At 60.1% G+C, this 57,671-nt stretch carries 44 protein-coding genes and 3 pseudogenes (1 of these 47 running past the window's edge); 27 read left to right on the forward strand and 20 right to left on the reverse strand.

What is annotated here, in order from left to right; genetic code table 11:
• The 3 genes and pseudogenes from NKJ32_RS22555 to NKJ32_RS22565 form a co-directional block, all read right to left on the reverse strand.
• Window positions 1-1,193, reverse strand: a pseudogene (locus tag NKJ32_RS22555) (calcium-binding protein); the annotation flags it as partial.
• Between the two features lie 776 nt (window positions 1,194-1,969).
• Window positions 1,970-3,079: an acyltransferase family protein gene (locus NKJ32_RS22560; protein ID WP_352828975.1), complete on the reverse strand. Its 1,110-nt coding sequence runs from the start codon at window positions 3,077-3,079 to the stop codon at window positions 1,970-1,972.
• Window positions 3,080-3,173: 94 nt separating this feature from the next.
• The gene (locus NKJ32_RS22565) at window positions 3,174-3,995 is read right to left on the reverse strand and encodes a class I SAM-dependent methyltransferase (RefSeq protein ID WP_352449687.1); all 822 of its coding nucleotides are present in this window, start codon (window positions 3,993-3,995) and stop codon (window positions 3,174-3,176) included.
• Window positions 3,996-4,420: 425 nt separating this feature from the next.
• Between NKJ32_RS22565 and NKJ32_RS22570 the strand changes: the two genes are divergently transcribed.
• From NKJ32_RS22570 to NKJ32_RS22605, 8 genes are all read left to right on the forward strand, one after another.
• Window positions 4,421-5,131 carry an AAA family ATPase gene (locus NKJ32_RS22570; protein WP_352449686.1) on the forward strand — a complete coding sequence of 237 codons (711 nt, stop codon included), beginning with the start codon at window positions 4,421-4,423 and terminating at the stop codon, window positions 5,129-5,131.
• A gap of 88 nt (window positions 5,132-5,219) precedes the next feature.
• Window positions 5,220-6,503 (forward strand): hypothetical protein, encoded by a 1,284-nt coding sequence (locus NKJ32_RS22575; RefSeq protein WP_352756652.1) that lies wholly within the window; start codon window positions 5,220-5,222, stop codon window positions 6,501-6,503.
• 292 nt (window positions 6,504-6,795) lie between these two features.
• Window positions 6,796-7,029 carry a Trm112 family protein gene (locus tag NKJ32_RS22580; protein ID WP_023675609.1) on the forward strand — a complete coding sequence of 78 codons (234 nt, stop codon included), beginning with the start codon at window positions 6,796-6,798 and terminating at the stop codon, window positions 7,027-7,029.
• A gap of 337 nt (window positions 7,030-7,366) precedes the next feature.
• Window positions 7,367-8,590, forward strand: coding sequence for a glycosyltransferase family 4 protein (locus NKJ32_RS22585; RefSeq protein ID WP_352828977.1), 1,224 nt, complete (start codon window positions 7,367-7,369; stop codon window positions 8,588-8,590).
• Entirely contained in the window at window positions 8,587-9,843 is a 1,257-nt protein-coding gene (locus tag NKJ32_RS22590) for an O-antigen ligase family protein (RefSeq protein WP_352449683.1), read from the forward strand. The genes NKJ32_RS22585 and NKJ32_RS22590 overlap by 4 nt, the downstream gene beginning before the upstream one ends.
• Before the next feature lie 4 nt (window positions 9,844-9,847).
• Entirely contained in the window at window positions 9,848-11,845 is a 1,998-nt protein-coding gene (gene asnB, locus NKJ32_RS22595) for an asparagine synthase (glutamine-hydrolyzing) (protein WP_023675612.1), read from the forward strand.
• Window position 11,846: 1 nt separating this feature from the next.
• Window positions 11,847-14,063, forward strand: a complete 2,217-nt coding sequence (locus NKJ32_RS22600; protein WP_352576392.1) for a GumC family protein — start codon at window positions 11,847-11,849, stop codon at window positions 14,061-14,063.
• Complete coding sequence (locus NKJ32_RS22605; protein ID WP_352576394.1) at window positions 14,060-15,637, forward strand: lipopolysaccharide biosynthesis protein; 1,578 nt, start codon at window positions 14,060-14,062, stop codon at window positions 15,635-15,637. Before NKJ32_RS22600 ends, NKJ32_RS22605 begins: the two co-directional genes overlap by 4 nt.
• Window positions 15,638-15,786: 149 nt before the next feature.
• On the opposite strand, the gene NKJ32_RS22610 is transcribed toward NKJ32_RS22605, so the two are convergent.
• Entirely contained in the window at window positions 15,787-17,025 is a 1,239-nt protein-coding gene (locus NKJ32_RS22610; protein ID WP_352796917.1) for an NAD-dependent epimerase, read from the reverse strand.
• Window positions 17,026-17,143: 118 nt separating this feature from the next.
• Window positions 17,144-17,854 (reverse strand): helix-turn-helix transcriptional regulator, encoded by a 711-nt coding sequence (locus NKJ32_RS22615; RefSeq protein ID WP_023675616.1) that lies wholly within the window; start codon window positions 17,852-17,854, stop codon window positions 17,144-17,146.
• A gap of 286 nt (window positions 17,855-18,140) precedes the next feature.
• On the opposite strand from NKJ32_RS22615, the gene NKJ32_RS22620 reads away from it, so the two are divergent.
• Entirely contained in the window at window positions 18,141-19,880 is a 1,740-nt protein-coding gene (locus NKJ32_RS22620; RefSeq protein WP_352828978.1) for a PAS domain S-box protein, read from the forward strand.
• Between the two features lie 183 nt (window positions 19,881-20,063).
• Here NKJ32_RS22620 and NKJ32_RS22625 read toward each other — a convergent pair whose 3' ends face one another.
• Window positions 20,064-20,741 carry a LuxR C-terminal-related transcriptional regulator gene (locus NKJ32_RS22625; protein WP_023675618.1) on the reverse strand — a complete coding sequence of 226 codons (678 nt, stop codon included), beginning with the start codon at window positions 20,739-20,741 and terminating at the stop codon, window positions 20,064-20,066.
• Window positions 20,742-21,252: 511 nt separating this feature from the next.
• On the opposite strand from NKJ32_RS22625, the gene NKJ32_RS22630 reads away from it, so the two are divergent.
• The 5 genes from NKJ32_RS22630 (at window position 21,253) to NKJ32_RS22650 (ending at window position 26,253) form a co-directional block, all read left to right on the forward strand.
• Window positions 21,253-21,975 carry a nucleotidyltransferase family protein gene (locus NKJ32_RS22630; protein WP_023675619.1) on the forward strand — a complete coding sequence of 241 codons (723 nt, stop codon included), beginning with the start codon at window positions 21,253-21,255 and terminating at the stop codon, window positions 21,973-21,975.
• A gap of 47 nt (window positions 21,976-22,022) precedes the next feature.
• Complete coding sequence (locus tag NKJ32_RS22635; RefSeq protein ID WP_352828980.1) at window positions 22,023-23,159, forward strand: DegT/DnrJ/EryC1/StrS family aminotransferase; 1,137 nt, start codon at window positions 22,023-22,025, stop codon at window positions 23,157-23,159.
• Window positions 23,156-23,830, forward strand: a complete 675-nt coding sequence (locus NKJ32_RS22640) for a sugar transferase (RefSeq protein ID WP_023675621.1) — start codon at window positions 23,156-23,158, stop codon at window positions 23,828-23,830. Before NKJ32_RS22635 ends, NKJ32_RS22640 begins: the two co-directional genes overlap by 4 nt.
• Window positions 23,831-23,904: 74 nt before the next feature.
• Window positions 23,905-24,909 (forward strand): SDR family NAD(P)-dependent oxidoreductase, encoded by a 1,005-nt coding sequence (locus tag NKJ32_RS22645; protein ID WP_023675622.1) that lies wholly within the window; start codon window positions 23,905-23,907, stop codon window positions 24,907-24,909.
• An 81-nt stretch (window positions 24,910-24,990) separates the two neighbouring features.
• Complete coding sequence (locus tag NKJ32_RS22650) at window positions 24,991-26,253, forward strand: polysaccharide biosynthesis/export family protein (RefSeq protein ID WP_352828982.1); 1,263 nt, start codon at window positions 24,991-24,993, stop codon at window positions 26,251-26,253.
• A 24-nt stretch (window positions 26,254-26,277) separates the two neighbouring features.
• On the opposite strand, the gene NKJ32_RS22655 is transcribed toward NKJ32_RS22650, so the two are convergent.
• Window positions 26,278-27,576: an HlyD family type I secretion periplasmic adaptor subunit gene (locus NKJ32_RS22655; protein ID WP_245274645.1), complete on the reverse strand. Its 1,299-nt coding sequence runs from the start codon at window positions 27,574-27,576 to the stop codon at window positions 26,278-26,280.
• A gap of 242 nt (window positions 27,577-27,818) precedes the next feature.
• Window positions 27,819-29,570 (reverse strand): type I secretion system permease/ATPase, encoded by a 1,752-nt coding sequence (locus tag NKJ32_RS22660; protein ID WP_352828984.1) that lies wholly within the window; start codon window positions 29,568-29,570, stop codon window positions 27,819-27,821.
• A gap of 405 nt (window positions 29,571-29,975) precedes the next feature.
• Here NKJ32_RS22660 and NKJ32_RS22665 point away from each other — a divergent pair, with 405 nt between their 5' ends.
• Complete coding sequence (locus NKJ32_RS22665; RefSeq protein ID WP_352449674.1) at window positions 29,976-30,668, forward strand: N5-glutamine methyltransferase family protein; 693 nt, start codon at window positions 29,976-29,978, stop codon at window positions 30,666-30,668.
• Between the two features lie 120 nt (window positions 30,669-30,788).
• On the opposite strand, the gene NKJ32_RS22670 is transcribed toward NKJ32_RS22665, so the two are convergent.
• The 8 genes from NKJ32_RS22670 to NKJ32_RS22705 form a co-directional block, all read right to left on the reverse strand.
• Window positions 30,789-31,055: an acyl carrier protein gene (locus NKJ32_RS22670; RefSeq protein ID WP_023675628.1), complete on the reverse strand. Its 267-nt coding sequence runs from the start codon at window positions 31,053-31,055 to the stop codon at window positions 30,789-30,791.
• A gap of 56 nt (window positions 31,056-31,111) precedes the next feature.
• A complete protein-coding gene (locus NKJ32_RS22675; RefSeq protein WP_352569014.1) occupies window positions 31,112-32,668 on the reverse strand; it encodes a class I adenylate-forming enzyme family protein in 1,557 nt (518 codons plus the stop codon).
• The gene (asnB, locus tag NKJ32_RS22680; RefSeq protein WP_352756648.1) at window positions 32,665-34,686 is read right to left on the reverse strand and encodes an asparagine synthase (glutamine-hydrolyzing); all 2,022 of its coding nucleotides are present in this window, start codon (window positions 34,684-34,686) and stop codon (window positions 32,665-32,667) included. The genes NKJ32_RS22675 and asnB (NKJ32_RS22680) overlap by 4 nt, the downstream gene beginning before the upstream one ends.
• A gap of 3 nt (window positions 34,687-34,689) precedes the next feature.
• Complete coding sequence (gene nadE, locus NKJ32_RS22685; protein WP_352569191.1) at window positions 34,690-35,673, reverse strand: NAD(+) synthase; 984 nt, start codon at window positions 35,671-35,673, stop codon at window positions 34,690-34,692.
• Complete coding sequence (locus NKJ32_RS22690) at window positions 35,670-38,408, reverse strand: AMP-binding protein (RefSeq protein WP_502901033.1); 2,739 nt, start codon at window positions 38,406-38,408, stop codon at window positions 35,670-35,672. Before NKJ32_RS22690 ends, nadE begins: the two co-directional genes overlap by 4 nt.
• Before the next feature lie 253 nt (window positions 38,409-38,661).
• Complete coding sequence (locus tag NKJ32_RS22695; protein ID WP_156937305.1) at window positions 38,662-38,910, reverse strand: hypothetical protein; 249 nt, start codon at window positions 38,908-38,910, stop codon at window positions 38,662-38,664.
• 499 nt (window positions 38,911-39,409) lie between these two features.
• Entirely contained in the window at window positions 39,410-40,309 is a 900-nt protein-coding gene (locus tag NKJ32_RS22700; protein WP_352569016.1) for a proline iminopeptidase-family hydrolase, read from the reverse strand.
• Window positions 40,310-40,482: 173 nt separating this feature from the next.
• A complete protein-coding gene (locus NKJ32_RS22705; protein WP_352569017.1) occupies window positions 40,483-41,208 on the reverse strand; it encodes a LuxR family transcriptional regulator in 726 nt (241 codons plus the stop codon).
• 361 nt (window positions 41,209-41,569) lie between these two features.
• On the opposite strand from NKJ32_RS22705, the pseudogene NKJ32_RS22710 reads away from it, so the two are divergent.
• The 8 genes and pseudogenes from NKJ32_RS22710 to NKJ32_RS22745 all read left to right on the forward strand — a co-directional run.
• Window positions 41,570-41,878, forward strand: a pseudogene (locus NKJ32_RS22710) (ABC transporter substrate-binding protein); the annotation flags it as partial.
• Between the two features lie 85 nt (window positions 41,879-41,963).
• A complete protein-coding gene (locus tag NKJ32_RS22715; protein ID WP_352756644.1) occupies window positions 41,964-43,181 on the forward strand; it encodes an ABC transporter substrate-binding protein in 1,218 nt (405 codons plus the stop codon).
• A 107-nt stretch (window positions 43,182-43,288) separates the two neighbouring features.
• Window positions 43,289-44,317: an ABC transporter permease gene (locus NKJ32_RS22720; protein WP_352756654.1), complete on the forward strand. Its 1,029-nt coding sequence runs from the start codon at window positions 43,289-43,291 to the stop codon at window positions 44,315-44,317.
• Window positions 44,317-45,291, forward strand: a complete 975-nt coding sequence (locus NKJ32_RS22725; RefSeq protein ID WP_352756642.1) for an ABC transporter permease — start codon at window positions 44,317-44,319, stop codon at window positions 45,289-45,291. Before NKJ32_RS22720 ends, NKJ32_RS22725 begins: the two co-directional genes overlap by 1 nt.
• On the forward strand, window positions 45,281-46,306 hold the full coding sequence (locus tag NKJ32_RS22730) for an ABC transporter ATP-binding protein (RefSeq protein WP_352569021.1): 1,026 nt from the start codon (window positions 45,281-45,283) through the stop codon (window positions 46,304-46,306). Before NKJ32_RS22725 ends, NKJ32_RS22730 begins: the two co-directional genes overlap by 11 nt.
• Window positions 46,303-47,295 (forward strand): ABC transporter ATP-binding protein, encoded by a 993-nt coding sequence (locus tag NKJ32_RS22735; protein WP_352569023.1) that lies wholly within the window; start codon window positions 46,303-46,305, stop codon window positions 47,293-47,295. Before NKJ32_RS22730 ends, NKJ32_RS22735 begins: the two co-directional genes overlap by 4 nt.
• A gap of 111 nt (window positions 47,296-47,406) precedes the next feature.
• The gene (locus NKJ32_RS22740; protein ID WP_352828989.1) at window positions 47,407-48,288 is read left to right on the forward strand and encodes a branched-chain amino acid ABC transporter permease; all 882 of its coding nucleotides are present in this window, start codon (window positions 47,407-47,409) and stop codon (window positions 48,286-48,288) included.
• Window position 48,289: 1 nt separating this feature from the next.
• Window positions 48,290-49,265 (forward strand): annotated as a pseudogene (locus tag NKJ32_RS22745) (branched-chain amino acid ABC transporter permease).
• A 19-nt stretch (window positions 49,266-49,284) separates the two neighbouring features.
• Here NKJ32_RS22745 and NKJ32_RS22750 read toward each other — a convergent pair.
• From NKJ32_RS22750 to NKJ32_RS22765, 4 genes are read right to left on the reverse strand one after another with little or no spacing between them, the layout of a single operon-like run.
• Window positions 49,285-50,460 (reverse strand): ABC transporter ATP-binding protein, encoded by a 1,176-nt coding sequence (locus NKJ32_RS22750; protein ID WP_352569025.1) that lies wholly within the window; start codon window positions 50,458-50,460, stop codon window positions 49,285-49,287.
• Window positions 50,453-51,595: an extracellular solute-binding protein gene (locus tag NKJ32_RS22755; protein ID WP_023675643.1), complete on the reverse strand. Its 1,143-nt coding sequence runs from the start codon at window positions 51,593-51,595 to the stop codon at window positions 50,453-50,455. The genes NKJ32_RS22750 and NKJ32_RS22755 overlap by 8 nt, the downstream gene beginning before the upstream one ends.
• A gap of 22 nt (window positions 51,596-51,617) precedes the next feature.
• Complete coding sequence (locus tag NKJ32_RS22760; protein WP_023675644.1) at window positions 51,618-52,439, reverse strand: ABC transporter permease; 822 nt, start codon at window positions 52,437-52,439, stop codon at window positions 51,618-51,620.
• A complete protein-coding gene (locus tag NKJ32_RS22765; protein ID WP_023675645.1) occupies window positions 52,436-53,314 on the reverse strand; it encodes an ABC transporter permease in 879 nt (292 codons plus the stop codon). Before NKJ32_RS22765 ends, NKJ32_RS22760 begins: the two co-directional genes overlap by 4 nt.
• A gap of 249 nt (window positions 53,315-53,563) precedes the next feature.
• On the opposite strand from NKJ32_RS22765, the gene NKJ32_RS22770 reads away from it, so the two are divergent.
• The 4 genes from NKJ32_RS22770 to NKJ32_RS22785 form a co-directional block, all read left to right on the forward strand.
• Window positions 53,564-54,490 carry an ArsR/SmtB family transcription factor gene (locus NKJ32_RS22770; protein WP_352455343.1) on the forward strand — a complete coding sequence of 309 codons (927 nt, stop codon included), beginning with the start codon at window positions 53,564-53,566 and terminating at the stop codon, window positions 54,488-54,490.
• A gap of 184 nt (window positions 54,491-54,674) precedes the next feature.
• Complete coding sequence (gene arfA, locus NKJ32_RS22775; RefSeq protein WP_023677146.1) at window positions 54,675-56,186, forward strand: arabinosylfuranosidase ArfA; 1,512 nt, start codon at window positions 54,675-54,677, stop codon at window positions 56,184-56,186.
• Window positions 56,187-56,235: 49 nt separating this feature from the next.
• Window positions 56,236-57,327: an ABC transporter ATP-binding protein gene (locus NKJ32_RS22780; RefSeq protein ID WP_023677147.1), complete on the forward strand. Its 1,092-nt coding sequence runs from the start codon at window positions 56,236-56,238 to the stop codon at window positions 57,325-57,327.
• A 19-nt stretch (window positions 57,328-57,346) separates the two neighbouring features.
• Window positions 57,347-57,671: the 5' end (the start) of a carbohydrate ABC transporter permease gene (locus tag NKJ32_RS22785; protein ID WP_051406145.1), read on the forward strand. 593 nt of this gene lie beyond the right edge of the window; 325 of the gene's 918 nt are visible here — the first part of the coding sequence; it begins with the start codon at window positions 57,347-57,349; the stop codon falls past the right edge of the window.

Raw genomic sequence — 57,671 nt, forward strand, 5'->3', positions numbered from 1 at the left:
GCGCCGGAGGCGGCGGTAGTAGTCGAACTGCCGTCGCTGGCGAGGAGGGGCGACAGCGCGGTCTTGCCATGACTGCCATCGCTGGTGGTAGCGCCGGAGGCGGCGGTAGTAGTCGAACTGCCGTCGCTGGCGAGGAGGGGCGACAGCGCGGTCTTGCCATGACTGCCATCGCTGGCGGTAGCGCCGGAGGCGGCGGTAGTAATCGAACCGCCGTTGCCGGCGAGGAGATGCGAAAGCGTGGTCTTGCCATGATTGCTATCGCCGGTGGTGGCTTCGGAAGGGGCGGTGGCAGTCGAGGTGCTGCCGCCGGTGATGGTCTCGGCCGGGGCTGTGGCGGTCGAGGTGCCGCCGCTGGAGGTGGCTTCGGAAGGGGCGGTGGCGGTCGAGGTGCCGCCGCTGGAGGTGGCTTCGGAAGGGGCGGTGGCGGTCGAGGTGCTGCCGCCGGTGGTGGCTTCGGAAGGAGCGGTGACAGTCGCGGTGCTATCGCCGGTGGTGGCCTCGGAAGGGACCGTCGCCGTAGAAATGGGATCGGTGGCCGCAGCTTCGGAAGGAGCAGTCCCGGCGGTGCTGAGATTGTGTTGCCGGAAAACGGCCTGCAGTTCCGGGGAGCTCTCAAGCGCGGTGTCGCCTCGCTGTGAACCCCAGGCGTACGCATAGTCGAAGGCGGGTGACGGAACCAGCTTGGCCCAGTGGTCCATCATGGTTTCCATCTGGGCGGCGGTGGGCACGACATATTTGCCACCCATGTCGGTGTTATAGTCGCCACCGCCAAACGTCTGGTAGCCTGGAATGATCTTGCTCGTCGGGATGCCCGATGCCTGAGCGGCGGCAACGAATTTATCGATCATGTTATAGTCGACCGCGCCATCCGTGCGGACAGGATAGACATCCACGCCGTAGTAATCGATACCGGTATTGGCGGGATTGTACGTGTTCGAAAAATCCGGATTCGCGGACGTCCCCAAGCTCATCATCGTGATGTAGGTCTTGGCGTCCGGCACATTGGCGTGAATCCAGTCGGATTCTGCCTTCAGATTCGCGGCGGAGGCGTAGGTGCCCCATTGGCCGGTGGGATCCGGCTCGTCGACAAGGAAGAATCCGAACAGCTTCGGATTGCCGATGAAAGGCGTGATCTTGTCGATAAAGGACGACGTCGCTCCGTCGGTTTCGTTGAGGTAGACCAAGCCCTTCATACCGTCCGGCAGCGCATTGAGTTGGTCAACAGATGAAACGTCGGCCAGATTGAATCCGGCTTGCGAAATTTCCGTGCCCGATCCACCTGACGTGTAATGCAGAGTTGTCATCCAATATTCCTTTTTCTGTTTCGACCGTGCCTACTTACAGACGGCGTATATTAGCGCCAAATCACATACCGACACCCTCTGACAGAAATATTGAGGTTTGAAGTAGGATTGAGCGTTGGAGGGGCGCTCCCTTCGAACTCGTTTCCGCAACGGTATCGACGACCAGCCAAGGATGGTTCTATTCGGGATAAGACTCGGCTAACTTGATCCGACCGTGTGGAGCTTGGCTCGAATGGCGCGGTCGAGAAGCCGTCCGACGCAGGACGGCCGGGAAATCTGAAAACCAGACCAAAAACAAAACCCGCCTAGCGGCGGGTCGTCAGTGCGAATCTGCACCGTACCCAAATTACTAGCATAGCTGCCGGCACAAAGCAAGAACAAAATGTGACACAATCGACGAAGCTGCCGATCTGAGACGGCGCCTCTCCGAAATGCGAATGCGCCTCGCAGCCGGCATTGCCGCAACAGCGGTGCCGTGCAACATCGGCGGCTTGGAAGGAACCCCGGTGCTGTCTCGCCTGATCGCCGGCCTGCTGCTCGCCTGCGGATTGACCCACAGATCATGTATTCGCTTGCGCAGGCGTCGTGGGGCTACCCAGTTGCCTTTTCCGCGAGGCGGCGGTTGGACTCAAACATCTTCTGCGGCATCCGCCGAAAGCTCCTGATCATGACGTTCGCGCGGAAGAGGTTTGCCGGATTGGCCGCGAGGCTGGTGCAAGGCGATATATCCCAGACACCAGGGCGCGGACGAGCGGCTTGCGTACCGGCGTCTCGATGAAGCGCCAGACGATAAAAGAGGCAAGGAGGACCCCGGCCAACACGACGAAGAATGCGGCGTTCTTGCCGACATGAGGCGCCAGCGCGTTAAGCGAAATGTAGCCGATATACTGGTGCAAAAGATACAGCGGATAAGTCAACCCTCCGAGCATCATGATAGCCTTGGATGGAGCAATCACGGAGCGGAGCAATATCGCGCCAGCGAAGACTCCGTAGACCACCATGTTGGCGGTGAAGAGAGCAGGATACGAAATGGCTGCGCCAAAGTGCTCCTGCATCCAGTTATGAGAGAACATTGCGGTCTGGCAAGACACCAGGAACGCGACGGCAAGAAACAGGAACGCGGCCGGTGAACGGCCCCTTGCAACGATGTCTTCCGCGAGGATGCCCGCGGCAAACAAAGGCGCATAGTTTGTAATGAAGAGAATGCGTATCACCGGGTTCCCAAAGAAGAACTCGTTGGTTGCCGAAATTGCGAGCCAGATGGCCGCGATGGGTATTTTCCAGCGCTGAAAGGCGCCGGCAAAGATCAGCACTGCAACCCAGCCGTAAAACAGGATCTCGAGCATGATCGACCAGTAGACGCCATCCATGGACGGCCTGCCGAAGAGGCGGGCGAACATGGAAAGATTGGCTACATAGGTTGGAACATCGGTCGGAAAACGCTGATCTTTGGCGACGACGAGAACAACAAACGTCGCGGTCATGCAGACGAGGAATCCGGGATAAAGCCGGGCGAAGCGGGCGACCGCGAATTCCTGCCAGGTTCGACCTTCGGCCGACCACGCGATGACGAAACCGCTGATCAGGAAAAACAGATTGACGCCGAGATAGCCGTAGATGGCGTAAGGTGCTGCGGCAGGATATTCCACGTCGAGATTGCCCGCGATCGCGCCGCCAAAAAGATAGTGAAAGAGCACGACCGCGAGGGCTGCAGCCAGGCGCAGCAGGTCGAGTGATGCCATGCGCGCCGGAATGGCCTTGCCTGCCGGTTCCACAGCTACCTTCCACAGCCGTTTCAGCTTTTGACACCCATCAGCGGCCTGATCCGCAATACCAGTGCTAACGCGAAGACTGCAAACCGGCGGCAGGTCAAGCCTTTACCTTCTCAAGTACGAACAGCTGCTCGCAGGACAGGAACCGCAGGACGCTAAAAGAGCGTACCAGCTTGAGCCCCGCCGCCGCGAAATCCTGTCGTGCAACGGTGAGATTGACGGGATGAGGCGCCGACATCCTTCCGGTGATCATCTTCCGCAGCCTTAGCCGTATTCTCTGGAGGCGGGTGCCAAGGCCGTAGGATACGATCAGGCGACGGCTGGCAACGCGCGCGAGCTCAATGATAATGTCGCGCCTGAGATGTGGCGGGATAAGGTGAATGAGGCGAAGGCAGACCACCGTGTCAAAGCTTTCGTCGGCGAACGGCAGCTGCGTCACGTCACATCGGATGAATCCCCGAAATCCGGATTGACCTTCATATGCTGATTTAGCCAAGGCCATCATTTCCATTGAAATGTCTGCAGCCAGCACCCGACAATTATGCTGGCCCAGCACGCCGGCCAGCTTCCCGGTTCCGCATGGGATATCGAGCACCTGAGATGGAGGCGGGCTGCACCTCTCCAGCGCCTTGGCGACGCAGCGTTGCTCCCGTCGCGCAATGACGTATGACGCAACGGTGGACAGCTTCAACCGGCCTGCATAGCCGTTCAGGTACCAGCTCGCAAAACCCGGATCTTGATATCTCTGTTTTGTCGGGAGCTCATAGGCCGCGACTGCCGCGACCTTGGCGTTGTAATTGGCAGGTATAGCCGTATTTGCCGCTGCCGTCTGATGTGGCTCGAGGTTCTCGCTCATATGCCTGCTTTCATACGATTTCTCCTGCAGATGAGATCGAAGATTTTTGTCCGACACGTTCATTGGATAGCCGACCAAGCTGCCCTATTGGCGATAGAGGGGATAAACGGCCAGTTGGCTGCGTCCATCACAGAGAAGGTTTCCAGAAGGCTGGGTGTCTCGCATCCCTCGAACGGATGAGACATGCCGAACTCATGACTGCCGCGCCCTCGCGGAAGTGTGCTGGGGAATAGGGCTACTGCACACCCCTTTCGGAGACGGAACGGTAAACGGACGGTAGGCAATCCGGAAGGATAGTGACCGAAACGCACTCCTTCCGTTCACGATTTTGGCGTCCGTCGATATCCTAACGTGACCACACCGTCATTCATACGGATGGCGCGGATTCCTGGCTCGTCGGCTAGACATCCCAGGAAGAGATGGGCGTTCGCTTCAGCAAATGGACATGACGTCACTGCCAGTAGGCTTCCCTCAGTCTGGATTGAAAGATGATCTTGGAGCTATTTGGGCCGTCCGGTGCTGGTAAGACGACGTTAGCGTCCGAGCTGGTGCACGTTTTGCGAGCTCAGGGCTACTGTGTTGTTTTGCAGACCGGTGACCGCCGACATCCGGTTAGAAGGGCCGCCTTCAAACTGGTCTCCGGCTTGCATTCAAAGTGGATCGGACAGCGTTCTCTCGGTGCAGAAGTGCTTAAGATTCTTCCACCCAAGAATGAGCTGTGGGCGGCTCGCCTGAACTGGCATCTTGAAGCTCTTCTTCAAGCTTGGCGCGCGGCAATAGCGTCCAATGACACGATCTCAATTTTTGACCAGGGTATGGTGCAATTCGTATGTTCACTGGTTTTGTTCAGCGGCATAACGGATCGTGAAAGGGTGTCGCGCGCGCTCGAGCTTCTACCCAAACCGGATCTGCTTGTCCGATTGCAGGCGCCAAGGGAAATTCTAGAGGTCCGTCTGAAGGAACGCCGGCGTAACCTCGGTATCATTCAGAAGTTCCTCGAAGTCGATCTGCAGAGCAGTCTTGATCATATTGACCACGTTAATCTCATTGGGGAACAACTTGGATCGTTTCCCGTGCCAACAACTTGCGTCGAAAGTTTAGATTCGAACGGGCTCACAGCCGCCACAGAAATGATAGCGCGTGGAGTAGTCGACAAGTTCGGCGCGACGCGGGCGAAATTTAAAAGAGTTGAAGCTTAGAGAGATGCGGTTTTGAAGCGTTGACAAGAGATATCCAATAATATGGAAAATCGAATTATTGAAAAGGAACCGCGCGAGTTGACATGACATGCGCTTTTCTCGCTACCAGACTGCCTTGGCGTTGACGTTAGCTGCTGTCAGCGCGATATCCATAGTTATCCACGGGGCGGTGAGTGGAGAGGACGTCGCATCGACAAAGTTCGTCGCGCCGGTAGCCATGGACCTGCCGGATTACCTGCACGCCGCGAAGGATGCGGCATTTGGCACAACTTTCACCCGAATAACCAAACCCGGAATCCTCGGCGCCGGCATCGCATGCGGGAGCAAATATTGCAGCCACCGCTATTCGAGCGCCCAGGCCTGGAATTCGGATCAGAGCCTTCTTGTCATCAGCAACGGCTGCGGCGGCTTATGCTTCCTGGATGGGCGCACCTACGTCCCGCTTTTTCGCCGTGATCGATCGACCGAATGCGAATGGCATCCTCACGATCCCGACCTGATGATCTGCGTCGGTGGTCGGAAAATCTCGACCTGGGCGCCACGCACCAATCATGAGGAGGTCCTGTTTGTTTCGACTGACAGTAGCAATCTCCAGTTCGGGCCATACAAAGGTAATCCAAGCCGTGATGGCAGCCGTATTGCCGTACGCGCGGTTCGCCGGGACGGCAAAGCGGTCGTCTTTGCCTACGATCTCAAACAGCGGCGGAAATTTCCGGAAATCGATCTCGCACAGCTTGTCGGAGCCAACGGCGCCTGCTCAATCTCGCCGCTGGGCGTCAACATCTTATGCATTCAGAACCTGAAAGACGACACTGAACAGACGTTCATCTTTTCTGTTGACGGCGTTCTGCGCCAGAAATGGACTGAGCATCATCGGCCTGGCCATGGCGACATGACCGTCGATGCCGACGGCAGCGAAATCTATGTGGGGATCAGTAAGTCCGATCCAGACATATACCAGGTGATCAAGCGAAGGCTGTCAGATGGGAAAGTCACCTCGCTCATGAGATATGGTGAAGCACAGCATGCATCGCTCAGGTCGCTGGACAGGCCCGGTTGGGTGTTCCTTACCTATTCGGGCAATCCGGACGAAGTATCGAAATATCCGGCTTGGGCGCCGTATGCGCGGGAAGTCATCGCGTTGCGCATCGACGGCAGCGGAGAGGTCCGGCGCATTGTGCAGACGAAGAACGTTCCATTCGACTACTGGAGTGAGACCCACGCCTCGCCGTCCCCGGACGGTTCACAGGTGATCTGGTCAAGCAATTGGGGAGTACCCGGCGGCCCGGTTTACGATTTCGTCGCCCGTATTGACTGGCCGGAAGGATCAGACACTGGCTCGAGAGCATTAGCCGCGAGCGGTCTTCAATAACGAAACGTTCCGGTCGCCTATGGCGATATGGCCGATCGTGCTTGCTCCATTCACGCTTTTAACGCCTCACGTTCAACTTCGCCGCCATACGGCTCCGTTCGATGTCGATTCATTCAAACGGACGACGACAGTGGCCAAGCCTGCACCTAGCGTGATTGTGCAGTTTGCAAGGCTTATGACACTTGCCGGAATCCTACGAATTACAGCGATGACGTCGGGTGACGGCTTGTATCGCCAAGGGCGCTCGCGCCGGAGCTCACTGTTGATGTCACGGCCGAGAAAGGAATAGCAGATGGATACGGATAAGCGAGCCGAAGAGAATGCCTCTTTCAATCCTGAGTTGTTGGAATGGTTGGTATGCCCAATGACCAAGGGCTCACTTGCCTGGGATTCGGATCGCGATGAACTCGTTTCGAAGAGCGCAGGACTTGCCTATCCGGTTCGCGACGGCATTCCAATCCTGCTAGCCTCGGAGGCACGGACGATCACCTCCCGCGTGGTCAAACTTCGCGCATCCAGACGATGATGGGAGCCGCGCTAAATTAGGCGGCTTTCCGACGACAGCCAGCAATGACAGGAAAGTGTGCCGCGGAGCGCGAGCCGTTTGTCTGCGGACCACTCTGCGCTCGGCACCCGGGCAGTGCCGACCTCTTTGATGCAACGCGCGGCGACCTGAACCGGCTGGGTACGGCGGCCCGCTGCCGGGACAGGGTTTGCGTCATTTAAACAGACGAGGACAGTGGCAAGACCTGCCCCTACCGTGACCTGGGCGAGATGGGTAGCGAAACCAACACCATGAAAGCAAATTCAAGGGCCGGCCACTTCGCGCGATCGGGCTACAGCGAACGGTCAGGAGACGCAGGATGAATCCGCATCTGGTGTGTGTCGGAGGCGAGGATCATGCCCTGCGAATTCCGTTCTTGATGTCGCTGCGAGAGAAGGGATTCCGTGTTACTGCGGTGTCGAGCGGCGGTGAAGCCGCATTCCTGCGGCATGGCATTCCGCATCGCAGCTACAGTTTCGACCGATTTTCCAGCAGCAGCGGAGAATGGGCCGCCATCAGAACCATTCGAAAGCTGATGGCGGAACTCCGGCCGGACATTATCCAAAGCTTCGACACCAAGCCCAACCTGGTGACGCCACTTGCGGTGCGCGGAAGCGTTCCAGTCGTGCGCACTATCAACGGTCTGGGCTGGACATTCTCGTCCCTGGAACCGCGCGCCCTTGCCCTGCGCCCAATCTTTTGCGGACTGCAATGGCTTTCGTCGTTATGGACGGCGGCTACGGTGTTCCAGAATCGGGACGATCAGGCATTCTTTGAACGCTACCGACTGATCGGACGCGGCAGCGGACGAGTGATCCGCAGTTCTGGAATCGACGTCGATGCGTTCGCCATGGCAAGGCATCTTGCCCCGTCGGCGATGAAAATGCGCGAAGAGCTTGGGCTCCAATCCGCCGAGATCGTAATTTTTGTCGGCCGGCTAACGCGCCAGAAAGGCATCCCGACACTCCTCAAGGCAGTCCCTCGCATCCTGTCGGAAAGGCCCAATGCCCGTTTCGTGCTTGTCGGCCCATTGGAATCCGAGGGCCCATTTGCAGTGGACAAGGCTGAGATCGATCGACATGTGCCGCATGTCATCGCCTTGGGTCCACGACGCGACGTTCCTGCCCTTCTTGGCATGGCCGATCTGTTCGCCTTCCCAACACAATACCGAGAAGGGATTCCGCGCGTCCTGCTGGAGGCAGGGCTCGCGGGATTGCCTATCGTCGCCTCGATGATGCCTGGTTGCAATGAGGTGGTCGAGGACGGATGGAACGGCCATCTCGTCCCCCCGCACGATGCGAACGGCCTTGCCTCTCGAATTATAGAGGTCCTGTCCGACCGCCGGAAAGGACGGACCATGGGCGCTCGCTCTGTCGAGCTCGTCCGGACGCAGTTCTCGCTGCCCTGGGTGGTCGAGCAATATTGCGATCTCTACGACAATGTCCTTAGTGCCAAATCCCAGGGCGGCTTCGCTCGACCGGCATCGCCGGTGTTGCTTGAAGAGCCTGCTGCAAACCGCGGATCGGGTGGAGCGCGCCGATGATCCGGGACGCGATCCTGGCCTGCGGCGTGGCCATGTCGTATGCGGCGCAGCTCTCGGTTCCGGGCTTGCCCTACGGCTATGGCGAATTGTTTCTCGCGCTTTGGATCATGCTGTCGATCGGGCGGGTGCTCGCCGGCGGTCACTTGGTAGTCAGGCCCGCCCTGATCCGTGTTGCGGGCTTCTGGCTGATCATCACGCTCGCTCTGGGTATTGGCACCATCGTTGGCTACCTGACCACGGTACTGTACCTGTCGGTGGTGATGCACGATATGGTAGCCTACCTGCTGCTGATCTGCGTCACCTGCCTGGCCGCCGCGGAGCCCGACGCGGATCGCCGTCTGCGCAGTGCTGCCTGGTGGGTGGTCGCGATTGCGAATGCATGCTTTATTGTTCAGCTGGCACTTGGATGGGGTTGGATCCACCAATCCGGCGTCGATCCCTGGTACTGGGATCGCTTCCGAGGCTGGTCCGAGAATCCCAACCAGCTCGCGCTCTATTGCGCACTCCTTGGTCCGCTCGCCTTGCATCTTGCGACGACTACAAGCAAGCCGTGGGCGAGGCTGGCCGGGCTCAGCAGCCTTATCCTGACCATCTATGTCGGAAGGCTGACGAAGAGTGATACCTATCTTTACACGACGGTCCTGGTCGGCCTGATATTTCTTGGGCTGCGGGTTCGGACATGGCTCGCAGCCGGTGACGGCAAGGTCAGCCTGTCCCGGCAAGTTACCCTCCTGCTGATGATTGGCTTCCTTCCGTTGGCCATGTCGATGACGCCTTACATCGTCACGGAGGTGGGCAGCGTCGAACAGTTCGCCTTGAGTCTTACCAAGGACAAGGGCGGCGAAGCGACCGCCGAAACCGCTGCACTTCGAATCCATCTCTGGGGAGATGCATTGGGCAAGGGCCTAACGTCAGGATCCCTGGGCCTTGGTCCTGGCCCGCATCTGGAGCGCCCGCCCATTTCCTACAGCCAATTTCTGCCCCGGCCTTTCGAGGCTCACAACACGATTCTCGATCTGTACACTCAAGGTGGTTTGGTTGCGGTCCTGGCCCTGGCCTGGATTGTCGGCGCGGCGGCTTTATGCGCATGGCGTGCGAAGCTCGATGCCCTGTTCGTGCTGGTGGTGTCGATCGTCATCTTCGGAATGCCACATCTGATCATCCGCCATCCAATCGTGTGGTTTGCGCTTACCATTTGCCTTGTTGCCGGAACGCCGCGAACGATTTCGGCAACCTCTAGCGACCTGAGGTGATGGCATGTGTGGGATTACCGGAATTCTCCTTGCACCCGATGCCGCGAACATCAAGCCGCTCAGGGCAATTGGCCAGATGACGACGGCCCTTCGTCATCGTGGGCCTGATGGCGAAGGCTTCTGGATCAATCGCGAAGCCGGCATTGCCTTCGGCCACCGACGTTTGGCTATAGTCGACCTATCGGAAGCAGGACGCCAGCCGATGCATTCGGCAAGTGGCCGATATGCCATTACCTTCAACGGCGAGATCTACAATTTCCGCGATCTGCGCCGCGAGCTTGAAGACGCTGGCCATCGGTTCCGTGGCGCCAGCGATACCGAAGTGATGCTGTGCGCAATCGAGAGCTGGGGTCTCGACACCGCACTCACGCGCTTCGCTGGCATGTTCGCATTTGGATTGTGGGATCTAAAGACCAGGACCCTCCATCTCGCCCGCGACCGAATGGGCAAGAAGCCGCTCTATGTTGCTGCAACGCGCGATGCGCTCGTTTTTGCCTCCGAGTTGAAGGCAATCCATCGTTTTCCAGGTTTCTGTCAGGAGCTCGATCTCGACGCGGCCGCGACAATGCTTTCGAAAGGATGGGTACCGGGAAACTGTTGCATCTGGCGAGGCGTGTTCAAGCTACCTCCGGGCTCGGTCCTGTCTGTGACGGCGGCGGATTTTGCCGAGGCGCGCAGCGCCGCATCCCTTTCGCAACGCGCCCGACACTGGTGGTCGCTGTCTGAAATCGCCGCGAACGGTCGACAGAATCCAATCGCCGGTACCGACGAAGAACTGACCGATGGACTCGACGATCTGCTTCGACTTGCCGTCCGGGAACGCATGATAGCCGATGTGCCGCTGGGTGCCTTTCTGTCTGGTGGCCTCGACAGCTCCACGGTTGTGGCGCTGATGCAGGCCCAATCGCCAAAACCGGTGCGCACATTCACGATCGCTTTCGGAGAAGGCGGGTTTGATGAGGCTCCCCACGCGGCGGAGGTCGCGCGGCACCTGGGCACCGATCATACTGAACTCCACCTTTCAGCAGCCGCTGCGCGTGAAGTCATTCCGGAACTGCCGCGGATCTGGGATGAGCCGTTCGCCGATGAATCGCAGATACCGACTTTGCTCGTGGCGCGGCTCGCTCGCCAGCACGTTACGGTGGCGCTATCAGGCGACGGTGGCGATGAATGCTTCGCCGGTTACGCTCGTCATTTCATGGCTGCGCGGTTGAAACGACAGCATGCGCTGCCGTCGCCGCTGCGTCACGCGCTTGCTGCAGGGGTCGGATTGCTGGCCCGTGCAGCGCGTCACGATTTCGTCGGCAAGCTGCCGCTTTCGGCGAGTGGACGGCACGCGCTGCGGAGCGACCGGCTGCATCGCCTCGCTCGGCTGCTCGCTGCGCCAGATGAGGACGAATTGCATCGACGGCTGACCGGAGCATCGACCGGGAGCCTCGCACTCCACACGCCGCCCACATCAATTCAAGGGTCCCCCCGGCTTGATGGCCTGCTGTCCCGTCTCTTGTACGACGACATGGCCGGTTACCTGCCCGACGATATATTGGTGAAGTTGGACCGCGCCAGCATGGCCAATAGCCTCGAAGGCCGGTGCCCGCTTCTCGACCATCGGGTTGTCGAATTCGCCTGGCGGCTGCCGGCACATGCGAAGGTCCGCAATGGCAAAGGCAAGTGGCTTCTTCGTCAGCTGCTTAGCCGCTATGTTCCGCAACGGCTGATCGACCGGCCGAAGCAGGGTTTCGATGTTCCCATAGCAGTCTGGCTGAGCGGCCCGTTGCGCATCTGGGCCAGCGATCTAGTCGCCGATATACGCCTCTCCGGAGATGGGATCTTCGACTTTGCGAAGGTCGAAACCTGCTGGCGCGACCATCTTGACGGAAGACAGGATCATTCTCGCGATTTGTGGCCCGCGTTGATGTTCCAGGCCTGGCGCAACGAGGCCGGGCGGTCCGCCGGGCCGGCAACGGGCATGTCCACAGCGCTCGAACTGACAGGAGTATGAGATGGAAGGTTCCATAGTCAGCCGAATTCACCTTCCGCGCGCCACTGAAATGCACGTGCCGACGCGCGAGATCAATCCGCGCATGAGGCCATTCCTGCGCGAACAGGTCGACGCGCAGACCCCCTTCCATCAACTCCTCATTACCATCGCGAGGAGAAAATGGTTCCTGCTTGCAATGGTGATTTTGGGCGGAGTGTTGGCTGGGCTTGCGGGTTTTGTGCGTCCTGTCCTGTTCGAGGCGACCGCACAGGTGATTGTCGATGCTCCTGGCAGGAACGCGGCTCCCGGAGGTGCGGATTCTGCTCAGGAGATGCTGGATGCGAGCATTGATGACCACTTAACCATGCTCTCTTCGCAGGGGCATCTGCGTCGCCTGGTGGCAGCCCTACGCGAGACAAAGATCGGCAACATTGCTGAGCAAGGTGATGTCGGAAATTCCCGCGCCGCCCCGGTAGGCGGCAACCTGCAGAACATACGCACCTTCGCAGCTGGTCTGCTAGAAAGGATTTGGCCGCAGGGCAGGCCGGAGGCGGCCGATGCAGCCGAACTCAAGGCATTGCGGAAGGGCATGAGGGTTGGACAGGAACTGAGATCAAGGGTGATCACCGTCGGCTTCACCGACGACGATCCGGCGCGAGCCGCCCTGGTGGCCAATACGTTCGTCCAAGTATACATCGACGATCTCGCACAGAAGCGCAGGGCGTCAGACAGGCTGGAACTCGCCTCGATCGTCGCCAGCCTGCCGGTCGTACAAAGCGACCTGGCGAAAGCGACCGACCGCCTGGAAAAGTATCGACTGAGCCATGGCGCGGTCGATCAAGGTGCGGCGGATAACGCTGCCAAGGAGACAGCCGAACTTAGTCAGCAGATATCCTTGTCGAAAGCGGATCTCTCAGCGACGGAATCTCACCTTCAGCACATCGAGGCTTTGCGAGAGGAAGGAGCATCGGTCGCGGCGCTCGCCGAAGCGATCGGGTCTCCGGTATTGGCCGACATGGCGGCCCGCCAAGCCAACGACAATGCGGATGCGGGCCTTAGCACTGCGATCAACGGCGAGATCGAACAAGGCACTGCTCGCATTGCGGCGGAGGGGAACATCTACCGTGCCCAGATCGCTGCTCTGGAGGGCCGTAAGAATGTGCTCGATGCGGTGGTGGCCGACACAGCCGGCCGGCTTTCCGGCTTGCGTGCGCTCGAGCCGCAGGTCAGCATCCTGACGCAGCGATACAACCAGCTTCTCACCCAACAACAGGATCTGGTGCAGCGCATCGCAACTCCCTTGCCCGGGGTCTCGATCCTTTCAGCGGCATGGCCGCCAACGAATCCAAAAACCCTGCCGCCCATCTTTCTTATTCCGCCCGGCATGATCGTGTTTGGCCTCATTGGCGGGGTCTTCGTCTTGGTCCGCAGCCGTCTCAATCAGACCTTGCGCGGCGGGGCCGAAGCTGAAGCCGCGCTCAGGGTTCCGTGCCTGGGGCTGATACCGGAAGCGCCCACAATACACGCGAAACGACTACAGCAGCTGGTTCTCGGCCAGCAAAACTGCAGCTACAGCCGAGCCGTCACTTCTCTCCTTGTCACCGTGGCTCTCAACAAAGCGAGAGGCCGTGCGTCGCACGTCATCCTCGTCACGTCCAGCGTCCGGCATGATGGCAAGACCGAGCTCGCATGGAGCCTCGCCTTGGCAGCTACCCGACTTGGGGGACGAGTGCTTTTTCTCGATCTTGATGGCACGGGCGCCCGCCTCACGAACGAGTTTCTGAACGAATTCGGTGCGTTCAAGCCGCATAAATCCTTTGGAGACTATATGAGCGACCGTTGTCCGCTGCACGACGCGGTCACGGGAATGCCTGAAATTGGAATCGACTTCATGGCACTCGCACCATCAGAGGATCTGCTGCCGCAACTGTCCATGATCGACGGGTCCCTGGTCACAGATGAGCTGCGCTCGATGTACAGCATCGTCATCATAAATGGACCGCTGGGACTTGGAGGACCTGAGGCCAGGCTACTGACGGGCTGGGCTGACGCAGTTCTTTTCGCTGTTCGCTGGGCCAGGACGCGTCGCAGCATCGCGCGTGGTGTTCTGCAGTTGCTGACGGAGGACGAGACGGCTCAGGTCCCCGTAGGCAGCGTTCTCACGCAGGTCAATCTTAGGAAACACGCCGGCTACCGGTTTGGGGACAGCGCGGATCTCTTGCTCGAGAGAACATCATGAATGTCACATGCGGGATTCCGCGTAACGACCGCCACGGCATTCGACCTGTCGAGCGGAAGATAATATCGACGATCTCGCAGTCCGGAGCAGGGTCCGCGGCCAAAGGCGATCAAGGCGAAGAAATGCGCGACGCCGGCGCAAAAGACATCGACGATTTCAGCGATCCGAAGCTCGCCCGCTTCCCTGCGGCCTCCGTTGCTCCAACGAATATGGTTTTGCCGCACAAGGAGGACACGGGCCGGGGTCTCGGCTATGCCAGCATCTTCGCTCTTTTGGTCTATATCGGGGGTGCGGGCTTGACCAGCTTGGCGCAGTTATTGATTGCGCGCATCGTTGGCTCCACCAGCTATGGCATTTACTCCTATGTTCTGGCCTGGACCTCGGTGCTTGCCTATCTTGCAACGCTTGGTTTCCATGTATCCTTGTTGCGTTTCGTCTCCGCCTACAGTGCCAAAGGGCGGCTTGACCTGGTACACGGCGTAATCAGGTTTGCTCTGCAGAGGTCGCTGGCGGCGGCGACACTATTCGGCATCGTTGGCGCCGCCTTGATCTTTTTCTTTTCAGATCCTTCTCACAAGGAGCTTCAAATCAGCCAGCTGCTAGGCATGGCAGCAGTGCCTTTGGTCACCGCCTACGCTTTGGGCGCAACACTTGTTCGTGCTTTCGGCGGCGGTGTCTCGGCCCTCCTGCCGGAACGCATAGTGCGCGACGGCCTCTTGTTGACGTTGCTGGGAATGGCGGGCTTATCCGGATCATGGACCCCCAACGCACCCTTGGTGATGCAGGCGGTGCTGGCAAGTTCAGCCATCACGGTCGGCCTGGTGTTCGTCATGGCGACAAAATTTCAGCCGCCTGGCTTGCGGCAGGTTCAGCCAGGCGACGAGTCGCGGGAATGGTGGTCCGCGGTTCCGCCAATGATGCTCATGGCTGGGCTCGATGTTTTCATCAGCCGGGCCGGAGTCATGGTGCTGGGCTGGACGCATCACATTCGCGAAGCAGGCATTTTCGCATTGGGATTGAACGTCGCCTTGCTTGTGAGCCTTTCCCTGGTTGCCGTCTCTACGATGTTTGCGCCGACAGCGGCTGCCCTTCATGCCCGAGGCGATCGGATGGCTCTGCAGCAGCTGTTTTCACGGGCCGCCCTACTTTCCTCTGGTGGGGCTCTAACGATGGCCATCCCGATGCTTGCGATTATTGAACCTCTGTTGAGCTGGTTCGGCGGGGATTTCAGTACCGCGGCACCCGTCGCGCGGATACTCATTCTCGGATATGTCTTTGTCGCGCTGTGCGGACCCCAGATGCTCCTCTTGATGATGACCGGAAACGAATGGGCGGCAGCCGCAACCATGATCGTCGGCGCTGCGGCCAGTATCATAGGCTGTGCCACAGGAATTGCGCTCTACGGCGCGCCGGGCGCCGCAGTGGGCCTCGCGCTTGCGTTGGCGATTTGGAATGTGGCGATGTCGATCTACATCAGCAAACGGCTGAAAATTATCCCTGGGCTGATCTTTGCGCTAACATCGTTCAGAACGCACGCAGTCGAAGGCCAGCGGCGACATTGGTTCCTGCGCTGATTTGAGACCGTCGCGCCCCGATACGCGACGGCATCAGCGTTCAGGAATTTCGAGTCCAGGGTTGTGTCGGATAGAGGCTGGGGAGTGCGGCTTTGTGGCCGACGCGTTACACGCCGAGTGGCAGATCATCGCCCGACAGGGCCCGCGGCCTACACGGTGGCCTCATTCACCAACGTCTGTTGCCGTACGCTGGCCGCGGCATCCGTTCCATGAAAGTCCCGGTACCATTCGACAAAGCGTCGCACTCCGTCCTCTAGCGGTGTTGCCGGGGCGAAGCCGACGGCCTGGCGAAGATCGCTGACGTCGGCGCGCGTCTCCAGAACGTCGCCAGGCGGCAACGGCACATCCACGCGAACTGCCCGGCTGCCAAGAGCGGTCTCGATGATCGAAATCAGCCGGTTGATCTCCTCGGGCCGGTCGTTGCCGATATTGTAGACGCGATACGGCGCGGAACTTGTGGCAGGGTCGGCGGTGCAAGGGTCCCAATTCGGATCCGGCTGCGGCGGTGTAGCAAGTGCTCGAACCACGCCCTCAGCGATATCGTCGATATAGGTGAAATCTCGCCACACGCGGCCGGCATTGGCTACTTCAATTGGTTTGCTCTCGACGATCGCGCGCGTGAACAAGTAGACGGCCATGTCGGGCCTGCCCCAAGGGCCATAAACGGTGAAGAAGCGCAGTCCGGTCACGGGCAGGCCGAACAAATGGCTGTATGAATGCGCCATGAATTCATTCGAACGCTTGGTGGCGGCGTAGAAGCTGACGGGATGATCGGCGCCGTGATTTTCGGAAAACGGTATGGTTCGATTCAAGCCGTAGACGGAGCTCGAAGAGGCGTAGACGAGATGACCGACGCCATGATGCCGGCAGCCCTCAAGGACGTTGAGAAACGCCACTATATTCGATTGCACATAGGCGTGCGGGTCAACAAGTGAATGACGCACGCCGGCCTGAGCCGCGAGATGGACAAGGTGTGAGGGGCGAACGTTTGAAAACAGCAACTGAACGCGCGCGGCATCCGCCAGATCCATTCGTACCGGCGTGAACTTCGCCTCGCTACAGAGGCGTGCAAACCGCGCTTCCTTGAGCCGCAGATCGTAATAGGGCGTGAAATTGTCGACGCCCACGACTTTGACACCAAGACGCAAAAGCCGTGAGGCCACGTGAAAACCAATGAAGCCTGCGGCGCCGGTGACGACGATCGGTCCTGTCCGTGCAAGTTTCTTCACCGCGCGGTCCGAACGGGATCGAGCGATTCCATCTTCTCCGCTGCGGCAAGGACAGAATCGCTGCATAGATCGTTGTCCACTTGTCGCCTTTCGAAATCCGTTCGACAGTACCGAATAGCCGGTCCGGGATTGCGGCTTCCGATATTTACGCTGGCGCATCGAACCTAGTGGAGTGCGCAATGCGGTGCACGACCTGCCAAGTCATGACACGCCAACTTGCGTAGTTTGAATCCCGGGCGGATGCCGACGTCCGGCGATTGGATCTAAGTGGCCGGCCTTACGGCAGGACCGAAATACGCCCAAGAAGGGCCACCAGTTCCGCCTGGCGTTTTGTTTCGGTCTTGGCGAACAGCGAGGCAAGCTGGGAACGGATCGTGGTGCGGCTGAGACGCCAGCTGCGAGCGATCTCCAAAGGTGCGTCGCCCTGGGCCAAGCGCAAGGCGAGGTGCGTTTCTGCGCTCGTCAAGCCAAACATTCTTTGCAGCGTCCGAGGATTTGGCCCCGACCTGTTGTCGCGATCCAGCAGCGCCACAATGCTCGTTCCGTCGGGAGCGATAACGCCGTTCTCGTTCAGTATCACCGGTCGGTCGCCCCTGCTGCGGATCACCACCCAAGACAACGAGCCCGGCAGGAATTGGCCCGGAACATTCGCGATCAGCCGCCTTAGGGCGGCCGTAAGTCCGCTCGCCGTGTCGGCCGCTTCGCCCTGGCGCTCAAGCGTGGTTTGGGCGGCTGCGTTCCACTCGACTACTTTTCTTTCGCGATTCAGCACGAGATAGCCACAGCCAATGCGATCAAGCACGCCGGTTATGGATTCCAGACTGCGGCCTTTTGGTTCGGCGAACCTTGCGTCCAATGGATCCGATGCGCGATCGGGAAGGTGACCAGAAGAGGGCCGCGTATTCCGCGCTTCAAAATCATACTTGGTCCTCGTAACAATGTACCGATTGCTCGAAGAAGCATCGACCTGTCTATCGATCAGATTCATTTTCTACCCCTAACCCAAAGTTTCACACGCCCGAAATAAGTATTCGGGATTCATGTAGTCTTCTATGTGTAGCTGGATTCTAGTCTTCTATGCGCTGACGGATAATACGTTCATCACCACCTTGAAAACTTAATATGATCCGACAGTTCTAAGGCAGCTCTTAGGCCCCGCTGCGTCCGATAAAATGCGCGCTATGATAGCGGTATGGCAATCCGGCAGTGGTACTAAGCTGTACGTTTTTTGCTCTAGTCTCGACGGGCTAGTCAGAAGGTTGTAGTCTGTGTCCATGAGCTCGCAGTCGCGCAGGTCGAATTCGAACCCGTCGGGCAGATTGCTAACTCATATTGCCTCTGCATCGGTGTTAGCTGCCACACTGATATTTGAAATAAAATCGTCAGCCTATATTGGGCAAGGCGCCAGTTTTCTGGAATTTATTCCGGCTATTATTATTATCGCCTATCTCGAAGACCGCGTACCGGCGCTCGCTGCGACCATTCTGATGGTGGCTGTCGGGCTGTGGGCACGAGGACACGATCAGATTTCAAGTGGAGATTGGGCACGCGCAATCCTGCTTCTGGTTTCGGGTGGCGTGATTGCCATGACCTTCCATCGTCTGCGGCAGGACTTGCGTGAGTTGCTGGAAGTCGCGGAGGCCAGGCTCGCTGCCGTCGAGGCGACCGAAAGCCGCTATCGTTGGGCCTTCGAACGTGCTGCCATGGGATTCGCGAACACCAACAAGAAAGGTGAGTTGCTGCAGTCCAACAGACGCCTTTGTGAGATGACCGGGTACAAGGAGGAGGAGCTTGCCCAACTGCAGCTCGATACGCTCGCCCATCCGAACGACCGGGATACCTTGGCGCAATTGCTGGCGAGGCTGGGCAATGACATTTCTTCGTTCGTTTCGGAGGTGCGTCTGTCACGAAAGGACGGTACGGCATTCTGGGCCAGGCTAACGCTTTCTTCGTCCGTGCCCGAGGGTGGCCTCTCGGAGAGCATCTTCGTGGTGGTCGACGATATTTCGGAACGACGCGCTGTTCACGAAGCGCTTCGGGCCCAGAAGGAATGGCTGGACCTCGCTCTGTCTGCTGGACGCTTGGCCACGTGGCGCATAGACCTTAAAGGCGGGATAGTCACGGGCTCGGACACGTTCTGGGACATTCTCGGCCTGGCCCAGGCCAATAGCCGCAGTTTGGAGGAGCTGTCAGCTGTCGTTCATCCGGCGGACTGGCCAAAGCTGGCGGCATCGAGAAAGGCCGCACCATCGGTCACGAATTACGATGTTGAGATACGCGTCCGCCGACCGGACGGACATATCCGCTGGGTTGCGCTGCGCGGAAGGGAGGAAAGACATGATGATGGTGGACAGCGGCTTGGAGTGGCTGCCGACCTGAGCGAGAGACGACAAACCACGCTGCTGCGCGCCGCGGCAAAGAAGCGGGAGCGCATCATGCTCGAACAGCGTCACAGATTCGGCAACGTTTTCGCGGTGATCACGGCGCTCGTGAAAATGGTCGATGTTCCCGGAAACAACGTCGCCAAATACAAGGAAATGCTGATCGACCGGATACGCGCGCTCGAGGCAACCCATCTGCTTCTTTCACGCAACGGCAGCGTATCGGGGGCGATAAACGATCTCGTTGCGCAAGAATTGCACCCATATATTGGAACACGTGCGATATCGGTCAGCGGTCCTTCCGTGGCGATGTCGGGAGGCGCCGCCGAGAGTTTTGCAATGATCGTTCACGAGCTTGTCACCAATTCCATGAAATATGGAGCGCTTGCCGATCCAAAAGGCCGGATCGACGTAAGCTGGACGTTCGCACCTGAAGAAACAGGCAGCGATATCGTGTTCGAGTGGGTGGAATCGGGGCGGCGTAGGACCTCAAGCGTAGTCCGTCATGGCTTCGGTTCCATGATAATCGGAGTGGATGGAGCGCCGCTTGTCGGTCACTCTCCCAGGCTGGAAATATCGGACCAAGGGTTGCGGTATTCGCTGCGGCTGTCACGCAAGGAAATCGGATTGTAGTGCAGTGCTCCAATCGGAAAGCAGATATCTAAAGGCGGGTCGCGCTGAGCGGCCTTTGAGATGCGCAGGGTTCCTTCCAAGAATGTCGTCGGCCCAAAGCTGCGCCGCGGCTTTGGGATATGCAGTAAAATGCATGAGGAGTCTTGGGACGCCGTTTGCACGTCCAAAAGGACGCGCGGCGCTCTAGCTGGCATGTCTCGAAAGCCAAGTCTTCAGCATAACGGCAGCCTCGGTCCGATTGCGTACCCCCAATTCACGCAGAACCGCAGCAGCGTGGATTTTCGTGGTCGCCTCTGCGATTTCCAGATCGCGCGCAATTTCCTTGTTTGAATAGCCTTCCGCCATCAGCTTGAGGACTTCCTTTTGCCTCGAAGTCAGCCTGCCAAGGTTGACGCCAGCGGTACGCCTCTGTGGGCCTTTGTCGTCGGAATGGGTATGCGCGTGGGTTGTTTGCGTCGCTCCCGGGCGTGACAGAAGTGCAGGAACATAGATGCGGCCGGAGAGGATTTCATTGACGGCCAAAACAACCTCTTCGTCCGTCTGCGATTTTACGATGTAGCCGTGAAGCCCGATCGACAGAGCCGTGAGTATTTCCGAGCGTGAATCGTTTCCGGAAACGATCGCAAATCGCGTGTCCGGATAGGCAGACAGGATCCCGCCGAGCACTTCTTGATTGAACAGGCCCGGCATATTCAGATCCAGGATCGCAAGATCCACGAACGACTGCTCTGCCAGCAAACTGAGCACCGCGTCGAAACAGGACGCTTCAAAGATCTCCACACCTGGAATGCCTGCGGTCAGTGCCAATCGCAAGCCGCGACGATACAAGCCGTGATCGTCGGCGATGACGATTCGATACATTGAACTACCCCAACGCCTATCTGAATGGATTGAACGGTAATGGCCTGAAAGTCGTGGCCATCATCTCGTCGATTCATCCAGCCGACGCTGCGGCACCCCCAACACCGCAAACGCCAGATTTCTAATATAATCTTAAATGACGGGAAACGCTCCTCTTTTTTTGCCCCTTGTGAGCGAAACCCGCCGAACGTCGTCGAACATACGTTCTGACCTTTTGGACAGCTGACAGACCGGCCGGTCGTTCAGCAGTGCTATAGGTCTAAAGATATAGAACAGCAAAACGGCTGAATTGTTACCATTCGAATGCACGACGACATCCACCCTGACGGCCACATACCATCCAGATGCAATGTCCGGATCAGGGGACAGTGGAGAAATCTCACCGGTCTTCTACGGGAAATCTCACCGGTTCTTCTGAGGGGACAAGAACGCGTTTCCCGGGTGCTGACCAGGGCAGGATAGCCGGCCCGTGACGATAGCGTTCAGGCCGAATGAACAAGGGAGGACCAGGATGAAAGCGGTTATTCAATGTGGAGGAATGGGAACACGCCTCCGCCCCTTCACTTCGGTCTTGCCGAAGCCGCTCATGCCGATCGGGGCACGGCCGGTTCTCGAGATGCTTCTGAAATGGTTGCGACGCAACGGCATTCAGGAAGTTTATATTACAACCGGGTATCTCGGCCACTTGATCCGCACCGTGTGTGGAGATGGCTCGCAGTGGAACCTGAAAATTCGATATACGCAGGAGATGGAGCCGCTTGGCACCATCGGGCCACTGTCTTTGATCAGGGATGAACTGACGGAGCCATTCATCGTTCTCAATGGCGATGTCCTCACGGATCTAAGCCTCAGTCGATTTGTAGCAGCGCACCGTAAGCACACCGATCCAGTGACGATCGCAACAGCCTGTCGCCTGATCAAGATGGATTTCGGCGTCATCGACGAAGTCGACAATACCGTGCAGGTCTTTCGCGAGAAGCCGACGCTTTCGCATCTGGTCAGCATGGGAATTTACTGCATGAACCCGGATGTTCTGCAGTTTATCCCATCCGGCATACCCTTTGGGTTCGACGACCTGATGCTGCAGATGATGCAGAACGGCACAACCGTGCACGTGTACAAACATGAGGGTCTCTGGCTCGATATCGGGCGCGTCGACGATTTTCAGAACGCACAGACCATTTCCTGGGAAGACCAGTCGGCCTCGATCGAGGTCACTGCGACGGCTGCATGATGAAGTCACGAGCCCGGTTCCCACAGTTATCAGTCTAGGAGGTTGTGATGCTCTTGGTCAGTGCCCCGATCTTGGGTGTGCCGGAGAAGACTGCTTTGACCAAGGTCATCGACAGCGGCTGGCTGACCATGGGGGAGCAGGTACGAGCCTTCGAACAAGCTTTTGCCAACGTTCATGATGCGGAGGATTGCGTCGCGGTCAGTTCTTGCACCGCAGCGCTTCATCTCATTTTGCACGCACTTGGCATCGGACCGGGCGACGAGGTGCTGGTGCCATCCTTGACGTTCGTGGCGACCGCAAATGCGGTCCTCTATGTCGGTGCGACGCCGGTTTTCGTCGACATCGAGTCAGCCGACGTGCCGCTGATGTCGATCGTGGAAGCCGAAGCGAAATGCACGGCCCGCACCAAGGCAATCATTCTCGTTCATTTCGCCGGCTACCTCGCCGATCGGGAACAATGGCAGAGGCTCGCCCGTGCCCGGGGGCTGCACATCGTCGAGGACGCGGCGCATGCGCCGGGCTTGAAGGAGGTGGGGACATTTGGTGCCGCAGCCGCCTTCAGCTTCTACGGCAACAAGAACATGACCACGGCGGAAGGCGGGGCTGTGATCGCCAGGGATGCCGGTCTGCTCGAGACAATCCGCCAGGCGCGTGGACATGGGATGACCACCGGGACGCGTCAAAGGCTGAACAGCCGCACCCCTCAGTATGATGTCACCATGCTCGGATTCAACTATCGCATGGATGAATTGCGGGCTGCGATCGGACTGGTCCAGCTGCAAAATCTGCAGGAGTGGAATGAGATCAGGCGTATCCTGGTCATGCTGTATCGCCGTCTCATAGCGAAGCATTGCCCGGCCGTGACCATCCCGTTCCACGAGCCGCGGACGTCGGCCTACCACATCATGCCTATCCTTTTGCCACGTTACGCCGACAGGCAAGACGTCATCGACGCACTGCGCGGGCAAGGGATACAAACCACTATCCACTACCCGCCGGTGCACCAGATGACGCTCTATCGTGAGCTCATTCCCGGTACTCACTTACCGCGCACTGAAGATTTCGCGCAGCGCGAACTGACTGTACCGCTGCATCCGCAGATCACCGCGCCATTGGTCGAATCGGTAGTCGTCGCTCTTGCCGCGGCGGTCAATAATTGCGCTCAGACAGGAACAGCCGCATGAATGCCCTGGACCTAGCCATTCACCGGTCTAACGTCTCGAGCGCCGCCCATGGGTCTGCGAGACGAGCAATCGATCTCGTCATTGCGGCAGCCGCGGCGATCGTCTTCGCCCCGCTGATGCTGCTGATTGCCGTGGCGCTGCTGCTGGAAGGCGGTCGGCCCATCTTCTTCACACAGACCCGCGTCGGGGCCGGTGCTCGCCCATTCCGCATGTACAAGTTCCGCAAGTTCAGCGTGCAATGCGACCCCGGTGGCTTGGCTCTGACCATGGCCGATGACAGCCGCATGACGCCGATAGGACGGTTCCTCGCCGTCACCAAGTTCGACGAACTGCCACAGCTTTGGAACGTCTTCAGAGGCGAGATGGCAATCATCGGGCCACGCCCGGAGAGCCTTGCCTTCGCCGATTGTTTTCGCGGGGGCTTCGAAGACGTTTTACAATACAAGCCAGGCTTGCTGGGTCCAGCCCAGGTTCTCTTCCGGCATGAAGCCCGTTTCTATCCGCGATCGGTGGACCCGCTACTGTTCTATCGCCAGGTTCTGTTTCCTGCCAAAGCCAGGCTCGACCTTTCCTATTATCCGCAGCGCACGATCGGCTCCGATGTTGTGTGGATGGTGCGCGGCTTGCTGGCGGTGCTTGGCGTGGTTTCGCCGCCGCCGATTGGACCTTGAGAGCAGGTGGGACATCCGCGCTCTCGTGGATTTGCAACGTCAGTGCCTCACGTCATAGGGGGAACGCTTGGGTCATGGCATACAAGGGCAGGAAAGTTCTGGTTACGGGTGCCGACGGGTTCATCGGTTCTCATCTCACCGAAGCACTCGTCCGCAGCGGCGCCGACGTCACCGCGCTGGCACTCTACAATTCCTTCGACAGCCACGGCTGGCTGGACGATTTGCCCGACACCATACGACGCCAGTTGAATCTCGTCCGCGGCGATGTTCGCGACAGCGCGTTCCTTAACCGGATCGTGCGTGGCCAGGCGGTCGTGTTTCATCTCGCCGCACTGATAGCTATCCCGTATTCGTATGCCGCTGCCCAGTCCTATGTGGAGACCAACATCCTGGGCACGGTCAACGTTCTCGAAGCGGCGCGCCAATGGGAGACGGAGCGTGTAGTGCACACTTCGACAAGCGAGGTCTACGGCACCGCGCTGACAATGCCTATCAGCGAATCCCACCCGTTGCAGGGACAGTCACCATATTCGGCATCCAAGATCGGCGCGGACATGATGGCGGAGTCCTACGCCAGATCGTTCGACATCCCCGTGGTCATCATGCGGCCCTTCAATACGTACGGCCCGCGCCAGAGTGAGCGGGCCATCGTACCGACCATTATACGCCAGGCTCTCGACAAAAAATGCCCGGCGATCATGGTGGGAGACACAAGCCCGATCCGCGATCTTACTTTCGTGGAAGACACCGCGGCGGCGTTTTTGACCGCAGGTTCCGCCGAGCTCGAATTTGGCCATGCCTACAATGCCGGAAGCCAGCGCGCTGTGACGATCTCGGACATATTGGATCTGGTGATCGAGTTGAGTGGCTGCAAGAAACCAATCCACCGGGACGAGCGCCGCCTGCGGCCGCAGAATTCCGAGGTGCGTGCCTTGCTGGCCGATTCTTCGCTCCTCGAAAGCAAGACTGGATGGCGTGCCCAGACCAGCCTGCGCGAAGGCTTGGAGCGGACCATCGGATGGTGGCAAGGGCGCCTGAGCGAAGGCCGGGTGCGACACGAAATGGGTTACATGACATGAGCTTTCGCCCGGGAGGATTGGCTCCGCTGTTGATTGCGGCCGCGGTATCGCCGGATTCGAGCCAGAAGGAGATTGTCGCCCATGGTCCTCGTTGATCGAATCCTTATTGTCGTGCTCGGCATGCTGGCTGCCATGGATACGGCTGCTGCAGCGGAACCGCGGGTCGCCTATCGACTTTCTGCCGGCGACACCGTCGAGATTGGAATTGCCTCCATCCCGGAGCGAACGCAACGTGCGGTGGTCCAGATGGACGGCACGATCGCGCTTCCCGAAGTCGGTATGGTTTCGGTGGGCGGCTTAACTCCGGCTGAACTGCAAACGCGCATGCAGATGATCTTGCCGACCAAGATATTCCACCAGCGTCTGCCTGATGGGCGGGAGCAAATGATCGTCATCAAGCCGACAGACGTGACCGCCGTGGTTGCGGAGTACAGGCCGATCTATGTGACCGGCGACGTGCTCACTCCCGGACAGCAGGCCTACCGCCCGCTGATGACCGTGCGGCAGGCGATTGCCGTGTCAGGCGGTTTCAGCCTTTTGCGGTCCCGGGCAAACCAGGTTGGCCCAGATCCGGTGGATCTGCGGCGCGATTACGAGTCGCTTTGGGGGGAATATACGAGAGATTATTTTCATAGCGCCCGCATCCGCGCCGAACTTCAGGACAAACCGACTTTCGACATGCAGCCACCACAAGGATCTCCCTTGCCGGCAAGTTTTGCGTCGGCGATCGCGCAGGCTGAAGCGGAAGGGCTGAAGCTCTCGTTGGACAACTTCCAGCAAGAGCAGGGCTTTCTGGATAAAAGCGGCAAGGATGCCGCCGCACAAACCGAGACCTTGCTCAAACGCGAGCAGGCCGAAGCGGATGGGGTGAAGGCGGACGAAGACGATCTGGCGCGCGTAAGGAAAGCGTTTGAGTCCGGAAATCTCACCAACAACCGGCTCGCCGACGTTCGGCGCGCTTTGGTTCTCTCTTCCAGCCGGGCACTCGAAACGTCGGTTGAGCTTATGAGAGCACGACGTCAGCAGGACGATTTTGCCAGACAGCACGAACGCAATGACAACCAAAGAAGGATGGGTCTGCTGATCGAGTTGAAGGATACCAACGTGCGCCTTGCCGACGTCAGCGCAAGGCTTCGCGCCGCCAGCCAAAAGTTGCAGCCCACGGGAGCTGCCGCACTGCCGTTGCCGGTTGCCGGCGAGAAGGTCCAGGCCGAGGTCACGATCATTCGCAAGGTCGGCGAAGAATGGCGAAAACAGCTTGCCCAAGAAGACACCGAGGTCATGCCGGGAGACACGATCGAGGTCAGATTCAGCAGCGCTCTCGAAAATGCGGCGACCCGATAGATCGGGCCGCGTTTCGCAACCGCTTTACTGCCTGAAGGCCCTGGAAAACTGGTCGGTAAGGGGCTTCATCAAGTAGGACCAGACACTGCGCTCGTCGGTTCTTATGTGGACTTCGGCGGGCATGCCCGGTTTGAGTATTTTCTCTCCTGTCAGGCACGTCGCTTCATTCTCGACGTCGATGCGCGCCGAAAAAAAGGAAAGCTGGCGTTGCTGATCCTTGATCAGATCCGCTGAGACGCGCTTGACCGAGCCTTCGCAAGCAGGTGTGGTGCCGGCGTCGAACGCTGGAAAGCGGATCGACACCTGCTGTCCGGGATGAATCTCATCGATACGCGACGGAGGAATGGAAGCGTCGACGACAAGGTTGTCGGAATCGGGCACAATCATCATGAGCACCTCTCCTGCGCCAATCACGCCTCCTACGGTATGGACCGAGGATTCTTGTACTGTGCCCGATTGCGGGGCACGAATGTCTGTCCTGCTGAGTTCGTCTTCGGCCACCACCTGGCGCTCGCTGAGCTCGGTCTGCTTGGCTTCCGTTTCGCGAAGTTCGTTGGTCACGTCGCTCCGCATTTGTTCGTCGAGCTGAAGCACCTGCAGGTCCGTTTCACTGATGTGAGCTTGTACCTCTGCTATCGCTGCGACAAGGCGTCCCGATTCGCCGCGAGCCCGGGTCTTATCCAGGCTGACATTGCTCAACCTCTCCTTGGACACCAACTTCTTTGCGTAGAGAGATTCGACATCCGCAAGGTTCTTGGTCAGCAGATCCAGAGACTCGTCCGTTGCAGACTGCTGCGATTTGAGGCCATCGATCTGACGTTCCAGCTGCTTCGCGCGGCTTTGTAATTGTGCCTTCTGGCCAGCCAGCGCCGCAGCACGGCTTTCAAACAAGGCACGCTCGCCACTGACAAGTGCCACCACTTGCGGGTCGCCCATTTGAGCGCGAAGGTCGGGCGGGATCTGCATTTCCGGCAGACCCTGGCGCTCGGCCTCCAGTCGGGCCAGACGAATGGTGGCGCGATTGAGGTCCTCGGTGATTATCTGCAGGTTTGCTCGGGTCAATGTGTTGTCCAGCCTGACCAACACATCGCCGGCCTTCACATGATCGCCGTCCTGCGCGAAGATTCCGCCGATGGTGCCGCCGGTTTGATGCTGGACTTTTTTAATGTTGCTTTCGACCACCACGGTTGCGGGCGCAATCACCGCGCCGGCAATCTTGGTCAATCCCAACCAGAGCCCTCCGCCAAAGATCAACAGCAAGCTGGTTGCCAGGCCCAAGAGCAGATTGGCCCGGATGCCATCCGGCTCTGGCTTCGTCTCCAACGAACGGCTTTCGCCACCGGCTGCGACGTATGACGACACGGCAACAGCAGAGCGATACCTCGCATATGCCCGGCTGCACCTTTGTGCGGCGGAACGACAATGTGCTGCTAGGCTCCGGACCAGAGTACCCCAGGGTGGATTGGCTCGAATCCCATCCGGCTCCGGCTTCTCCCCGGTCGGCTGGCCTTCGCCGCCAACCGCAGCATATGACGACATGGTCACGTTAGACACTAAGCAATACCTCACGCATGCCCGCTTGCACCGTGCTGCAGCGGAACGACAATGCTTGGCTTGTCCGGGCGCGGGAAGGGCCGGATCACATTTGCCAGAACGTCTTCGCGCGAGCCGAACGAATGGAGCATCCCGTTCGACAGGACGAGTACCTGATCGATGTTGACGAGAGCGGAGGGGCGATGCGCAACGACGATCACGATACCGCCGCGCTGACGCACTGCCAGGATTGCGCCGGCCAAAGCAGCATCACCGTCTGCATCCAGATTGGAATTTGGTTCGTCAAGAACGACGAGGAATGGATCGCCGTAAAGTGCCCTGGCAAGCCCGACGAGCTGCCTCTGCCCAGCCGAAAGGGCCGCGCCGCCTTCTCCGATGCGTGTTTGAAAACCCTGCGGAAGACGCATGATCATCTTGTCCACGCCCGCAGCCTTGGCAGCTGCCAGCACGCCTTTTGCGTCGCGCTTGCCGCCGAACCTCGAAATGTTATCGGCGATCGTCCCGTCGAACAGCTCAACGTCCTGCGGAAGGTAGCCAATATGAATGCCGAGCAGTTCTGAATTCCACTGATCGAGCGAGGCGCCGTCCAATCTTACCGTGCCACGAAGCGGCTTCCATGCCCCGACCAAAGCGCGCACGAGCGTGGTCTTGCCGGAGCCGCTCGGGCCGACGACCGCCAACCCTGCGCCTCTCGCCAAGCGGAAGCTTACATTGAAGATGGTGGGCTTCTGCAGGCTTGGTGGCGCGACGGTCAATTCCTCGACCGCAAGCTCAGCCTTCGGGCCGGGCAGTTCCATTGGCTCTTGCTGGCTATCAAAAGCATCCAGGGCTGCCGACAGCTCGGTATAGCTTTTGCGGGTTGCCAGAAACCCTCTCCAGTTTGCGATCGCCACATCGACCGGCGCCAGCGAGCGGCCCAGCAATATGGACGATGCAATGATCACGCCAGGCGAGGCCTCGCCGCCGATCACAAGGTAGGCACCAAGCCCTAGCACACATGATTGCAGGGCCATTCGGAGCGTCTTCGACAGTGAGCTTGCTGCGCCGACGACGTCGGAGAGCCGTTCCTGGTTCTTCAGATAAAGATGACTGACCTCGTTCCAGCGCCGGCTAAGCGGGGCGGAAAGGCCCATCGCCTGAACAACCTCTGCGTTGCGGCGGCCGGAGTCGGCCAGAAGCCGTTGCGCTAAGAGTGTCTCAGATGCACGAGCCGCAGGTTTGCGGCCGATGATCTCGGCAACCACCGTCAAAAACACAACGGCACATGCGCCGAGCGTTGCCAGCACGCCAAGCGCGGGGTGCAGCAGATAGATGACCACCATATAAAATGGTATCCAAGGAGCGTCGAATAAGACTGTCGGCCCGAGCCCGGAAAGAAAGCCACGTAGCTGGTCCAGATCACGAAGCGGGTGTACCCGGTTCGCATCCGGCCCGGCGACGAGGGGCAGGGAAAGCGAGGCTGCGAACGCTTTTTGCTGCAGATTTCTATGCAGGCGGCTGCCGATGCGGACCAACAGGCGAAGCCTCACGAAATCGAGGAGCCCATAGGCCGCGTAAAGTCCCAGCATCCCGACTGTAAATCCGACAAGAGTCGGCACGCTCTGCGAAGGCAGCACGCGGTCATAGACCTGGAGCATGTAGACGGAGCCGGTCAAGGCGAGGATATTTATCAATGCCGAGAAAATGCCTACGCCGACGAGGCCGTGCACACAGCCGAACATTGCGGAGCGGAGATCGAGCGAGCGCCCTTTGGTCGACTTCATGATGTGCGCTCGTTGACGCGAAATTGCCGCGCAATCTCGTCGATTCTTTCGATGAGGGACAAACTTTAACCTTCCGGGAAGCAGCAGCCCCGCCCCGCTGCTGAACATTACGAATTGCTTACATACGTGCCTTCTTTGATTAAAATGTAGCAAAATCGTGACGCCAGGCTGAGAATTCGGCAACTGGCTCGCCAGGCTGGGGATAACCGGGTCGAGTAAGGAGATATTCCTAATCATGACACGGCGCAGAAGCTTATGGTCATCTTTGTAGCATCAAGGCTTCAAAGCGTCTGGGGAGGGATCGGTTTTGATTTTGTCGATCGAGAGTTAAACGGTTTTGAGATACACTTCATCGGTACGCAATTGTCGGTCACCAACGCCGGCTAAATCGGGGAGGCGAGTGTCGTGAGCGAAGAGATCAATGTTGCCGATGCCTACGGCAGGGGGCGCAGCACCTTCATGGGATTGCAGTTGCTGGTCTCGCCCGGTGCGCTTGTTCCTCGGCCGGAAACGGAACTGCTCGGCAAGGCCGCTCTCGATGTCCTGAGCCAACTGAACCTGCCGGTGCCTCGCGTTGTCGACATGTGCTGTGGGGCGGGCAATCTGGCGTGCGCCATCGCGCACCACGCTCCCACCGCGCGCGTGTGGGCAAGCGATCTTACCGACGGATGCGTGGAGGTCGCGCGCCGCAACGTCACCCATCTTGAAATCGAGGACCGGGTAACGGTGCTTCAGGGCGACTTGTTCAGCGCCTTCTCAGGCTTGGAGCTCGATGGCACGATCGATGTGATCGTTTGCAACCCGCCCTACATTTCGGAAAAACGGCTCGAGGGCGACCGTTCGCATCTGGTCGAGCTCGAGCCGCGTGAAGCATTCGCAGCCGGCCCCTACGGCCTGAGCATCCACATGCGGGTGCTCAAGGAGGCGCCGCGCTATTTGCGGCGCGGAGGCATCCTGCTTTTCGAGGTGGGGCTTGGCCAGGACCGGCAGGTCATGAGTTTGCTCGAGCGTTCCAAGGCCTATGAGAGTATCCGGGCAGTCACCAACCAGGCCGGTGAGGGCAGGGTGGTAGTGGGACATACGAGGGCGCAGGCGTAAGCATCGCAGCCGCGGCGGGTAGACGCGCTGTCGCGGCGGGTAGACGCGCTGTCGCGGCTAGAAACGGCCGGGAAGTTGAAACAGAGTTGCGCGAGATTTCGGCGATCAGTTTCTCTTGCGTCAGTTTCTCTTGCGCATGACGTATTGCGCAATTCCCTCGATGGAATCGAGATTCTCCGGCAGCAGCTCGCTGTCTTCGACCGTGATGCCGAAGGTCTCCTCGATGAAGCCGATAACCTCGAGCACACCCGTCGAGTCCACGATGCCCTGGTCGAGTAGCGAGGTGTCGCTCTCCAGGCTCTCGGGATCGGCTATATAGAAATTCGAAGCCAGGAAAGCGCGAATTTGTTCGCTGCAGGTATCGGTTCTATCCTTGGTAGATAACATTGATTTCGCCTCCGGTACAAAAGATGAATGCTGATCAACTTCGCCCTGGTACCGATTCATGACAGGGCCGTTTTTTTGAGCTTACCCGTGTCGGTCATCGGCAGACTGGGTACGATGACGATGGACTTCGGAACCATGAAGTTTTCCAGCCGTCTCTGGCATTCTTTCTGCAACTGCTTTTCACCGATCATGCTTCCCTGCTCCATCACGACAAATGCCTTCACTGCTTGCCCGAGCAGCTCGTCCGGAACGCCGATGACCGCGGCTTCCCGTACGCCCGCAATGTTCATCAACACGTTTTCCACCTCCTTCGGCGCTATCTTCTCTCCGCGCGATTTTATGATCTCGTCGCCGCGACCGACGAAGTAGAGGTAGCCCTCGGCGTCCATCCGGCAGTAGTCGCCGGTGTATAGGACCTGCTCACCCGGCAGCGGGCCGGGCTTGAGCTTCCTGGCTGTCGCCTCCGGCTTGCCCCAATAGCCCTTCATCACCGTCGCTCCGCGGATGACGAGCTGACCAACGATGCCGGGGCCGACCCGCCTGTCATGCTCGTCGACAATCCACATTTCCGTATTGGGGATGGCGATCCCGACGCTCGACGGCTTTCGCTCCAGATCCTCCGGCGGCAGGTAGGTGCAGCGCTTGCATTCGGTAAGGCCGTACATCGAATAGATGCGGGCGCCAGAAAACAGCTCCTGCAGTAGGAGAATGTGCTTGAGCGGCAGGGCGGCCGCAGTGTTCGTGACGTAGCGAATACTCGAAAAATCCTGATCCCTGAGAGACCTGAGCTCCCCGAGTGCGGCGAAGATGGTCGGTACGCCGGGAAAACCCGTCACCCTTTCTTGCTTGATCAGCCCAAGGATCTGCGCCGGGAAGGCGAACGAGCGCTCAAGCACCAGCCGGGCGCCCGCGCCGAATGCCATGATCATCTGGTAAAGACCGTAGTCGAAGGCGAGCGGCAGGACATTGAGGATCACCTCGTCTTCGGCAAGCGCCAGGTATGAGGAAATCGAGGCGCACGCGGCGATCATGTTTCGATGCGTCAGCATCACGCCCTTGGGCTCGCCCGTCGAGCCGGACGTATAAATGATCGCAGCGAGATCGATGTCGATGCAGCGGCGCGAGGGCGGCGTGCTGCGGGCTGCCGCGACCGCGGCGTCCCAGCGCACAGCATGCGGCAATTCTTGCAGGTCGCTGTGTTCGATCGGCCCGGAGACGATCATGCGGCGCAACGATGGGCAATTCCGCGCCGGCTCCCTGAAAATCGAGTGCAGGTGTTTGTCGGTGATCAGTGCCGTCGGGCGGCAATCGTTGAGCAGATAATCAAGCTTGTCGCTTTTGGTGAGCGGATTGACGATGCACACCACGGCGTTGGCCTTGAGCACCGCCCAGAACGCAATGACGGCCTCGACAGTGTTGTCGGCGAAGACCACCACGCGATCGCCACGCGCAATTCCGGCATCGGTCAAATGGTGCGCTATGGCGTTCGAACGCATATCGAGATCGCCATAAGTGACACGTTGATTGCCGCACACCAGGGCCACCTTCTCGCCGAGCCGGCTGGCAGAGTGGGTGAGATAGTCGTGCAGGAGCGGTACGGCGCCATGCATCATGCGAGCACCTCTTCGCGGTGTTCGCGGTCGATATCGATGCTGAGCCTGAGCGTGCGAGCCCCACTTGGACGGCTCGCGATAAATTGCCGATGAAGAAGCTGCGTCGACAGCACCCCGACCAGCGCCATATTGTCGGAGTTGGACAGGTCGCCGTCGCCGGCGCTGGCCTGGCACTTGTTCAGGAGCCGGGTAACCGACTTGGGATCGAAGACGTTCGCTTCGCGCAGCGCCGCCTCCGAAAGTGCTTCGCGAATGTAGGCCGGAGCGCCATCTGCGACAAAGCAAAGCGCGTTGGGAGCCCGGTAAGGCTGCTTCTTGCGGGTGACGATTTCCGACGGCACGATCGGCTGCGCCACGCGCTTCAGCACATGCTTTTCATCGAGCACGCGCAGCTTGTAGGCGGCCGGAAGCGAATTCGCGAGTCTCACGAGTTCATGATCGAGGAACGGGAAGCGCCCCTCGACGGAATGAGCCATCAGCATCCTGTCCCCTTGTGAGGAAAGCAGGTATCCCGACATCAGCGTCTGAATCTCTATGTACTGGTCCTGCGCAAGAGAGCCCCATCGCGAAAACTCCGCCGGCAGGCGGGCAAGCAGCTCGGATACGGCGTTGCGGCGCTCCGTTTGAGCGCGCATGTCTGCCGAAAACAGCCGCTTGATGGCGCTTGTGGTACGCCAGCGCGTGCCATGCGCAAAACCAGGCGCGTCACAGGCGTGGATGTCGCGACCGAAGAACTGGCGTGCCATCGCCTGCTGCTGCACCGGCGAGCGGCTGAGATAGGGATAGAGGCGCTCCAGCAGCCGCGAGCGTCGCGTCGAGGCGGGCTGGCGTCCCCAGAAGCGGCGGACCTTGCCCTCGCGGAACAAATCGTAGCCGGCGAACATTTCGTCGGCCCCTTCGCCGGTCAACACGACCTTGATGCCGTGCTGGCGCACCAGTCTCGAGAGCAGGAACAGCGGCGCCGGCGCGGTCCTGAGGATTGGCCGCTCGGTGTGGTAGATCACCTCAGGGAAGATGCCAGCGATATCGCTGCGCGAAACAACCACCTCATGATGGTCACTGCCGGCCACGCCGGCAACCAGGCGCTGGAAATGCGTCTCATCATACTCGGCGTCGGCAAAACGCAGCGAGAAAGTCTGGAAGCGCTCGCCCGCGAAGCGTCTCCCCAGCGTGGCGACCAGCGAGCTGTCGAGCCCGCCGGACAAATAGCAGCCGACCGGCACGTCGGCGCGTACTATCCTGAGCGCCGTCGCGGCTTCCAGGGCGCTGCGCACTTCCTCCGTCGCGTCATCAAGCGAGCCGGTGAATTCATCATCGCCGGGTCCGTCAACCTCTGGATAGTCAGGCTTCCAAAAAGCCCGCTCCCGGACGACGCCGCTGTCATAAATGCGGACATGCCCCGGCGTGAGTTCGCTTACTCCTCCAAACACGCCTTGTGGCGGCGCGACAGTCCAGAGTGTGAAAGTCTGATCGATGCCGGCTGGATCGAAGGCGCGGGGTATATCCGCATCGGCCGCGAAAATGGCCTTCACCTCGCTGGCGAAGTAAAGCCGTCCGCCATGCTCGCAAAAGTGCAGCGGGCAGATGCCGAACCGATCCCGCGACAAGACGAGACGACCTGCCACGGAGTCCCAGATGGCGACTGCCCACTGCCCATTCATTCGCTCGAAGGCGGCCTCGCCCCAGGCATGATAGGCATGGACGATGACCTCGGTGTCGCTGCGTGTGCGAAAGCGATAACCGAGCGCGACCAGATCTTGTCGCAGCTCGACGTAATTGAAGATTTCGCCGTTGAAGACGATCCACATTGTGTCGCCCGCGCCGGCGAGTGGCTGCTGGCCGCTTGCGAGATCGATGACGGACAGGCGGGCATGCGCCAATCCTGCACGTCTGTCCCGGTAAAGGCCGCGCTCGTCCGGGCCGCGATGCGCCAGCGCGCCCGCCATGCGTATCAGCGCATCCCGGGAAGGGGACGCCGCTGCGGCGCTCAGCGACACAATTCCGGCGATGCCGCACATCGCCTAGCCCTCGCCCATTGAAGAGGATACCAACGGCCGCGCGTGAAGATAACGTGCGGCGCGCCGCTTGCTGTCGATATCCTTGAAAACCTTCTGGACCTGCATCACGGTGAGGCCGGTTGCCTCGGCGACGTCTTCGTCGGCGATCCCATGGTTCAAGCCGTAGAGGCACAGATCCATCAGATAATAAGGAAGCGCGAAGTAGAACTCCTCCTGACTCTGCGCCATCGAGAAGGTGTCTGTGGTGGGCGGTCTGCGCCGGACCTCTTCCTCCACCCCAAGATATTCGGCCAACTGGTAGACCTGGGTCTTGTAGAGGTGGACGATTGGCATCAGGTCGGCAATTCCGTCGCCCTGCTTGACGAAGAAGCCCTGGTCGTACTCCAGGCGGTTCGGCGTGCCCGCTACCGCGTAGTTGAGGCGGTCGGCATGGTAGTATTCGGTCATCTTGCGCAGGCGCTGCTTGTAGTTGGTTGCAGCGACGATCTGCAGATAGGCTGCCGACGGCAGGCGCACCGTGTCGGTCCTGCCCTCGGGGTCCTGAACCGTGAGGCGCGTGATGTTGAGACCGTTGCTCTCGAGAACCGAGGCGAGCACCAGCTTGCATTTCCAGCTGTCCCCATATTCGGGAACGACGGTCTGGATTGCTTCGGTCTGCCGTCTATAGGCGCCGACCGCTTCCAGGGCCGGCGTTATATCCTCCAGGATCGTTTCGATACCAAGGTGTGCGGCGACAATGCGGCCGAGCCTCAGTGAGTCGCCGGAGGAATGGCGCTCCGGCATGAATATCCCGAGGACCTTGCCTTTCCCAAAGGCGCGAACACACAACGCCGCAACGACGGAGCTGTCGATGCCGCCTGAGAGGCCGACAACCACCCCTCGACGTCGCAGCGTGCCGAAGACCTGCTGGCGCAAGATCTGGACGATGCGATCGACTTCCGCGCCAGCGTCGAGCACCAGGGCGTCTTTGCCGAATGTTGAGATCAGGTCGATGGCTTGTACTCCAGTTTGCGAGACTCGATTGGCGAATAGGTTTTCGCCACCGCTTTCTCGATAAGGGGACGATTGGTGGTAAGGTGAGGCTCTACAACCAGATCGATGTGGCTGCCGACGATCGGAATCACGTCCAGATGGGCGAAGACGCTATCCCAGCCGATTGCCAGAGGCATTCCGGGTCGAGCACAGCGGAACAGGGTGCCTGTGATCGGCAGAGCCGGCTTTGGCTCGGCCACCCACTGGAAGAAGGCTTGCGCGCGCAAAACCTCTTGCAGTTCCAGTTTGGTTCTAAAGCTCGTCGCGTTGAACTGTCCTTGAGCGAAGCGGTCGAGAAACTGGACCAGTTGTGCCTCGCGCTTCATTGCCACGGCGACTTTCGCGAGGGCGCGGCATGCCATCCGGTAAGCGGACACGCGGTTGGTTCGGATTCGATTGAATGTGCGCGTAAACGTCTCCCAGCGGGCGCTTCGCTCCCCGACGAGGCTGGTGTCGAGGATGCCGAGGAACTTTACGGTTCGCCCCGCTGCCAGCAGCCGCGCCGCAACTTCGAAGGCAACAGCGCCGCCGAGCGAATGGCCGAGAAGTCGTACATGGCCCGAGGGTTGGGCGCGGCGGATCTGGTCGACGGCGGCGTCGGCCATATCGGCGAGGCTGTCTTGTCCGCGCAGTATCATAGCCAGGGCCGGATACCTGATCGGGGCAACGCGGGTCACCTTGCCCATCGCTGCTGCAAAGGCTGCAAGGCTCGGGCCATAGCCGACGGACCCCGGGAACAGAAAAAGAATGGGAGGGTCGTGCTTCTGGGCGCGCGCGCTTTGATCGCCTGCCTGGGCGGACACGACCGCCTTGACCATTTGCTCCAGGCTCATCCCGACGGTGAAGGCCTCAAGGCCGAGTTCCTGCCCGATGGCGCTTTCGATTTCCATGACGCAGTGCAGCAGCTTCAGCGAATCTCCTCCGGCGTCATCCCAGCGTCCTGCCGCCACGCGCGTATTGAGAATGCTGGTCCATGCCCGCTGGACAACCTGCTGCGCGGTCAGCTTGCCTCGCGGCTCGAGCGGACGCGCGGTCGCCGCTGTCTCTCTGGCTGAAAGATCCATCTCTGCAAGTGTCGTGATGTCGACTTTGCCGCTCGGCAGACGCGGAATCTCGGCGATCGTGTGCAACCGCAAGGGACGCAGCGGCGGCGGCAGATTGGTCCTGACAAGCTGGCGAAGCTCGTCCGAAAAGGTCGCTTCGGCCGAGCGCCGAGGAACAGCAAAGGCGACAAGCTCATTCGCGGCCGTCACGATTGCCACGGCATCCGCGACAGAGGGTGCACAACGCAGCACCCGTTCGAGTTCGGCTGGCTCGACGCGTCGACCGTTGATTTTTACCTGGCGCCCCTTGCGACCGACGATGTGCAGTAGGCCTTGATCATCAAGTCGAACGAGGTCACCTGTCGCGAAAATCCGAAGGCCTGGATCGTGCGGGTCTGATGTTGCCGGCACAACCGCCCCGTCCTCCCAATGGCCAAGCAAGACATACGGGCTCCTGATCAGAAGCTCTCCGCTGCGGCCCGGTTGAACGCGGCGGCCCGCTTCGTCGACAATTGCGAAGGTGATTCCAGGCAGCAGCCAGCCAACTGGAACCGAATCTCCATGCTCTGGCCAGTCTCGCGGCAGGAACCATTGCGAGCCGGTGGTCTCGGTTGACGAGTAACCGATCTGGATAAGGCACGTATCGGAGACGGCCTTGCGCAGCAGGGCGATGTCGGTCCAGGGCACCTTCTCGCCACCGATCCGGGCGACTCTGAGTGAATGGAACGCTTCTGCAGGTCCGTCTGCCATAAGCGCGCGAAGCAGTGCCGGCACCAGATAGGTGATTGTCACGTCTTCGGATCGCACCAGGCGTTGAACGGCGCGCAGGCCGACCGCTTCGACTTCGACCAGATGCAAGGTGGCGCCGGTGAGAAGAGCAGCAAGAATCTCCCGGCACCCGGCGATTGTGGCGGGTCCGGTCAATGGCAGGAAAACATCATCCGAGTTGATGTGGCACGCATCGACATATTGCTGGACCCGGCACAGCAAGCTGCGCTGGCTGTTAACGATGCCTTTGGGCCGGCCCGTACTCCCTGACGTATAAAGCACGATGGCGGGCGCATCGACCGAGACGGAATAAGAACGAGGCACTTGCCCAGCCTGCGAGGCCGCACTGGTCGACACATCGATCCAACTGACCAGGTGAGGCAAACCATCGGGTCGGACATTGCCCTCGCCCAGGACAGCTGAGAGCCGCGCCCCGGCCACGATTTCAAGGATACGCGAGCTAGGATCTCGCGCGTTGAGTGGCACCGAAGGCCGCCCAGCCGTCATGCTTGCCAGCATGGCAATGGGATACCAGGCCGAGTTGGCCTGAAGAATCCCTATCGCCTGTCCGTCTGGGACGGCCGCCGCGATCTGGTGGGACAGCGTCTCGACTGACCGGAGGAGCTGGGAATAGGTTAGACGATTGGCGCCGTCGCTGATTGCAAGCTTGTCGGGGTACTGGCGGACGATATTTCTCAGGTGATCGAAGGCCGCAATGTTGGTAAAATCGACGCCCAATCTTTGAAATGGGCGCAGTACGGGACCACCCTGATCCAGTGCGTATTGTGGGACACTTGACCAATTATCGGAGGTCGTTGTCTGACAATCCACCGCTAGATCCTGATCCGCGACTTCTGATCCCAAATATGCCGAAGACATGAGTTGCCTACGCTAAGATTAGGGTCACTTATCGCCCCCCGCCCCAATCTTTTCATCGATCATTCTGATGATGCCCTGATCTTCCCTCAAGGACGCATGGTTAGTCGCTTCGCCTGTTTCGCAAGCCGCCGGCCGAGCCAATCATGCCGGGCTCGCTGGCTGTTGTGGTGCGCATGACACGGACACATGCCAAGGCGGGCTCGAAGACCAAGGTGGGGTCGAAGATGGAATTGCCGCTATTCAGGCATATTGCCTATTCGGTGGTTCTTCCGGACGATACCGGCGATGCTTCGGTGTCGGAATAGCTGCCGGGGACGAAACAATAGGCATAGATCTGTCCCCGATTTTCGTCGGTCACGCGGATCCAATCCTTTTCCCACGTTCGGAAGGTAATACGCCCGCCCGTCATCATAGCTGCGGCTCTGAACGGACTCGGCGCGTTGACAACGCGCACCGAGATAACATCGTCGCCGTCCATACGCTCGACGAGATACGTCTGCATGAAAGCCTCCCCATGCCCCGCTAGATCACCCGCACTTTAACGCCGGCTAATGAATTCGGTTGCAACTGCTTGGCGAAACTTGGGTCCGATACTTTCCGTACCCACCGGCAACTTGGTCCTCCGTATCCGTCAGGTTTTTCAGCGACGGGATGCCAGTTCAGGGGAAGGCAGGCTGATTGCGGCCATGCCGGCGACATGCCAATCTGCGCCGTAACGTTTAGGCCTCCGCCTCCGCGGGCAATGGAAAAGGCGCTCGAATGGGCTCCTTTATGCTGTCCGTGTATGCTGTCCGTGATCTGGCATTCTGCCAGTGATTTGGCCTCATCGGACGACCCTGCAGGCCTTTGCGGGACATCCACATAGCGTGGCGTCGCCATCACCGAGGCATAACAATATGCGTCGGCGGAGAAATGGGACGGTTCGAGGTTTTCTGAACCTGCCTCACGACGACTGCGTCGTGTCGACGATCCGTTGGAACAGAAGGCCTGGTGCTGGAACGTCAATCGTATTTGGCCAGGAAGCGCCCGACGGCGCTGAGGCAGTCGTGCTTTTCCTCCACATGCGGCATGTGGCTGGAATTTGGGAAGACCAGGCCTTCAACGTACGGAATAAGATCCAGAAAGGGCTGGACGCAGGCCTCGGTCGCTTCGTCGTAGAAGCCGCGGAAAACCAGGGTCGGCGCCTCGATCCGATGCAGGCGGTCGACGATGGTCCAGTTCCGCATCGTGCCGATGACGTGGAACTCATTGGGACCGTTCATGGTGTGATAGACGGTCGGATCTTCCTCGATTGCCGCAAGTGTCCGGGCGACCTCTGGCGGCATCGGAACGACGCGACAGACATGACGGTCGTAGAAAGCCTTCGTCGCCGCAACATATTCGGGGTGATCGGTGGTTCCCGCCGCTTCGTGCCGGTCGAGCGCACTTTGCACATCGGCTGGCAACTCGGCGCGCAATTGCCGGGCTCCTTCCACCCACAGCGCCATCGAGGCCAGCGAATTGGCCAGGATCAATGCCTTGAGCCCCTCAGGGCGGCGCACGGCGTGCTCGGCCGAGAGTATGCCGCCCCAGGACTGGCCGAGCAGGGCATAATGGCCGGCAATGCTGAGATGGGCGAGCAACGCATCGAGTTCGCCCAGGAAGAAATCGACGGTCCAGAAGTCGCCGCCCTTGTCCGGCAGATGGGTCGATTTGCCGTTGCCGATCTGATCGTAGTGGATGACGGCTCGCCCGGTTCCGGCAAGCTCCTTGAATGAGTCCACATAGTCGTGGGTGCAGCCCGGTCCACCATGAGCGACGACCAGGGGCACCTTGCCCGACCCGATGTCCCCGGTCACACGGTACCAGGTGCGATAGCCCTTGTAGTCGCTAAATCCTTCGGTGATCGCATGTGCCGTCACAGTCCAAGCTCCGCATCATGGCGCGGCAGGAGCCACTTTGGTGCACCCCTCCCAAGCCTTGTTTGCGGCCGACGGTACTAAGCGGCCCAGCGCATTTACAGCTAGCACTATTTATAGGTTCGCCGGTTATGGGTTGGCCCGAGGCAAGGCCGATCGCCCGCAGGTCGCGAGCCTCAATGCTCCGGTTCGAGCAGCCGGTAATGGGCGGCGAGCGCGATGGCATGGAAGCGGTTGCGCGCGCCAAGCTTTCGCGTCGCCGCGTTGAGGTGCAGCGTTGCGGTAGGGCCCGCGCGGCCAATCTCACGCGCGACCTGCTTGGCCGTCAGTCCGGCAGCGGCCAGGCGCAGGCACTGACGTTCGCGCGACGTCAGATGGACATGTTGGCAGGTGCGGATTCCGGCGTCGAAACCGGCGTAGGCGGAGTCATGCAGCAGATGACCCAGATCTCCGATCTCGGCGATCAAGGGTCTGGCTTCGAGCTCGAACCCGGCCTCCGGATCGGCACGGATCGCGGTGAAGGTGGCGAGATCGCCGCCGGCAAGGCGAATGGGTACGGTGACGCCGCAGGTCATCCTGGTGTCAAGCAAATAGCTGACCACAGGATCGTGCTTGGACTGGAGCACGCGCTGCATGACGGTGCTCTGAACGCCGCTGTGCGACCAGAGAAACGGTCTCGATACGGTGAGCGCGGCCTCCTGCACCGGGTCAAGCTGATAATATCCGCCCTTGCACCAGAGATCCTGCATGTCGCGCGGCACGTTGCGCAGAGCCATCAACGAGGGCGTGATAAGCTCGCCCTTGTGACTGACCGCCACGGGCGTATAGTCGTAGATGAATGCGGTGAAACCGATGGGCTCCAGCACCTCCGTTGCCACCGCCATGGCAGCGTCGATGCTCATTCCGGTTTGGAACCGGCTCTCTAGATCGCCTGGAAGGCTTTGCATCGGGCAAGCTTACCCGCTGATGATTGCTTGTCAAATAGCCATGTCGGCCGGCTGCTCAACAAATAGGCGCGGATAAGCCTGTCCGACCTATCTATCTTAATAGCTATCCCGTCCGGCTTCGCTCGCCGTAGTCTTTTGCGATTGGGCCAAGTAGCGGACACCGTTCGCAAACCCAGACTGTTTCAGCCGCGCAATGGTCAATCGACCGGGTTCAGCGCGGCAAAAGCCGACACGCCTCCATGAGGGAACAAATATGCGACCCCAAAAAGCATTTGCAGCGTTGATACCCTGCCTGGCTCTGCTCGGCGTGACCATGATGTCGCCGGCAAGCAGTGCCTTGGCCACCGAGGGCAAGCCAGGCGGCACACTCCGACTGCTGGCCAATGCCGCGGCAGGCACCGCCGATCCGCACATCAACTACACGCTGCAGTATTTTCAGATCAATTATGTCCTCTACGATGGCCTGGTGACCTACAAGAAGGCCGGGGACAAGACCGGCTTCGAAGTCGTCGCGGACCTGGCGGAAAGCCTCCCGCAGGTCGAGAACGGCGGCAAGACCTACGTCTTCAAGCTGCGCAAGGGCATCAAATTCGCGGATGGCTCGGATGTCACCACGAAGGACGTGGTGGCTTCGTTCCAACGCATCTTCAAGATCAGCGGGCCGACGGCCGGGACCTTCTACAAAGGCATCGTCGGCGCCGGATGCGTGCTTGAAGGCCCCCGCTGCATGCACCCTCGAAGGTGGCCTGTCGGTCGACGATGCGGCCGGAAGCATTACCTTCAACCTGGTCCAGCCGGATGCCGAGTTCCTGCAGAAGCTGGCCGTTCCACACGCGTCGATCCTGCCGGCGAGCGCGCCGCTGAAGGACGCCGGCACCGATCCGATCCCGGGTACCGGACCGTACATGATCGCCAGCTACGACCCCAACAAGCTGATGAAGATTGTGCGCAACCCTCATTTCAAGGAATGGAGCAAGGAAGCGCAGCCGGCCGGATATCCGGACGAGATCGACTACGAATTCGGCCTTACCGACGAGGCGGCGGTGACGGCGGTCGAGAATGGCCAGGCGGACTGGATGTTCGACCCACCGCCGTCCGACCGTCTCGCCGAACTCGGCACCAAATATGCCGCGCAGGTCACGGTTCACCCGCTGACGGCAATGTGGTATGCGCCGATGAACACCAATCTGGCGCCGTTCAACGACTTCCGCGTTCGCCAGGCAGTGAACTTCGCGATCGACCGCGCCGCGATCGTCAAGCTGTTCGGCGGCAGCAATCTGGCGCAGCCGGCCTGCCAGATCCTGCCGCCGGGCTTCCCGTCATTTGCGGCCTATTGCCCGTTCACCGCCAATCCGGGCGAGAAGTGGTCAGCACCGGATATGGACAAGGCCAAGCAATTGGTCGCTGAATCGGGAACCGCAGGTCAGGAGGTGACGATCATCACCGAGGACACCACGGTCTCCAAGGCGATCGGCGTCTACCTGCAGGATGTGCTCAACCAGCTTGGCTACAAGACGTCGGTCAAGCCGATCTCGCAGAACATACAGTTCACCTACATCCAGAACACCAATAACAAGGTGCAGATTTCGATCTCGCAATGGTTCCAGGATTACCCGGCGCCATCGAATTTCCTGCAGGTCTTGTTCAGCTGTGCCTCGTTTACGCCGGGCTCCGACGCCTCGGTCAATATTTCGGGGCTCTGCGACAAGTCGATCGACGCATCGATGGACGAGGCAGAGGCAGCCACCATCGCCGATCCGGCCAAGGGCGCGACACTCTGGACCGCCATCGACAAGGCTGTGACGGACAAGGCTCCGGTCGCTGTCCTGTTCACGCCAAAGCGCGTCGATGTGATCTCTTCTAGGCTGAAGAACTTCACCTTCAGCCCGCAATTCTACTGGATTGTCAGCCAGTCCTGGGTGGATTAGCCGACCGGAGCCAATGCGACGGAGTGCCGCTGGCTCTCCGTCGCATTTCCTTTTCCGGCGGATCAGCGCATCTTCCAGGCCGCGATTTTTCCCAGGCAATCCTGTTCATGGTCAATGTCATTGCGGACCAGCCTGCCATCCCGGTTCGCCGGGCCACCGATGGCCCGTGGCGCACCGCTTGGCGCAAGCTGAAAGGCGATCGTTCGGCAATATCAGCCTTCGCCGTGCTCGTCGTCATCGTGATCGCCTCGCTCGCGGCGCCGCTTTATGCGCGATACGTCTCCGGCACCGATCCATTTGTGACCAATCTCAATGGCGAGATCGTCGTCGATGGGGTGACCCAGCCGGTGCTGCAGCCCTCCACCGAAGGCCTTGGCCTCGGCATGACGCCGGTCGGGCCGACCTGGCGCATCGGCCCCTATATGCTCGGTGCCGACAACCAGGGCCGTGACGTCGCGGCGCGGCTGCTTTACGGCGGACGGGATTCGCTGTTGATCTCGGGTGCTGCAGCCGTGCTGTGCCTTGTCCTCGCGACATTCCTGGGGGTCGTTTCCGGCTTCTTCGGCGGCATCGTCGACATCGGCCTGTCGCGCATTCTCGACGTGCTCTGGGCTTTTCCGATTTTCCTGTTGGCGATTTCGTTGTCGATCGTGCTGATTGCGCAGAGTATCCAGATCGGTCCGTTCGAAATCCGCTCCGGCAGCCTGTGGCTACCGGTCTTCATCATCGGCATCGTCTATGTGCCCTATGTGGCGCGGCCGATCCGCGGCCATGTCCTGACCTTAATGCATGCCGAATTCGTCACCGCTGCGATCGGCCTTGGCGCATCGCCCTGGCGCATCCTTTTGCGCGACGTCATGCCCAATGTGGTGACCCGCATCATCGTTTTCGTGCCGTTGATCCTGGCGCTCAACATGATGACGGAATCCTCGCTGTCGTTCCTGTCGATCGGCGTGCAGCCGCCGGATGCCAGCTGGGGCACGATCGTCCAGGACGGCCAGGGCCTGCTCTATTCGCGGCCGGTCGTGGCACTGGCGCCGGGGCTAGCCATTGTGATCACGGTGCTGGCCCTAAACATTCTGGGCGACGGCGTGCGCGACGCGCTCGATCCGAAATCCTCGCCGAGGGGCGTCTAGTGGTTGCCGCGCTCGGCTTCCGGCTTGGCCAGATGGTGCTGGTTATGTTCGGTATCAGCGTCGTCGCTTTCCTGATCTTCTTTGCGACGCCTGGCGCTGATCCATCGGCGCGCATTGCTGGCCGCAATGCTTCGCAAGAGACGCTGATCCAGGTGCGCCACGATTTCGGTCTCGACCGGCCATTGCCGGTGCAATATGGGCTGATGATGAACCGGCTTTTCGTCAGCCGCGATCTCACCTCCTTCGTCAATCGCGGGCAGCGCGTCATTCCGACCGTGATAAGCGCCATTCCCGTGACGCTGTCGCTGGTCGGCGGCGCGGCAGTGCTGTGGGTGCTCGGCGGATTGATCGTCGGTGTGATCGCAGGCGCAACGCGCGGTACATTCATTGATCGCGCGCTGATGATCCTGAGCCTGGTAGGCGTGTCGATCCCGGTCTTCTGGCTGGGCGAGGTCGCCAACCTGCTGACGCAAAGCCGCTGGCACGACAGCTGGCTGTTTTCCTGGGTTCCTCCGCTCGGCTACATCCCCCTGACCGAGAATCCCTGGGGCTGGTTCAAGGCGCTCGTCATTCCGTGGTTCACGCTGGCAACCCTTTATGTCGGCCTCTACGGCCGGGTGCTGCGGGCCAGCCTGATCGAGATGATGCAGGAGGATTTCATCCGCACCGCCCGAGCCAAGGGGATCGGCGAGCGGCGGGTGGTGCTGCATCATGGCCTCAGGACCTCGCTGGTCGCATTTGTTACCATGTTCGGCCTCGACTTCGGTGCCCTGGTCGGTGGCGGCGCGCTGCTGACCGAAGTGGTCTTCGGACTGCAGGGCGTCGGAAAACTGACCTACGAGGCGCTGCAGACGCTCGATCTGCCGATGATCCTTGCCACGGTGATCTACGCCGCCTTCTTCGTGGTGATGGCAAACTTCGTCGTCGACGTGATCTTCGTCTTCATCGACCCGAGGGCTCGCGATGTCGGCTGATGCTCCTCTTCTGGTGGTCAAGGACCTCACCGTCTCCTTCCGCAGCGACGAGGGCCTGGTGCGCGCGGTGGGAGGTGTTTCGTTCTCCGTCGAGCAGCGCGAGATCGTCGGTGTGGTCGGCGAATCCGGTTCGGGCAAAAGCCAGACCTTGCTCGCCATTATGGGGTTGATCGACAGCCCCAACGCTATCGTCTCCGGTTCCATCCGTTTCATGGGACAGGAGCTGATCGGGCTCAAGCGGCGTGCGCTCGATGCCATTCGCGGCCGCCAGATCGCGATGATCTTCCAGGATCCGATGTCTGCGCTCACCCCGGTGCATACGATCGGCAACCAGATCGGCGAGCAGGTCCGCGCGCATGAAAAAGTGTCGGCGAAAGCGGCACGGGCGAGGGCCGTGCAATTGCTGGATGCGGTCGGCATCGCAAATCCGGATCGGGTCATCGACAGCTACCCGCACCAGCTTTCCGGCGGTATGCGCCAGCGCGCGGTGATTGCCATGGCGCTCTCGTGCAACCCGGCGCTGCTCGTCGCGGATGAACCGACTACAGCCCTCGATGTTACCGTGCAGGCGCAGATCCTCGAACTGATCGGACGATTGCGCGACCAGTTCGGTTCCGCTGTGATCCTGGTCACGCACGATCTTGGCGTCGTCGCCGAAGTCGCGGACCGGGTACTGGTGATGTATGGCGGACGCTTTGTCGAGGAGGGCGGCAAGAGCAGCGTGTTCCGGGCGCCGCTGCATCCCTACACATGGGGCTTGTTCGGCTCGATCCCGCCGATAGAGGGACCACGTCCAGCCCGGCTCGCTGCCATTCCGGGAATTCCGCCGTCGCTCTCCAACCTACCGAAAGGCTGCGCCTTCAGCCCCCGCTGCGCTTTTCGCCACGACGCCTGTCTGGTTCAACTGCCGATCATGCAAGGCGAGAGCCATCGCGCCGCGTGCCTGTTGCCGGAGCCTACGCGCACACAATTCGCTGCCCAGAGGCCTGGCGGCGTGGTGGAGATGCAACGATGAATGCCATGCCACGCGAACGTCCGCTGCTTCGTGCCGGCGACCTGTCGAAGCGCTATAGCGTCGGCCGCTCGATCTTCCCGGCGCAGCGCCGGACCGTGCATGCGGTTGATACGGTGTCGCTCGACATCTGGCCCGGGGAGACCCTCGGCATCGTCGGCGAGTCCGGTTGCGGCAAATCCACGCTTGGCCGGTGTCTGGTGCGTCTGACCGAAATCAGCTCGGGGTCGCTGGAATTCGAGGGCCGCGACATCAGCGACGTCTCCCAGCGCCAGCTTCGTCCGTTGCGGCGGCAGATGCAGATGGTCTTTCAGGATCCCAGCGCTTCGCTCAATCCGCGCCGGCGGGTCGGCGATCTGCTGGCCGATCCGTTCCGCATCCATGAACGCCTCTCGGCATCGGAAATGGCGGACCGCGTGGCCGAGCTCCTGCGCCGGGTCGACTTGTCGCCCCAGCACGCATCGCGCTACCCGCACGAATTCTCCGGCGGCCAGCGCCAGCGTATCGGCATCGCCCGCGCGCTGGCGCTGCGGCCACGGCTGATCGTGGCCGACGAGCCGGTCTCGGCGCTCGACGTGTCGATCCAGGCGCAGATCGTCAATCTGCTCGCCGACCTACGCGAGGAGTACAACCTGACTTATGTGTTCATCGCTCACGACCTTTCCGTGGTGCGTCAGATCTCGAGCCGTGTGGCGGTGATGTATCTGGGATCGATCGTGGAGAGCGGGCCGACCGACGAGGTCTTTGCGGCGCCCAGACATCATTACACCGCGGCGCTGCGTTCCGCCGTGCCGATACCCAGCATCGACCGGGCGCGGCGCGGCCGGCTGGTGCTCAAGGGTGACCTGCCCAGCCCGATGAGCCCACCCTCAGGGTGCCGGTTCCACACCCGTTGCCCAGCTGCCACCCCGATCTGCCGCAGCGAGCGTCCGCTTCTCCAAAGCATTGGCGAGGGCCGCCTGGTTGCTTGCCATCATCCAGCCGGCGGTTGACGACGGGAATTCTCGTTCAGCGATATCGGATCAGGACCGTTCAGCCGTAATCGTCCTTTCGGCGAGGATAGAGGCCGATCTGGACGCCGCACGATCCGACGCTATGTTGCGATGATCTTCGGAATACCCGTTCAGGCATTCCTCGGCCAATTGCTGGTCGGCCTCATCAACGGCTCGTTCTACGCAATGTTGAGCCTGGGCCTGGCTGTCATATTCGGCCTGTTGCGCGTCATCAATTTTGCCCACGGCGCGCTCTATATGCTCGGCGCCTTCGTCGGGTACCTGCTTCTCACCCGGTTTGGCATCGGCTACTGGCCGGCTCTGATCCTGTCGCCGCTGATCGTCGGCGGCTTCGGCGTCGTGGTCGAGCGCCTGGCGCTGTCGAGGCTTTACGACATCGACCCGCTCTACGGGCTGCTTTTCACCTTTGGCCTCGCGCTCGTGCTCGAAGGGGTGTTCCGTTACTACTATGGCGTATCGGGAAGTCCTTATTCCGTGCCGCCGCTGCTCTCCGGGGGAACCAATCTCGGCTTCATGTTCCTGCCTAATTACCGCGGCTGGGTGGTGGTCGCCTCGATGATCGTCTGTTTCGGCACCTGGGCGCTGATCGAGAAGACCAGGCTGGGCTCCTATCTGCGCGCGGCGACGGAGAACCCCGGCCTGGTGCAGGCTTTCGGCGTCAACGTGCCGTTGCTGCTGACCCTTACCTACGGCCTCGGCGCCGCTCTTGCCGGGCTTGCGGGGGTTCTCGCCGCGCCGATCTATCAGGTGAGCCCGCTGATGGGATCTGACCCCATCATCGTCGTCTTCGCCGTCGTCGTGGTCGGCGGCATGGGATCGATCCTCGGGGCGATCGTCACCGGTTACATGCTTGGCCTCGCCGAAGGCCTGACCAAGGTCTTCTATCCCGAAGCCTCCAATCTGGTGGTCTTCGTCATCATGGCAATCGTGCTTCTGGTCCGGCCAGCCGGCCTGTTCGGAAGGGATGCCTGAGATGGCCGAACTGACACTCCGCGAGACGCGTGCCAAGAATTCGGCACGGCTTGAATGGGCGCTGGTCGGGCTCGGCATCCTGGCGCTGCTGGTGGCGCCTTTCTTCGTCTATCCGATCTTCCTGATGAAGATGCTGTGCTTTGCGCTGTTTGCCTGCGCGTTCAACCTTCTGCTCGGCTACACCGGGCTGTTGTCCTTCGGCCATGCGACATTCTTCGGCGGGGCGGCCTATTTCACCGCATACGCGGTCAAGGTCTGGGGCTGGCCGCCGGAAGCGGGCATCCTGCTCGGTGTCCTGGGAGCTGCGCTGCTCGGCCTTGTGATGGGCTTCTTTGCCATCCGCCGGCAAGGCATCTATTTCGCCATGATCACGCTGGCGCTGTCGCAGATTCTTCTTCTTTTGCGTGCAGGCGCCGTTCACCGGAGGTGAGGACGGCATCCAGGGCGTGCCGCGCGGCAGGCTGCTTGGAATGCTCGACCTGAACGTCTCGATCAACATCTATTATTTCGTACTGGCAGTCTTCCTGATCGGCGTGTTCGCCATCTGGCGCATCATCAACTCGCCTTTCGGCATGATCCTGCGTTCCATCCGGGAAAACGAGAGCCGGGCCATTTCGCTGGGCTATTCCGTCGCCAACTACAAGCTGGCGGCTTTCGTCATGTCGGCAACATTGGCCGGGCTGGCCGGCGCGCTCAAGGCGATCGTTTTTCAGTTTGCCACGGTCACCGACGTCACCTGGCAGATGTCGGGCGAGGTGATCCTGATGACGCTCCTCGGCGGCATCGGCACCATGGCCGGGCCGATCATCGGCGCCAGACTGGTCGTCGGCCTGGAAAACACGCTCGCCACCTCGAACTTTCCGGTGACCATCGCCACCGGCCTGACCTTCATGGTCTGCGTGCTGGTTTTCCGGCGCGGTATTGTCGGTGAGGTCTATGCGCGGTTTCTCGGGCTAAAGGGTGACGCGAAAGACTGAACGGCTCAGTTCCGCCTCGCTAGGCGATGCGTAAGCCTTGCGCGTCGAGAAGCACGCAGCCCAGCGGGTCGAAGCAGACATCGACCGCTTCGCCTTCACGCAGCGGCTGGCCGTCGATCACCGTGTTGGCGCGCACCAGCGTGCCGGCGCCGATGTCGATCTCGTAGACCGCATTGCCGCCGAGATAGGAGGTCGAGACGATCCGTCCCGCCAGCCTGTTGGCAGCACCGGCGGTACCGACGGTAAGCTTCTGCGGGCGAACGACGACGGTGACCACGCTGCCGGTCGCGAGCGCCTTCGGCGCGGCCGCCTTTACGACATGGCCGCTGGCCAGCGCGATCGTCGCCATCTTGCCGTCCATCACTGTCACGCTGCCGGGCAGCATGTTGGCCTTGCCAAGGAAATTGGCGACGAATGCGGTGGCCGGCTGGTCATAGACCTGCGCGGGGGAGCCGATCTGCTCGATCAGGCCGGCGTTCATCACGACGATATGGTCGGACATCGACAAGGCTTCTTCCTGGTCGTGCGTCACGAAGATAGCGGTGATGCCCGTCTCCCTCTGGATTTTCTTGATCTCGACGCGCATGTCCTCGCGCATATTGGCGTCGAGCGCCGACAAGGGCTCGTCCAGCAGCAGCACTTCCGGCTCGAAGACGATGGCGCGGGCCAGTGCGATGCGTTGCTGCTGGCCGCCCGAGAGCTGCGACGGCAGCTTTGTCTCACTGCCGGGCAGCCGCACCATATCCAGCGCCTTCTTGACCCGGCGCACGATTTCCGGTTTAGGCACGTTTCGGTATTTCAGGCCGAATGCGACGTTGTCGAAGACGTTCTTGTGCGGAAAGAGCGCGTAGTTCTGGAACACCAGACCAATGTTGCGTTTGTAGATCGGGATGTCGTCGACCCGCTTTCCGCCGATCGAGATCTGGCCACCGGAGATGTCGACCAGGCCCGCGATCGAGCGCAGGATCGTCGTCTTGCCGCACCCGGACGGCCCCAGCAAGGTGACGAAACTACCTTTGCGGATCGCCAGTGAAAAATCGCGCACAGCGGCGAACTTGCCGTAGAAAATATCGATGTCGCGAAACTCGACCGCAGGCTTTCCTATCGGCTGCCGCTCGCTCTGGGCGAGCGGGTCGCCATCAGCCCCGGCCGAAGCCGGCCGGGGCTGCTGGTCGTGGCTGTTGTCGTCATGCACCTTTCGACACCCTGTCCCATTGCTTGGTCCAGGCGTCTTCGTTCTTCGCCCAGTAGAGCGGATCGGCGAAGGTCAGCGATTTCATCGATCCAGTCGGGTCGAAGGCCGGAAGCGCCGCGATCTTGTCGGTCAGCTTCACCTTGGTCGGGTCAAGCGATGGCGGATAGTTCTGGCCCTCGGCGACGGCGATCGACGTGGCCGGATCCAGCATGAAATTGATCAGCTCCTCGCATTCGGCCATCGGCGATCCCTTGAGCACCAGCATGTCCTCCATCCATGCGTATGAGCCGGCAGGGTCGAGATAGCCGATCGGCTGGCCCTGCTGCTGCAGGGCGGCGACACGTCCTGACCAGGCGTCAGTGACGACGATCTCGTTTCGCGACAGGAGGTCCATGAGTTCCGCGCCGGAACTCCAGAACTTCTTGGCCAGGTCGCGGGTCTCGCGAACCTTGGCCCAGACCGCATCCATGTCCTGGATGTTGTTGGGGTCCTGTTTCGTCTGCAGTGCCGCATACCAGACGCGCGTCGTCATATCGGCGTAGCCGCCGATCTTGCCGGCATATTTCGTGTCGGTAAGCAGGTTGGCGCCCTTTTCCTTGGCTTCTTCCGGCGAGATGACCTTGTTGTTGTAGGCGATGCCGGTGGTGCCGTAATCATATGGCACCGCCGACAGCTTCGGCGTGATCTTACGGAACGGCTCGATCATGGCGGTCAGCACATTCGCCATGTTCGGAATGTTCGCCTCGTTGATCTCGGAATTGAAACCGCCATTGACGTATTTGATATAGTAGTTGACGCCGGAAGAATGGACGATCTGGAAGTCGCCTGGTTTCGACGTCTTGATCTTGGTGATGATCTCGTTCTCGTCGCCAAAGGTGCCCTGGACGACCTTGACCTTGGACTTGGCGGTGTAAGGCTGGAACGCGTACTTATCGATCGCCTCCTGCACCACGCCGCCCCATCCGTCGAAGCGCACTTCCGAAACCGCGGCGAGCGCCCGTCCCATCCAGGGCATGGAAAGCCCGGTGGCGGCGGCAGCGGCGGCCGTCAGCGTCAGGAACGATCGCCGGCTGATGTCGCCATTGGCATAGCGTTCGTTGAGCCGTTCCAGTCGTTTGGTGGTTGTCAGTTTCATTTCCATTCTCCCATTTTCATCTTCACTTGCCTGCCTTGAACCAGGTGAGGCTTTGCAGGACGAGCCCGCCAGCCAAGGGAATGCCGACCGTCAAAAGGATCATGACGGTTCCGAGCGCGTTCACCTCGGGGCTGATCGAGATCTTCAGCATCGAAAGGATTTGCGTCGGCATGGTCTCGACGCCCGCCGGCCGCCAGAACAGGCTGGCCGAGGTGTTGTCGAACGAAATGGTGAAAGCGAGCAGAACACTGGCAAGCACTGCGGGAATGAGCAGCGGCAGCGTGATTTCGCGGAATGTCGACACACGCGGCGCCCCGAGCGAAAGCGCCGCCTCCTCATAGGAACGTTTTATGCCGACCATGCGCGCCTGGACGATCAGCACCACGTAGGGGAGCGTGAGCAGAATGTGGCCGAGCACCAGCAGCGTCATGCTGCGCGGCTGGTCGACGGCTTTGATCATGACCAGCAGGCCGACGCCGAGTATCGTTTCGGGGACCAGCGCGGGAAGAATGACAAGCGTGTTGATCGCCTGCTTGCCACGGAACTCGAAGCGCACCAGCGCCAATGCCGCCATGATGCCGAGCAGCGTCGTCACCGTTGCCGTCACCAGGGCAATCCACATCGATGTCCGGAAGGCGTCGAGAACCGGCTCGTTGGTGAGCAGCTTTTCGTACCATCGCAGGCTGAAGCCGGTGAGGGGAAAGCCGCCGAACATCGAGGCGTTGAAGGAAAGCACGACCGTGGCGAGGATCGGCGCAAACATGAAGATGTAGACGCACACCGTGATCGCGCCGGTCAGCCGCCACGCCCATCTGCCTTCGCGATTGGGATGATCCGCTCTCATGCACTGAGGCCCTTCATGATCTGCGATAGGCCCATATAGCGGCTGTAGGCGGCCGCGGCCGCGCCGAGCAGGACGAACAGGACGATGGAAAGCGTGGCGCCCATCGGCCAATTGAGCTGCCCCATGATGGTGTCGTAGATCAAGTTGCCGAACAGCGCATCGCGGCTGCCGCCGAGCAGCTGCGGCGTCACATAGGAGCCGGCCGCCAGCACGAAGCAGAGCAGCAGCCCGGCGCCCAGCCCCGGCATCGATAGCGGCAGGGTCACTTCGCGAAACGCCTGCGCGCTGGTACAGCCCATCGAGCGGGCGGCGGCGATCAGCGTGCGGTCGATGCTTTCCAGGCTGACATAGACGTTCAGGATCATATAGGGCAGCAGAAAATGCAGCAGCCCCATGATGACGGCGCCCTCGGTGTAGAGCATCGGCAACGGCTCGTTGATAACCCCCAGCCTGATGAGCACGACGTTGATCAGCCCCTGTTCGCCGAGAATATGGATCCACGAGAATGTCCGGATGGTGAAGCTGATCCAGAACGGCACGATGAGCAGCAGCAACAGCAGCCATTTGTGCCTGAAGGTCGTGGCCCAGATGAAATAGGCGGGGAAATAGCCAAGGATCGCGCAGATCACAGCGGTGATGGCGCCGACGCGAACGGTCTTCCAAAGAAAACCGTGATAGTAGCTGTCGGTGAGGAATTCCTTCCAGTTGTCGAAGGTCAGCACCGCCGATTCCACCCCCGCGGTGACGAAGGTGAAAAACGTGTAGACCGTCATCATCGCGATCGGCAGCAGCAGAAGCAGGGTAAGCAGTAAAAGCACAGGCGCGACGAGGACCCAGGCCAGTCGCTGATCGTATAATTTCCACCCTTTGGTCACGACCCGTCCAACCACTCTATGTGCAAGCCGCCATCACCGGGCTCGGCTCCGGACTAGATTGGGCGATCGGCGTTCAGGTGTCCACTCTGCATATGGCTCCTGCACAAATTCTGTGCAGGGCCACCGCGCGACCCTCGCCCTGCCGGATTCAACAAATTGCCCGGCGTTCCGCCTGCACATTGATTAAATCAGATATCCCGATATACAGGGTAATTTCGGATATAGATTTTACATGGGCCGGGCAATTTCATGAGTCGCAATTTTCTGGTGATTGAACCTGAGGAAGGCATTGCCGTGCTCAAGGGGCTTGCCTCCTCGGCGCGGATCTCGATGCTGAAACTGCTGCATGAGAAGGGGCCGATGAATGTCAACGAAATCGCCGCCGTGCTGTCGCTTCCGCAGTCGACCGTCTCGACCAACATCCAGGTGCTGGAGGATGCGGGGCTGATCCGCACCGAGAACCTGAAAGCGAAGAAAGGCAGTCAGAAAATCTGTTATCCGACGGCCGAAGAAGTGCTCGTCGTGTTCAAGAGCGAATATCGTGCGGTCAAGAACGACGCGATCGAAGTGTCGATGCCGATCGGGCTTTATACCGGCTTCGAGGTTACCGCGCCCTGCGGCCTTTGTTCGCCGGACGGCATCATCGGTCTGCTCGATGTGCCGAACACTTTCCTCGATCCGGACCGCATGAAAGCCGGTCTGCTATGGTTCACGCGCGGTTTTGTCGAATACCAGTTCCCCAACAATGCCAAGCTCGCCAATGCCGAGATCACCGGACTCGAAGTTGCGATAGAGCTGTCTTCGGAAGTGCCGGGCACCAGCGCCGATTGGCCCTCGGACATCACGCTGACGATCAATGGCGTCGATGTCGGCACCTGGACGTCGCCGGGGGATTTCGGCGACAAGCGCGGCGTCTTCACGCCCTCCTGGTGGAAGCTCAAGGGCTCGCAATACGGTAAGCTGAAGAACTGGCGAATTGCCAATGACGGCACCTATGTCGACGGCCTCAGGATTTCCGAAACCGGCCTCGCCGCACTCGATCTGAAGAGCCATCATTCAATCCGCGTCCGTATCGGCGTCAAGGACGACGCCAAGCGCCCTGGCGGGATCAATATTTTCGGCAAGGGCTTTGGAAATTACGATCAGGACATCCTGCTCAGGATCAAAACTGGTTGATATCATGAAACCGGGTTCTGAAGATAACGCAGCAATTTCAACTATCTGGCTTTCTGCTGTGCCAAAGCGTTCGTCTAATTGTCCTACATTTGGGTATTTTGGCTTGACGAAGGGCTGCTAATTCCTCTTTGATATCGGGCAAGATGATTTAAATCATCGTTTGTGATATCGATGGGAGGAATGCATGAAGGCAGCCGTTACGGCTCATCCGCATTATGTCGTCTCGGAAATCGATCCGAGGCTCTACGGATCCTTCATCGAGCATCTGGGGCGGGCAGTTTACACCGGCATCTATGAGCCCGGCCATCCGACAGCGGATGCCAACGGCATGCGTCAGGACGTCATCGATCTCGTCAGGGAACTCAATGTTCCGATCGTCCGCTATCCCGGCGGCAATTTCGTCTCGGCCTACAATTGGGAAGACGGCATTGGTCCCAAGGAACAGCGCCCAGTGCGCCTCGACCTCGCCTGGCACACATCGGAAAGCAACGAAGTCGGCCTGCATGAATTTGCCGATTGGTGCACCTGCGCCAACACCGAGATGATGCTTGCCGTCAATCTCGGCTCGCGCGGCCTCGACGAAGCCCGCAATCTGCTGGAGTACGCCAACCATCCCGGCGGCAGCAAATGGAGCGACAGGCGCATCGCCAACGGCCGCAAGGAGCCCTTCGACGTCAAGCTCTGGTGCCTCGGCAATGAAATGGATGGCCCCTGGCAGATCGGTCACAAGACCGCGGACGAGTATGGCCGGCTGGCGCATGAGACGGCCAAGGCCATGCGCGCCTTCTCCAAGTCACTCGAGCTGGTGGTCTGCGGCTCTTCGAATGCCAAGATGCCGACCTACCCTGAATGGGAAGCGACGGTTCTCGACCATACCTACAACGAGGTCGACTACATCTCACTGCACATGTATTTCGACAACGACGCCAACGACGCTCCGAACTATCTCGCCATGAGCGAAAAGCTCGACGACTACATTGTCTCGGTCGCCGGCGTCATCGAGTATATCAAGGCCAAGAAGCGCTCCAACAAGCAGGTCTACATCTCGTTCGACGAATGGAACGTCTGGTACCATTCCAAGGAGCAGGACAGGAAGATACTCGGCGGCAGCAACGGCTGGCCGTTCGCCCCGCCGTTGCTCGAAGACATCTATAATTTCGAGGATGTGCTGCAGGTCGGCCTGATCCTCAACACCTTCATCCGCCGTTCCGATGTCGTCAAGATCGCCTGCCTGGCACAACTGGTCAATGTCATCGCGCCGATCATGACCGTTCCGAATGGCCCGGCATGGCGGCAGACGATTTTTTATCCCTATCTGTTTGCTTCTAACTATGGTCGCGGCAATGCGCTGGATCTCAAGGTGGAAAGCCCGACCTACAAATCCAGCGTTGCGGGCGACGTCGCCTATGTCGATGTTGCCGGCGTGCACGACAGGCAAACCGGCCACGTCACCTTCTTCGCCGTCAACCGCCATTCGAGCGAGGCAATCGAAACAGTGGTCGACCTCACCGGCTTCGGCGCGGCGGAGATCGTCGATCACCAGGTGATGGCACACGCCGATCTGAAAGCCGTCAATTCGGCCGAAAACCCTGGCAATGTCGGCCCCAGGAAGGGTGAGGGCGCCTCGCTCGCCGGCGGCAAGCTGAGCCTGTCACTGCCGGCCTATTCCTACCAGGTCATACGCCTGAGGCTCTGAGTTCAGGCGGATCATCGAGAAAGCGCAAACGCTGAGGAGGAGCGTCGACGTGACGGCCGATATCGAGATCAGGAACGTGAGCAAGCAGTTCGGTGCCATGACGGTGCTGGATCATCTGTCGCTCTCCATAAGGGCACGCGAATTCATCGTGTTCCTGGGCCCGTCCGGCTGCGGAAAATCGACGCTTCTTCGAATGATTGCCGGGCTCGAAGCTGTCGACAGCGGCGAGATTGCCATCAACAACGAGCGCATCGATCATCTGCCACCGGGCAAGCGCGGCATTGCCATGGTGTTCCAGTCCTATGCGCTTTATCCGCATATGACGGTGCGCGACAACATGGCCTTCGGCCTTGCGAATATCGGCGTACCAGGCAAGGTCATCGAGGCGCGCATCAATGAAGCCGCCCGCATGCTGGAAATGCCGCATCTGCTCGATCGCAAGCCGGGCCAGCTCTCCGGCGGTCAGCGCCAGCGCGTCGCCATCGGCCGTGCGATCGTCAAGGAGCCGAAGGCCTTTCTGTTCGACGAGCCGCTCTCCAATCTCGATGCCGCGTTGCGCACCCGCACCCGCATCGAGCTTGCCCAGCTTCACCAGCGGCTGCAATCGACGATGATCTTCGTCACCCATGATCAGGTCGAGGCAATGACGCTGGCCGACCGCATCGTCGTCATGAACAATCGCAAGATCGACCAGATAGGTACCCCGATGGAGATCTACGAGCGCCCGGCGACCAAATTCGTCGCGGGTTTCGTCGGCGCGCCGGCGATGAACTTCGTCGATGCGACGCTTGACAGATACGGCAAGAACGCCACGGCCAGGTTTGCGGACGGCGTCTCGGTGCAGACCGAGATCGCCTCCAGCCAACTGACCGATGGCAAGTACACTTTCGGCATCCGTTCTGAAGACGTGCGCATCGTTGCCGCCGGACAGGGCAATGCCGGCGGCGTGGTCGATGTGCTCGAGCGGCTCGGCGAACGCACCCTGATCTACGCGCGGCTGGGCGATGGCCAGCAGATCGTCGGCTCGGATGCCGGCAACAGCCGCGTCGCCGTCGGCGACAGAATCGGGCTCGCCTTTGATGGCCAGAAATCGCATCTGTTCAACGAGACCGGCCGCGCCTGGCATGCGAGGGAGGCCTGAGATGGCTGACCGGCTGGCGATGTCCCCGACCGCGACGCTTGCTGTCGGCGTCAGAGCCCCTACCGCCGACATCTATGCGCCGCAATGGCGAAACGTCATTTTCGTTGCGCCATTCTTGTTCTTCTTCACCACGCTGCTGCTCTTCCCGCTGCTCTGGGGGATGTGGCTGAGTTTCCACAAGGCCGACACGTTTTCGTCCGGAAATTTTGTCGGTCTCGGCAATTACGCCAGGCTGTATCACGACAAGGTCTTCCTGCAATCGATCTGGAACACCTTCTATTTCGTGCTTCTGACGGTGCCGACGCTGGCGCTGATCGGCCTTTTCCTGGCGCTTTGCCTCAACC

Source organism: Mesorhizobium sp. M0159 (genome assembly GCF_040322295.1).
Lineage (GTDB): Bacteria > Pseudomonadota > Alphaproteobacteria > Rhizobiales > Rhizobiaceae > Mesorhizobium.

Coding starts and splice junctions, on each gene's coding strand:
- NKJ32_RS22565 (WP_352449687.1), bottom strand. CDS start 3,995: ATGAACGTGTCGGACAAAAATCTTCGATCTCATCTGCAGGAGAAATCG.
- NKJ32_RS22570 (WP_352449686.1), top strand. CDS start 4,421: ATGATCTTGGAGCTATTTGGGCCGTCCGGTGCTGGTAAGACGACGTTA.
- NKJ32_RS22575 (WP_352756652.1), top strand. CDS start 5,220: ATGCGCTTTTCTCGCTACCAGACTGCCTTGGCGTTGACGTTAGCTGCT.
- NKJ32_RS22580 (WP_023675609.1), top strand. CDS start 6,796: ATGGATACGGATAAGCGAGCCGAAGAGAATGCCTCTTTCAATCCTGAG.
- NKJ32_RS22585 (WP_352828977.1), top strand. CDS start 7,367: ATGAATCCGCATCTGGTGTGTGTCGGAGGCGAGGATCATGCCCTGCGA.
- NKJ32_RS22590 (WP_352449683.1), top strand. CDS start 8,587: ATGATCCGGGACGCGATCCTGGCCTGCGGCGTGGCCATGTCGTATGCG.
- asnB (WP_023675612.1), top strand. CDS start 9,848: ATGTGTGGGATTACCGGAATTCTCCTTGCACCCGATGCCGCGAACATC.
- NKJ32_RS22600 (WP_352576392.1), top strand. CDS start 11,847: ATGGAAGGTTCCATAGTCAGCCGAATTCACCTTCCGCGCGCCACTGAA.
- NKJ32_RS22605 (WP_352576394.1), top strand. CDS start 14,060: ATGAATGTCACATGCGGGATTCCGCGTAACGACCGCCACGGCATTCGA.
- NKJ32_RS22610 (WP_352796917.1), bottom strand. CDS start 17,025: ATGCGCCAGCGTAAATATCGGAAGCCGCAATCCCGGACCGGCTATTCG.
- NKJ32_RS22615 (WP_023675616.1), bottom strand. CDS start 17,854: ATGAATCTGATCGATAGACAGGTCGATGCTTCTTCGAGCAATCGGTAC.
- NKJ32_RS22620 (WP_352828978.1), top strand. CDS start 18,141: ATGAGCTCGCAGTCGCGCAGGTCGAATTCGAACCCGTCGGGCAGATTG.
- NKJ32_RS22625 (WP_023675618.1), bottom strand. CDS start 20,741: ATGTATCGAATCGTCATCGCCGACGATCACGGCTTGTATCGTCGCGGC.
- NKJ32_RS22630 (WP_023675619.1), top strand. CDS start 21,253: ATGAAAGCGGTTATTCAATGTGGAGGAATGGGAACACGCCTCCGCCCC.
- NKJ32_RS22635 (WP_352828980.1), top strand. CDS start 22,023: ATGCTCTTGGTCAGTGCCCCGATCTTGGGTGTGCCGGAGAAGACTGCT.
- NKJ32_RS22640 (WP_023675621.1), top strand. CDS start 23,156: ATGAATGCCCTGGACCTAGCCATTCACCGGTCTAACGTCTCGAGCGCC.
- NKJ32_RS22645 (WP_023675622.1), top strand. CDS start 23,905: ATGGCATACAAGGGCAGGAAAGTTCTGGTTACGGGTGCCGACGGGTTC.
- NKJ32_RS22650 (WP_352828982.1), top strand. CDS start 24,991: ATGGTCCTCGTTGATCGAATCCTTATTGTCGTGCTCGGCATGCTGGCT.
- NKJ32_RS22660 (WP_352828984.1), bottom strand. CDS start 29,570: ATGAAGTCGACCAAAGGGCGCTCGCTCGATCTCCGCTCCGCAATGTTC.
- NKJ32_RS22670 (WP_023675628.1), bottom strand. CDS start 31,055: ATGTTATCTACCAAGGATAGAACCGATACCTGCAGCGAACAAATTCGC.
- NKJ32_RS22675 (WP_352569014.1), bottom strand. CDS start 32,668: ATGATGCATGGCGCCGTACCGCTCCTGCACGACTATCTCACCCACTCT.
- asnB (WP_352756648.1), bottom strand. CDS start 34,686: ATGTGCGGCATCGCCGGAATTGTGTCGCTGAGCGCCGCAGCGGCGTCC.
- NKJ32_RS22690 (WP_502901033.1), bottom strand. CDS start 38,408: ATGTCTTCGGCATATTTGGGATCAGAAGTCGCGGATCAGGATCTAGCG.
- NKJ32_RS22695 (WP_156937305.1), bottom strand. CDS start 38,910: ATGCAGACGTATCTCGTCGAGCGTATGGACGGCGACGATGTTATCTCG.
- NKJ32_RS22705 (WP_352569017.1), bottom strand. CDS start 41,208: ATGAGCATCGACGCTGCCATGGCGGTGGCAACGGAGGTGCTGGAGCCC.
- NKJ32_RS22720 (WP_352756654.1), top strand. CDS start 43,289: ATGGTCAATGTCATTGCGGACCAGCCTGCCATCCCGGTTCGCCGGGCC.
- NKJ32_RS22730 (WP_352569021.1), top strand. CDS start 45,281: ATGTCGGCTGATGCTCCTCTTCTGGTGGTCAAGGACCTCACCGTCTCC.
- NKJ32_RS22735 (WP_352569023.1), top strand. CDS start 46,303: ATGAATGCCATGCCACGCGAACGTCCGCTGCTTCGTGCCGGCGACCTG.
- NKJ32_RS22740 (WP_352828989.1), top strand. CDS start 47,407: ATGATCTTCGGAATACCCGTTCAGGCATTCCTCGGCCAATTGCTGGTC.
- NKJ32_RS22755 (WP_023675643.1), bottom strand. CDS start 51,595: ATGAAACTGACAACCACCAAACGACTGGAACGGCTCAACGAACGCTAT.
- NKJ32_RS22760 (WP_023675644.1), bottom strand. CDS start 52,439: ATGAGAGCGGATCATCCCAATCGCGAAGGCAGATGGGCGTGGCGGCTG.
- NKJ32_RS22770 (WP_352455343.1), top strand. CDS start 53,564: ATGAGTCGCAATTTTCTGGTGATTGAACCTGAGGAAGGCATTGCCGTG.
- arfA (WP_023677146.1), top strand. CDS start 54,675: ATGAAGGCAGCCGTTACGGCTCATCCGCATTATGTCGTCTCGGAAATC.